This is a genomic window from Trichocoleus desertorum AS-A10 (assembly GCF_039962155.1).
In the GTDB taxonomy this organism is placed as follows: domain Bacteria; phylum Cyanobacteriota; class Cyanobacteriia; order FACHB-46; family FACHB-46; genus Trichocoleus.
Window position 1 is genome coordinate 57672 of the sequence record NZ_JAMPKN010000015.1, and the last position, 57671, is coordinate 115342.

At 48.1% G+C, this 57671-nt stretch carries 39 protein-coding genes (2 of these 39 cut by a window edge); 28 read left to right on the forward strand and 11 right to left on the reverse strand.

From position 1 onward, the window contains the following. The 7 genes from NDA01_RS18905 to NDA01_RS18935 form a co-directional block, all read left to right on the forward strand. A protein-coding gene (locus NDA01_RS18905; protein ID WP_348229159.1) for a helix-turn-helix domain-containing protein crosses the window boundary here: on the forward strand, nt 1–634 show its 3' portion. 596 nt of this gene lie to the left of the window's left edge; 634 of the gene's 1230 nt are visible here — the last part of the coding sequence; its start codon lies off the left edge, out of view; it ends in the stop codon at nt 632–634. A 288-nt stretch (nt 635–922) separates the two neighbouring features. Next, a complete protein-coding gene (locus tag NDA01_RS18910) occupies nt 923–1162 on the forward strand; it encodes a hypothetical protein (RefSeq protein WP_190553953.1) in 240 nt (79 codons plus the stop codon). 185 nt (nt 1163–1347) lie between these two features. After that, entirely contained in the window at nt 1348–1749 is a 402-nt protein-coding gene (locus NDA01_RS18915; protein WP_348229160.1) for a hypothetical protein, read from the forward strand. A 104-nt stretch (nt 1750–1853) separates the two neighbouring features. Next, nucleotides 1854–2591 (forward strand): LmeA family phospholipid-binding protein, encoded by a 738-nt coding sequence (locus tag NDA01_RS18920; protein ID WP_190441809.1) that lies wholly within the window; start codon nt 1854–1856, stop codon nt 2589–2591. A gap of 142 nt (nt 2592–2733) precedes the next feature. After that, nucleotides 2734–3258 (forward strand): DUF2231 domain-containing protein, encoded by a 525-nt coding sequence (locus NDA01_RS18925; RefSeq protein ID WP_348229161.1) that lies wholly within the window; start codon nt 2734–2736, stop codon nt 3256–3258. A 394-nt stretch (nt 3259–3652) separates the two neighbouring features. After that, nucleotides 3653–4993, forward strand: coding sequence for a PAS domain-containing sensor histidine kinase (locus NDA01_RS18930; RefSeq protein WP_348229162.1), 1341 nt, complete (start codon nt 3653–3655; stop codon nt 4991–4993). 72 nt (nt 4994–5065) lie between these two features. Then, nucleotides 5066–6121, forward strand: coding sequence for a chemotaxis protein CheB (locus NDA01_RS18935; RefSeq protein WP_348229163.1), 1056 nt, complete (start codon nt 5066–5068; stop codon nt 6119–6121). Between the two features lie 34 nt (nt 6122–6155). Here NDA01_RS18935 and NDA01_RS18940 read toward each other — a convergent pair whose 3' ends face one another. Next, nucleotides 6156–6737, reverse strand: coding sequence for a hypothetical protein (locus NDA01_RS18940; RefSeq protein ID WP_348229164.1), 582 nt, complete (start codon nt 6735–6737; stop codon nt 6156–6158). 175 nt (nt 6738–6912) lie between these two features. On the opposite strand from NDA01_RS18940, the gene NDA01_RS18945 reads away from it, so the two are divergent. Next, the gene (locus NDA01_RS18945; protein WP_348229165.1) at nt 6913–8772 is read left to right on the forward strand and encodes a CheR family methyltransferase; all 1860 of its coding nucleotides are present in this window, start codon (nt 6913–6915) and stop codon (nt 8770–8772) included. On the opposite strand, the gene NDA01_RS18950 is transcribed toward NDA01_RS18945, so the two are convergent. Beyond that, nucleotides 8724–11366, reverse strand: coding sequence for a sensor histidine kinase (locus NDA01_RS18950; RefSeq protein ID WP_348229166.1), 2643 nt, complete (start codon nt 11364–11366; stop codon nt 8724–8726). The genes NDA01_RS18945 and NDA01_RS18950 overlap by 49 nt on opposite strands. A 392-nt stretch (nt 11367–11758) precedes the next feature. Between NDA01_RS18950 and NDA01_RS18955 the strand changes: the two genes are divergently transcribed. The 3 genes from NDA01_RS18955 to NDA01_RS18965 all read left to right on the forward strand — a co-directional run bounded on the left by NDA01_RS18955 (nt 11759) and on the right by NDA01_RS18965 (nt 17588). Next, entirely contained in the window at nt 11759–12412 is a 654-nt protein-coding gene (locus tag NDA01_RS18955; protein ID WP_190553947.1) for a response regulator, read from the forward strand. 155 nt (nt 12413–12567) lie between these two features. Continuing rightward, nucleotides 12568–15273: a response regulator gene (locus NDA01_RS18960; RefSeq protein WP_348229167.1), complete on the forward strand. Its 2706-nt coding sequence runs from the start codon at nt 12568–12570 to the stop codon at nt 15271–15273. 437 nt (nt 15274–15710) lie between these two features. Continuing rightward, a complete protein-coding gene (locus NDA01_RS18965; protein ID WP_348229168.1) occupies nt 15711–17588 on the forward strand; it encodes a two-component system response regulator in 1878 nt (625 codons plus the stop codon). Nucleotides 17589–17661: 73 nt separating this feature from the next. Here the strand turns inward: NDA01_RS18965 and NDA01_RS18970 are convergent, their stop codons facing one another. Then, nucleotides 17662–20148, reverse strand: coding sequence for an ATP-dependent Clp protease ATP-binding subunit (locus NDA01_RS18970; RefSeq protein WP_348229169.1), 2487 nt, complete (start codon nt 20146–20148; stop codon nt 17662–17664). A gap of 383 nt (nt 20149–20531) precedes the next feature. On the opposite strand from NDA01_RS18970, the gene NDA01_RS18975 reads away from it, so the two are divergent. Further along, nucleotides 20532–21371: a PHP domain-containing protein gene (locus tag NDA01_RS18975; protein ID WP_348229170.1), complete on the forward strand. Its 840-nt coding sequence runs from the start codon at nt 20532–20534 to the stop codon at nt 21369–21371. A gap of 34 nt (nt 21372–21405) precedes the next feature. On the opposite strand, the gene NDA01_RS18980 is transcribed toward NDA01_RS18975, so the two are convergent. Beyond that, nucleotides 21406–22206: an SDR family oxidoreductase gene (locus NDA01_RS18980; RefSeq protein WP_348229171.1), complete on the reverse strand. Its 801-nt coding sequence runs from the start codon at nt 22204–22206 to the stop codon at nt 21406–21408. Between the two features lie 671 nt (nt 22207–22877). Here NDA01_RS18980 and NDA01_RS18985 point away from each other — a divergent pair. The 5 genes from NDA01_RS18985 (at nt 22878) to NDA01_RS19005 (ending at nt 33808) form a co-directional block, all read left to right on the forward strand. Further along, nucleotides 22878–24572: a hypothetical protein gene (locus NDA01_RS18985; RefSeq protein WP_348229172.1), complete on the forward strand. Its 1695-nt coding sequence runs from the start codon at nt 22878–22880 to the stop codon at nt 24570–24572. A 102-nt stretch (nt 24573–24674) separates the two neighbouring features. Further along, the gene (locus NDA01_RS18990) at nt 24675–25247 is read left to right on the forward strand and encodes a DUF11 domain-containing protein (RefSeq protein ID WP_190441831.1); all 573 of its coding nucleotides are present in this window, start codon (nt 24675–24677) and stop codon (nt 25245–25247) included. A gap of 192 nt (nt 25248–25439) precedes the next feature. Then, entirely contained in the window at nt 25440–26957 is a 1518-nt protein-coding gene (locus NDA01_RS18995) for a hypothetical protein (protein WP_348229173.1), read from the forward strand. A 211-nt stretch (nt 26958–27168) separates the two neighbouring features. Continuing rightward, entirely contained in the window at nt 27169–31044 is a 3876-nt protein-coding gene (locus NDA01_RS19000; protein WP_348229174.1) for a TonB-dependent receptor, read from the forward strand. Between the two features lie 7 nt (nt 31045–31051). Continuing rightward, the gene (locus NDA01_RS19005) at nt 31052–33808 is read left to right on the forward strand and encodes a hypothetical protein (protein WP_348229175.1); all 2757 of its coding nucleotides are present in this window, start codon (nt 31052–31054) and stop codon (nt 33806–33808) included. Nucleotides 33809–33864: 56 nt separating this feature from the next. On the opposite strand, the gene NDA01_RS19010 is transcribed toward NDA01_RS19005, so the two are convergent. Beyond that, on the reverse strand, nt 33865–35538 hold the full coding sequence (locus NDA01_RS19010) for an adenylate/guanylate cyclase domain-containing protein (RefSeq protein ID WP_348229176.1): 1674 nt from the start codon (nt 35536–35538) through the stop codon (nt 33865–33867). A gap of 263 nt (nt 35539–35801) precedes the next feature. On the opposite strand from NDA01_RS19010, the gene NDA01_RS19015 reads away from it, so the two are divergent. Then, nucleotides 35802–36620 (forward strand): SDR family NAD(P)-dependent oxidoreductase, encoded by an 819-nt coding sequence (locus tag NDA01_RS19015; protein ID WP_190553938.1) that lies wholly within the window; start codon nt 35802–35804, stop codon nt 36618–36620. 179 nt (nt 36621–36799) lie between these two features. Here NDA01_RS19015 and NDA01_RS19020 read toward each other — a convergent pair whose 3' ends face one another. Then, nucleotides 36800–37030 (reverse strand): Nif11-like leader peptide family natural product precursor, encoded by a 231-nt coding sequence (locus NDA01_RS19020; RefSeq protein WP_190441838.1) that lies wholly within the window; start codon nt 37028–37030, stop codon nt 36800–36802. Nucleotides 37031–37502: 472 nt separating this feature from the next. Here NDA01_RS19020 and NDA01_RS19025 point away from each other — a divergent pair, with 472 nt between their 5' ends. Continuing rightward, nucleotides 37503–38453 (forward strand): LysR substrate-binding domain-containing protein, encoded by a 951-nt coding sequence (locus NDA01_RS19025; RefSeq protein ID WP_190441840.1) that lies wholly within the window; start codon nt 37503–37505, stop codon nt 38451–38453. Nucleotides 38454–38513: 60 nt separating this feature from the next. Here NDA01_RS19025 and NDA01_RS19030 read toward each other — a convergent pair whose 3' ends face one another. Together NDA01_RS19030 and NDA01_RS19035 are read right to left on the reverse strand one after the other, a co-directional pair. Continuing rightward, nucleotides 38514–39149, reverse strand: a complete 636-nt coding sequence (locus NDA01_RS19030; RefSeq protein WP_348229177.1) for a TraX family protein — start codon at nt 39147–39149, stop codon at nt 38514–38516. A 43-nt stretch (nt 39150–39192) separates the two neighbouring features. Further along, nucleotides 39193–40578: a hypothetical protein gene (locus NDA01_RS19035; protein WP_348229178.1), complete on the reverse strand. Its 1386-nt coding sequence runs from the start codon at nt 40576–40578 to the stop codon at nt 39193–39195. 176 nt (nt 40579–40754) lie between these two features. Here NDA01_RS19035 and NDA01_RS19040 point away from each other — a divergent pair, with 176 nt between their 5' ends. The 6 genes from NDA01_RS19040 (at nt 40755) to NDA01_RS19065 (ending at nt 47600) form a co-directional block, all read left to right on the forward strand. Beyond that, complete coding sequence (locus tag NDA01_RS19040; RefSeq protein WP_348229179.1) at nt 40755–41906, forward strand: alanine--glyoxylate aminotransferase family protein; 1152 nt, start codon at nt 40755–40757, stop codon at nt 41904–41906. A gap of 242 nt (nt 41907–42148) precedes the next feature. Further along, entirely contained in the window at nt 42149–42862 is a 714-nt protein-coding gene (locus NDA01_RS19045; protein WP_348229180.1) for a hypothetical protein, read from the forward strand. Between the two features lie 55 nt (nt 42863–42917). Continuing rightward, nucleotides 42918–43757 (forward strand): uroporphyrinogen-III synthase, encoded by an 840-nt coding sequence (locus tag NDA01_RS19050; RefSeq protein ID WP_348229181.1) that lies wholly within the window; start codon nt 42918–42920, stop codon nt 43755–43757. A 61-nt stretch (nt 43758–43818) separates the two neighbouring features. Beyond that, nucleotides 43819–45747, forward strand: a complete 1929-nt coding sequence (locus NDA01_RS19055; RefSeq protein ID WP_190553934.1) for an APC family permease — start codon at nt 43819–43821, stop codon at nt 45745–45747. A 19-nt stretch (nt 45748–45766) separates the two neighbouring features. After that, nucleotides 45767–46513, forward strand: coding sequence for a bifunctional 2-polyprenyl-6-hydroxyphenol methylase/3-demethylubiquinol 3-O-methyltransferase UbiG (gene ubiG / locus NDA01_RS19060; RefSeq protein WP_348229182.1), 747 nt, complete (start codon nt 45767–45769; stop codon nt 46511–46513). A gap of 109 nt (nt 46514–46622) precedes the next feature. Continuing rightward, entirely contained in the window at nt 46623–47600 is a 978-nt protein-coding gene (locus NDA01_RS19065) for a 2-hydroxyacid dehydrogenase (protein ID WP_348229183.1), read from the forward strand. Nucleotides 47601–47607: 7 nt separating this feature from the next. Here NDA01_RS19065 and NDA01_RS19070 read toward each other — a convergent pair whose 3' ends face one another. Next, nucleotides 47608–48105 (reverse strand): pentapeptide repeat-containing protein, encoded by a 498-nt coding sequence (locus NDA01_RS19070; protein WP_190441852.1) that lies wholly within the window; start codon nt 48103–48105, stop codon nt 47608–47610. A 105-nt stretch (nt 48106–48210) separates the two neighbouring features. Between NDA01_RS19070 and NDA01_RS19075 the strand changes: the two genes are divergently transcribed. Continuing rightward, nucleotides 48211–48564: a Spx/MgsR family RNA polymerase-binding regulatory protein gene (locus tag NDA01_RS19075; RefSeq protein WP_348229184.1), complete on the forward strand. Its 354-nt coding sequence runs from the start codon at nt 48211–48213 to the stop codon at nt 48562–48564. A 130-nt stretch (nt 48565–48694) separates the two neighbouring features. Here NDA01_RS19075 and NDA01_RS19080 read toward each other — a convergent pair whose 3' ends face one another. Continuing rightward, complete coding sequence (locus NDA01_RS19080; protein WP_348229185.1) at nt 48695–49261, reverse strand: HdeD family acid-resistance protein; 567 nt, start codon at nt 49259–49261, stop codon at nt 48695–48697. 131 nt (nt 49262–49392) lie between these two features. Further along, a complete protein-coding gene (locus NDA01_RS19085; protein ID WP_348229186.1) occupies nt 49393–50916 on the reverse strand; it encodes an ATP-binding protein in 1524 nt (507 codons plus the stop codon). Between the two features lie 230 nt (nt 50917–51146). Here NDA01_RS19085 and NDA01_RS19090 point away from each other — a divergent pair, with 230 nt between their 5' ends. Both NDA01_RS19090 and NDA01_RS19095 read left to right on the forward strand, forming a co-directional pair. Next, nucleotides 51147–57413, forward strand: a complete 6267-nt coding sequence (locus NDA01_RS19090) for a hybrid sensor histidine kinase/response regulator (protein WP_348229187.1) — start codon at nt 51147–51149, stop codon at nt 57411–57413. Nucleotides 57414–57480: 67 nt separating this feature from the next. Then, a protein-coding gene (locus NDA01_RS19095) for a DUF2237 family protein (protein ID WP_190557073.1) crosses the window boundary here: on the forward strand, nt 57481–57671 show its 5' portion. Its footprint extends 178 nt past the window's final position; only the first 191 of its 369 coding nucleotides appear in the window; the start codon lies at nt 57481–57483; the stop codon falls past the right edge of the window.

The window sequence follows — 57671 nt, forward strand, 5'->3', positions numbered from 1 at the left end:
GCAATGGCTGATTCGTAGCCTACCGGCAGAACGCAATCCCGTTAAATCTCTTATAGCAGGGCAAAGCCGTAGCTCCGTCGGAGATGCCTCCGTGCATAAGTACGTCAAGGGGGAACTTATTCCTTGTAAGGCAGATGCCATTTGGCAAGTTCAAGAAGGACTAGTGAAGTTAAGCACCTTCTCAGAAAATGGTGAAGAAGTGCTAGTTGGTATAGCAGGCCCTGCTATGGCTTTTGGATCTGGCTTGACCTCGCTCCATGTCTACCAAGTAACAGCGCTTACAGATGAAGTGCAGTTAGGAGCGATTACTTGGCAGGAGATTGCTACCAAACCAGAACTCGCCCAATCTTTGCTCTCTGACATCAGCCAACGCCTACAACAAAGCGAAGCATTTTTAGCCGTAGCAGGACGGCGACGGGTGCAAGACCGCTTGCGTAGTTTTCTGCTTTTGTTGAAACAAGAAATAGGCCAGCCTGTGTCTAATGGGGTGCGGATTCCAGTTCGGTTAACCCATGAAGACTTAGCCAATGCTTGCTGCACCACCCGAGTTACGGTAACGCGATTGCTAGGAAAACTGCAACAACAAGGCAAAGTCACTCTAGATCCAAAGCACTACATTATTTTGCACGACTAAAACTTCTAAGCTTCATTAGCTGACTTGATATACAGCTCATGTTTGGTGGCTGTTTCAGGCGGTTTTGAGGTAAGTTGCCTAGCGATGTAAATTTCGTCACCCTAGTAAATTATCTCTGTAGATATAAACCCCCAAGGGTCTAATCAGACCTCTTGGAGGAACACACCGAGTATCAGTTGCGGCTACAAACAAAGTATGCTCCTTTTCGTTACAGGATGTCAGGAGCAAATTGCCCAGGTTGGCGCTCAGTAGTTCTCTTCTACATAGCTAATTTGCAAGGAGAAGTTTATGCCAGGTCAAATATGTTGGTTATCCCTCACAGGTGGAGATGGGGAAAAAGTACTGCATTTACGCACCCATCCTAGCCAACCTTGGAAGCCTTATACTGCTTGTCCAGGTCTTGCAGTTAGTGACTACAACATTCCTGGTGGCTCTAAGGGTTGGGCGACTTACCAAAAACTGTTACGGGCAGGCTGGACTTTAGTCCCAACGGCACAAGCAACGCAACAACTAGTACCAGCTCAGTAAGATTTCAGCTTAAGACTAAGTTTTAGCTCATGCCTGATGTGCTGAAGATAACTTAGACAAACTGATCGAGCTATATACGATCGCCTTATATTCACCCTATCACTCACACTCCTATCATCCACACTCAATAGTGATTGTGGCTGCTGAATAATACCAACCTCAACCATAAAAAAACGGAGATGTTTATGACTGGCCGTCACTCCTCAATTTCGGGACGAGCGGAAGAGTCCGCAGGGGATTCTAGCCAAAAGCCAGTAGGGGCTTATACGAAGGAGCAGTACCTACGGAATTGCTCAGTGTTTGATCGCACTTGGGAGCAGGCGATCGCTAATTCGGTTGGTTTGCCTGATGCAGGAGTTGGCTCAGCAGTCACGCAACCTCGATTTCACCTTAGTCAGCAAGTCTACTTTGTGGGTGGGCAAGGAACGGTGAAATATTGCCAACCTTATGCCCAGACTTGGGCCTACTTAGTAGAAATGGAACTTGGCCCCGTACCAGAGATGGGTCGGATTGGCAGCGAAGCGACGATTTTGCTGAATGAGGCGGAAATTTATGCTTCGGTGGATCTGTGTCTGGTCGTAAGTTAGATTATGCCTCCTTTCGTCTCTCTGTCGTGGTGTAGATACATGCACCGGAGACAATGGCCTAGAGTGAGGGCGAACAGTTGGAATTTTTTAAAGCAGCACTTAATATGCCAGATCTCGGAGAACAAGCCATCAGCAAGGTGGCAGAAGTAGGAATTTCTAGCCAGCTTGATGAAGTAGAAGAGATTAATGTTGATATCCGCACTGACCCCCTTAAGATGATGCAGGGGCAGGTGGATTCAGTGGCGATCGACGGCAAAGGGATGGTAATGCAGGAAGATCTGCGCATGGAAGAAATGCAGATCACCACTGGTAGCATTTCTATCAATCCTTTGAGTGCTGCTTTTGGCAAAATTGAATTACAGCGACCGACGGAAGCAGATGTTCATGTCGTTCTCACCGCAGAAGACATGAACCGCGCTTTTAACTCAGACTTTATTCGAGAGAAGCTGCAAAACTTGCCCGTGACCATTGATGGTCAGCAAACGACCGTAAATGCTGAGCAAGTAGGATTTTGCATGCCGAGTGCTGGTAAATTTGCCATCAGTGCCAACGTGAAAGTAGCAAGCTCTGGTGAGAGCAAGCAAGTTGCTTTTACGGCCACTCCTAAGGTTGCGGATGGAGGCCAACGAATTGCTCTAGAAGATGTGGAGTACTCGGAAGGGGAAGGTTTATCCCCAGAACTCACCACTGCCTTGTTAGAGCAAGCAACCTCTTTATTAGATTTACGCAATTTTGCGTTAGAAGGCATGTCCCTGCGGTTAAAGCAGCTGAATGTGCAAGAGGGCCGCTTAACGCTAGAAGCCAATGCTCTTGTAGAGCAGTTTCCCTCCGGAGAGAGTTAAATAACTGAACTTGGCTAAACATCACATCGTCTTCACTTTGGAGTCATGGGATGTTTAGCTGTTTTTACTAGTTGGATTATGTCTAAATTGTAAAAACAGTGAGATTTGAGTTATTAGTAGTTGAAACCTAAGGAGACCAATTATGGTACAGACCCCCAATATTCCACCTATTATTGAAAGCGAAGAAAGCGACTATCGTGATAATGGCATCGTCAGTACTGTGGCGATCGCGGGCCATCCTTTGCATCCATTAATCGTAACTTTTCCGATCGCAGTTTTGGTTTTAGCCGCAGGTACAGATTTCGCCTACTGGCTGACCCAGGATGCTTTTTGGGCTAGAGCTTCTTTTTGGTTATTAGCCGTTGGGTTAATCTCAGGTGTGGTAGCTGCAATCACCGGGATGATGGACTTCCTGAAGATCGAGCGCGTTCGCAAGCGTACAGCAGGTTGGGCGCATATGTCTTTGAATGTGGCAGTGCTGTTGCTCTCGATCGCTAACTTTGCATTGCGCTGGGGCAATACCACAGGTGCAGTTTTACCAACAGGGATCATTATTTCAACAATTGTTGCAGCGCTGTTAGGTCTTTCTGGTTGGTATGGAGCTGAACTCGTTTACCGCCACAAAATTGCTGTCATTGGTTATACTGATAGACAAAGCAGCACATAGGATTGATTGGAGCTTTTTAAGAATCTTAAAGTTTTCGTGGTAGGTAATATCGTAAGGTGAGGGATAGGTTTTTACCTGTCCCTTTTTTGTGTTTTCTGATCATGTTTTACGTGGCTTTTCAGGTTATCTTTAAATGTTTTGCAAAGGAAATTTGAGATAAGCCTTCTATTTCCAATGATTTGAAAGTCTCTGCTTTAAGACTGAAAATCAAATTTCGGGATCTTATTATGATTGGGTGTATTAAATAATTTAGAAGCTAGTTGGCGTTTTGCTTGATTAATCCTTGTGGCTTCAGTAAACTACATGGCACTTGGATTAAGTATTTTTCTCTACTGGCCACTAGTTTTTTAAGCTCAACTCTCTTTAAACAAACCCATTTTTTACCAAGAATCACATGAATGCCAAGTGCAACGAGAGCATGTTGGCTCAGCGACTTGAAGTAGTAACCCAACACGCTGAGAAACTAGTTGATAAGGCTCAGAACCTATTCGAGCAGCATCCAGAGATCCTGATCGAGTGTTTAACAGAGCTCCAACTGGCTCTAGAAGAACTGCGCGTGGCCGAGGAGGAGTTGTGCCAGCAAAATGAAGAACTTCAGATAGCTCGGGCAGTCATAGAAATTGAGCGACAACGCTATCTAGACCTGTTTGAGTCTGCGCCCGATGGCTACTTGGTGACTGATCTCTATGGAGTTGTGCAAGAAGCCAATCAGGCCGCAGCTCGTCTACTCAATATTGACCCGATGTATCTGGTTGGTAAGCCGATTGCAAGTTTTGTTCCAGAAGAGGCTCGGCGTGGGTTTCGCTCTGTGGTTAATCAGCTACCCCAAATTAGCCGGGTGCAGGAGTGGGAAGTACAGTTGCAGGGCTGGAGGAGCGATCGCTTTGATGCAGCCTTGACCGTGGAAGCAGCTCGTTGCCCCTCTGATGGCAAAGCGATCGCCCTACGCTGGCTGGTGCGGGACATTACCAGCCGCAAGCAAGCTGAAGCAAAAATTCAGCAGTTACAAATGCAAAATCTCCACCTCGTCGAGGCCGATCGCCTAAAATCGCAGTTTATGGCGACGATGTCTCACGAACTCCGCACTCCGATGAATGCGATTCTGGGGTTTTCCGATTTGCTCTTGCGTCAGTTTGACCCAGGGCAACAGCGACAGCAACGAGCCATGCTGGAATGCATTTTTAGAAATGGCAAACATCTGTTGGACATGATTGAGGAAATCTTGGACTTCTCCAAGCTCGAAGAAAACCATTTAACACTCAAGCTAGAAGTCCTGGATTTAGCTCAACTTGTACAGGCTATCGCAGCAGAAATGTCTGCCCTGGCGGAGGAAAAGCATCTGAAGTTCAAAGTGCATGTGGCCCAACCCAATATTGCGATCGTCAACGACTCAGGCCGACTGCGGCAGATTTTGATCAATTTGGTTTCCAACGCAATTAAGTTTACTGACAGCGGCAGCGTCTATTTAGAAGTGCACGAGTTGTCGAGAGAGCAAATCGTGATTACCGTCAGTGATACGGGCATGGGTATTGATCCCGTCAACCAGGCGCATATTTTTGAAGCTTTTCGCCAACTAGATCAGTCGATCGCTCGACGACATAACGGCACAGGTTTGGGCCTCTCGATTACCAATGCTCTAGTGCAACTAATGCAAGGCCAAATTACAGTCGAGAGTCAGATCGGGCGAGGCTCAACCTTTCGTGTAGAACTGCCGCGCCGCCTCAGCCTAGGCTAAAGCTGCCTGTAGGGGGACGAGCTTCTAGATATATTTTGATACTTTCGAAGTACCCCCTCATTTCAACTTACTTTGACTCAGGCTGCTAACCACAATGCTGATAGTAGTAAAGATCTAGATGTACCGTTTGCGATTGTGATCGGTGCCTCGGCAGGCGGGGTGGAAGCGCTTGTGCGACTGGTCAAAAAACTACCTGCAAATCTCTCAGCGGCAGTTTTTATAGTAGTGCACTTCCCGCCTTACGGTAAGAGCGTCTTACCCCAAATTCTCAACCGTTCTGGATCTTTGCTGGCTAAACATGCCGAAGATGGAGATGGCATTTTGCCAGGGCACATTTACATTGCGCCCCCAGGCTACCATTTGCTACTCAGGCAAAATTCTATGTTTCTGAGTCATGGCCCCCGTGAGAACGGCCACCGACCTGCCATTGATCTGTTATTTCGTTCAGCCGCTAGAGCTTACCAATCGCGTGCCATTGGCGTAGTGCTATCTGGAGCTTTGGACGATGGCACCGTAGGTTTGGAGCTGATTAAATCCAAAGGTGGCATTGCGATCGCTCAAGACCCAAATGAAGCAGTATTCGACAGCATGCCTCGTAGTGCGATCGCGAATGTAGAGATAGATTATGTGTTGCCTGCTACCGACATCGCCTCCATTTTAACTAAGTTAGTGTCTAGCCCTCTGACGGAGAAACCTATGCCCCCCGATGAAACTCAGATCGAACAAGAAGCGGAGGTGGTTGCGGCAGATAAAGCTGCTTCAGAGCAGGGGGAGAATTCTAACAGAGCTTCGGCTGTCACTTGCCCGGAGTGTGGAGGGGTGCTTTGGGAAATCCGCAACGATAATTTGGTGCGCTTCCGCTGCCACGTGGGGCATGCTTACTCCCTGGATAGCTTAATCTCAGAGCAAGCCGATATGGTAGAGCAAGCTCTCTGGGCCGCAGTTCGAGCCTTAGAAGAAAAAGCAGCCTTGGCGCGGCGGATGTCCTCTCATGCTCGCCAACAAAATTATGCTCACACCGAAAATCAGTTTCAGGAGCGGGCCCATGAGGCTGAGAAAAGCGCTAATTTATTGCGTCAAATTTTATTTCAAAGCTCCAGAAATTCAGAAGCCAACCAAGCCAGCTAAACGATAACCCGCTAGCTCGGCCCTCTTTCCTGCTTCATCCCTCCTGCTTTATCCTGCCTCTTTCCCTGATTCCCCCTCCTGCTTCCTGGCCATACAAACTCAGCGTCTGCTGCATCTCTCCCCAGATCTGCTCTTGCTCTTGCATGGCTTGTCGCACCTTTTCTTCTGCTTGGTAGGCTGTTTCCGCAGCTTGTCTCGCTGCTTCTGCTGCTTCGCGTGCAACTTCGGCAGCTTGCCTCGCCTGTTCAGATGTTTTTCGTAAAGCTTCGGTCATTTGCCTTAGCTCTTCAGCCGTCTGCCGCAGTTCTTCATTAGTTTTTCGAGCCAGTTCCGCCTCTTGGCGTAAGGCTTCTCGGGCTTGCCTAACTACCTCTGCTTGATTGCGCCACTCTTCTACAGTTAATCGGTTGGTCTCATTCGCTTCGCGCTGTTGTTCTTGAGACTGCCGCAGTTCTTCATTAATCTGTCGCTGGTCTTCGGCAGTGTCTTGCGGGCCAGTTTGGGCTCGCCATCCCTGCTCTGTGCCAGCGGGCCATCCTGCTGCCAAGGAGTCTGCGCTGGTTGGCTCTTGTTGCATTGCGATCGCTGCTCCTCGCTGGGTGAGATCTCGCTCCACTGCTTGAGTTGCTTAGCAGGACTTCGGCACTATCTGTCAAAATTAGAAGCAGTAGGCTAAGCACTAACGGTTAACTTGCAGACTTCGGTCTTACTTCCTTTATGATGCTGTGAGCCATGCCAACTCAAAAAATTTGCCCTCAACAGCATCTTTCTTCGTGCTTCCATCTTAAGCCATGAACTATTCCAGCGAAAACTCAGAGTTTGAAGCGTTACTACAGTACATAAAGCAGAGCCGAGGCTTCGACTTTACAGGCTATAAACGCTCCAGCTTAATGCGCCGAGTAAGTAAGCGGATGCAAACGGTGGGCATTGAGAAGTACGACGATTATCTGGATTATTTAGAAGTCCATCCAGATGAATTTAATTCGCTTTTTAATACGCTGTTGATCAATGTCACCTCGTTCTTTCGCGATCGCCCGACTTGGGACTATATCAGCAGCACCATTATCCCTCGCATCCTGGCTGACAAAAAATCTGGCGACCCGATTCGGATTTGGAGTGCCGCTTGTGCTTCAGGTCAAGAAGCTTATACGATCGCGATCGTCATTGCCCAACTGATTGGGATGGAGCAATTTCGGGAGCGGGTAAAGATTTACGCCACCGATGTCGATGAGGAAGCGCTGAGCCAAGCTCGCCAAGCGATTTATCCAAAACGAGATTTGGAGGGCTTATCTCCAGAAGAGATCGAGCTGTTTTTTGAGCCCGTGGGCAACTTTTACGGTTTTCGGAAAGAATTACGGCGATCGGTCATTTTTGGCCGCCACGATTTAACCCAGGACGCTCCCATTTCTCGAGTTGATTTACTCATCTGCCGCAACGCCTTGATGTATTTCAATGCCGACACGCAGGCTAAAATTATTACTCGCTTTCACTTCGCCCTCCGAGATCACGCATTTTTGTGTTTGGGCAAAGCAGAAATGCTCCTTACCTATGCCAATACCTTCGCCCCAGTCGAACTGAAACGCCGGATCTTTACAAAAGTACCCAGATTAAATTCACGCGATCAGCTCCTGCCCATGAAAACAGGAAATAGTAGTACGAGTAGTGAGCCTGACAATAGCTATCACATTCAAAACGTCGCTTTCGATCGCGGTCCCCTAGCTTCTTTAGTCGTGAATGCTGAAGGTTTATTAACCTTGGTGAATGAACAAGCGCGGGTGCTATTTAACCTCACAACTCGTGATATTGGTCGGCCTTTACAAGACCTAGAAGTCTCTTACCGTCCCCTTGAGTTACGCTCTTGTATCAACCAAGTTTATAGTGAGCGCCGCCCCTTCAGCTTCAGAGACGTAGAATGGTTGGCTGCTCAAGGAGAAAAGGTATTTCTAGATGTCCGAATAGAACCCCTGCTAGATCAAGAAACCTACATCTTGGGCGTTAGCATTACCTTCACAGATGTCTCCCGCTACAAACGACTGCAAGGGGAGCTAGAGCATTCCAACCAAGAGTTAGAGACGGCCTATGAAGAGCTGCAATGTGCTAATGAAGAGCTAGAAACGACCAACGAGGAATTGCAATCCAGCAACGAAGAGTTGGAAACGACCAACGAGGAACTGCAAGCCACCAACGAAGAGTTGGAGACCATGAATGAAGAGTTGCAAGCCACCAACGAAGAACTCTATACCGTCAATGACGAACTGCACCGCCGCGGCGATGAGCTGAATCAGGCAAATGCTTTTTTAGAATCTATTTTGAGCAGCTTGAAGGGCGGTGTGGTGGTGGTAGACCGAGACTTACATATTCAAATTTGGAACTATAGATCTGAGGACTTGTGGGGGTTACGCACTGGAGAAGCCTTGGGCCAAAACTTTTTGAATCTAGATATTGGTCTGCCTGTGGAGCAATTGAGACAATCAATGCGGGCTTGTCTCACAGCTGACACGACTAGCGCTACTGAAATCACGCTGGATGCCATCAATCGTCGTGGCAGACAGATTAAATGTCACGTGAGCTGCGCCCCTTTATTGGGTATCACGAGCCAAGTTCAAGGCGTGATTTTGCTAATGGAAGACCGCAGCGAAGGAGAGTTGTAAACGGTTTCAGCCGTCAAACCTGCTAAGGCTGGCTTCGTCAGCGGTAAGACAAACCAGAACTTAGCACCTGTGCCAGGCACACTCTCCACTCCAACTCGGCCCCCATGAGCCGTAATAATTTGCCGACAGAGATAAAGTCCCAAACCGATTCCGGTCAAATGAGGATTGTCTAACCCCCGGACATAGAGCTTAAAGAGGCGATCGCAAACCTCTGGTCCCATGCCTACGCCGTTGTCCTCAACACTACAACGAATTTGTTGGTCTTCTACCGTCGCCTTCAAGGTCAACTGCAAGCCAGGAGCATTGTGCTTTAGGGCATTAGTAATCAGGTTTTTGAAGACTTGCTCCAATTGTTGCGGGTCAGCAATCAGTGGCGGCAAATTGGCTGGCAAGAGATTGCAAACGGTTGCTTGGTTTCGCACCAACAACGGCTCCAAGTCTTCTAAAATGTCTTGCACCAAACCATCTAAGCGCACCGCCTCATAGGATAAAGCCATTGGTTGACTTTCACTCGTTTGGTCTTCCAGCAAGGAGTTGATCAAATTCAATTGACGTTCGTTGCTTTGCACCATGCGATCCACCATCGATCGCATCACTGGTACTGAGTCGCCTGGCTTGTTCTGCAAATTCTTCAAAATCAACGACATGCCCATAATCGAAGTGCGGACATCGTGAGAGAAGGCATGCAAGAAAATATCCTTGAAGTGATTTAAGTCTTGCAGTTCCTGCATTTTTTGTTGCAGTTGGGCGGTGCGTTCTTCGACTTGAGACTCTAAGTTGGTGTTGAGCGCTTGTACTTGTTGGTAAAGCTGACCTTGCTGGATGGCGATCGCCACCTGAATCGCCAGTTGTTCTAACAAGTTGACTTCAAAGGGTTGCCACTGGCGAGGATGCTCGCACTGATTCGCCACCAACACCCACACTTCATCACCCAAAATAATCGGCACACCCAAGCTCGCCTTGACTTGATATTGCTGGTAAAAGGCAGCAATTTTTGGCGTTGACTGGCTCAGAGCTACATCGTTGACCACACGGCTACAGCCTGAGGCAAACAAAGCCCGAAATTCTTGCACGCCTTCCTCGTCATATTCCAAACACATCACTGAAGGCCAAGCGCCGGACACCGATTCTGCCAAAACATAGCCCTGCGCCTGATTGTTGAGATGACCAATATAAACGCGGTCTGCCTGAAGAAACTGCCGTACCTCTGTAACGGTGGTGTTGAGCACCTGATCTAGCTCGAGCGATCGCCTAATTTTGAGGGCAATTTCCGTTAGCAACTGAGTACTGCGGAGGGCTTCATGGACTTGCTCCGAAGCCGCTTGCAGTTGAATTTCTGTTTGTTTGCGCTCCGTAATGTCTTGAACCGTTCCCGTGACACTGTGGTCCGAAAAGGCGAGTTTCTCACACACCAGGCGCTCTGTGCCATCGGGGTACAAAATTCGATAATCAATTCGGCAGGGTTGGCGCTCCACCATTGCTTGTGCCAACGCTTGCTCAACGCGATCGCGATCGTCAGGATGGATGGCTTGTAGCGCCTGCTCCGGATCGGGAGGAAAGGTTTTGGGCACAAACCCCAGAATGCGATATAGCTCGTCGGACCACCGTAGTTGCTGCTGGCCCCAATCTAAGTCCCAGTTACCAAGTTGAGCAATCCGTTGGGCATTGGCTAAGCTGGCTTCACTTTTCTGCAACAGCTCAGCGGTGGTTTGGCGCTCGCCCACAGCCCCAGCCAAAACCAAAGCGGTAGTCGTCACCACTCCCATAAAAGCTTGCAAAAACAGCACGGCTTGAGTCAGGTGCTCGGCCTTAGCGAAGAAAGGCCCATGCCCGTGAAACGCCTCAAAAATTGCAATGCCAGAGACCACCAAGCTAGCTAATACTGCCCCCGGCGGCCCAAAGCGCAGCGCCCCCCATACCACTAGAGGAAACGGTAAATATTCCAGTGGATAATGGGCGATCGCTGCTTGGGGCTCGGAGCCAAAAACAACCCAACTCACGACACACAAGAGACTTAACCAGACTGCTCCCTCAACCCGCTGCCCAGGCTTCTGAAACAAAGCTGGCCACTGGCGACAAATCAGCAATGCGGGTGTAGCGACCAAAATGCCCATGCAGTCGCCTAACCAGAGCGTCCACCCGTTTTCCCAGGCTTGACTCCACTGCATCCAGCCCAGTGAACCCTCAATCAGGGTACTCCAAGTCGCATTAATCAGTGGGGCACACAGCGCAGCAACAATTAAGCCCCAGACATCTTGCAAACGGTCTAAGCTAGGCCGAAATCCTAAACGCCGCAATGCGATCGCCGCTACCACTGCTTCTGCCACACTGCCCCAAGACGAAACAAAAGAATGACCCGCAGAGCCGCCCAAGGACTGCACCAGCAAGAAATCCCCTAGAATCACGCCTGGCCATAGCCATGATCCCCGTAATAAAAATGCAGCTAAGGCAATGCCTGCGGGAGGCCAGAGCGGTGTTGCATTGGCATTCAGCCCGATCATAGAAATCGAGATTTTAGCCGTGGCAAAGTATGCGATCGCCAATAGAGCGACCGAACACAAATATTGCAGAACTTGAGGACGCTTTAAGCGCATAGGTGCCAGCCGAAAAGCAAAGATAACGGGCAGGAGGTTTGTATCGTCTAACTACGCTCTAAGCCAGGAACTCAGGGCCACACCAAGTGAAAGGCGGATAGAAGCAAATGCAGTGCTATCCCACCTCTGGCCGAGTAGCCAGTCACTTCCTCTCTAGATTGACCCACTTACGAGCAATTTCACTTCCTCCAGTAGGATGAGCCAACCCGAATCACCAAAACGGGTGTTGTACGTCCGGCGATCGCCCTCCATTGTTTGTAAAGATTATGCTATGGGTCGCATGCTTTTATGGATGAGTCAGCTTGAAGCTGATTTAATCGATTTATTCAACCACATCACCCTGTCAGCCACACTACCCGACACTGTGATTTTTTGTTTGTCCTTAAACCTTTATGAATGTGTCCTCCAATTCTGCTCCCTTACGAATCCTGCTTGTCGAAGACGATCCCATGATGCAGTTGGGGTTGGAGCAAGCCTTGGCTGACTACCCCGAATTTGCAGTCGTGGGTCAAGCGGATGACGGTTACCTGGGCGTGGAAGCGGCAATCCGACTCAAGCCAGACTTAGTGGTCATGGATATTGGATTGCCTCGATTAGATGGCATTGCCGCAACTCAACAAATTAAAGCAGCCTTACCAGAAGTCCGGGTGGTGGTGCTGACCTCCCACACCACTGAAACTGAAATTGTGGCAGCCCTCTCTAGTGGAGCCGATGCCTACTGTATTAAAGGCTCTAGCGTCGATCGCCTGCTGACCGCGATTAAAGCCGCCCAAGAAGGAGCGACTTACCTCGACCCGCAAATTGCCCGTCGAGTCATTGAGCATCTCAAGCCTCCTGTCTCATCGAGCCACTTGGGGCAATTGTCGCAACGAGAACTAGACGTCCTGCGGCTGATGGTAGACGGTAAAACGAATCCTGAAATTGCTGAAGCTCTGTACCTCAGTCCTAACACGATCAAGACTCACATTCGCGGCATCATGAATAAGCTGGCAGTAGACGATCGCGTGCAAGCTGCGGTAGTTGCCCTGCGCTCTGGCTTGGTCTAGCCCCTTTATCATCTTTTTAAGCTTCAAACGCCTGCTACAAGCAAACAACATGTTCCGGAATGGGAACTTTGAGAAAAAGCGCACAGAATAGTTATAGATGGCTGTTCTCACACAATTAATGCGCGGCTCAGTGGCAGGAGATTAGAAGCAATCGCATGGCTGGCACTCATAACTTTGGCTTAGTGGCACTTTCAGTCGCGATCGCTGCCGTGTCGGCCACCCTATGGCTGACAGTACAGGCAAAAAAGCCATTCTCATCTCTAAGACAAAAGCTAACTATAGCTTTACTCAACTGGCTTGCTGACTCGTCTTCTAGCCATCTAGGGATACAGCAGCAAGCCCTACCAGCAATTGAACTACAGCCAGCGGCAACAGCCCTCAAGATCAACCAAGGCTTTCTAGACCAAATCTTTCACCGAGCTGCTGATCCGATTTTTGTCAAAGATCAACAGCATCGTTGGATCCTCGTCAACGACGCCTTTTGCCAAATCATGGGCTATCCCCGTGAGGGCTTGCTTGGCAAATCCGACTATGACTTCTTGGCTCAAGCAGAAGCAGGGCGGATTTGGGATGATGACAACTTAGTCTTGACCACAGGGCTAGAACACGAAACCGAAGAAACCTTAACCGACCGCGCTGGAATCGTCCGAACTCTGTTAACGAAAAAGATTTCCTTTACCGATGCTGCGGGCAATCCAGCCTTGCTCGGCATCATGCGAGATATCACTGAGCGCAAACAGATGGAGTTAGCGCTGCAACAAACCGTCGAGCGGGAGCAGGCTGGTGCTAGAGTGATTCAGCGCATGCGCCAAACGTTGGATCTGGCTAACATCTTCAATGCCACGACCCAAGAGCTACGACAGGTAGTCAACTGCGATCGCACCCTTGTCTACCGCTTTAAACCGGACTGGAGCGGAGAACTTGTTTCTGAATCGGTTGCTGCGGGATGGCGGACTCTATTACTGGCTCAAACCTTCGAGCCCGAACTCACGAAGGCCGCAGTGATCAACCCTAACTGCCATGCCAGAGATCTCGGCAACGACACTAGCCTCATTCAGGACAGCTACTTACAGTCCAGTCAAGGCGGCGTTTATCGCCGGGGTACTAGTCATCTTGCGGTTTCAGATGTTTACACAGCTGGGTTTGACACCTGCTATCTCGACCTACTGGAGAGCTTTCAAGCTCGCGCCTACGTGATTGTGCCAATTTTTTGCCATAGCCAGCTCTGGGGTTTACTCGCAGCCTATCAAAACTCAGGCCCAAGGCATTGGGAAACCGCTGAAATCCAAATGGTAGTTCAGATTGGGATTCAACTAGGAGTGGCAATTCAGCAAGCCGAACTCCTAGCCCAAACTCAGCAACAGTCAAAAGAATTGCAGGCGGCGAAAGAAGCAGCAGATAAAGCGAACCAGGCTAAAAGTGACTTTCTCGCCAACATGAGCCATGAGCTACGCACTCCTCTCAATGCCATTCTCGGTTTCGCGCAATTGATGCATCATGCCAAGGGGATCACTTCCGAGTATCAACAATACTTAGACATCATTAGTCGGAGTGGCGAACATCTCCTGGAATTGATCAATGACATCTTAGAGATGGCAAAAATTGAAGCGGGTCGGAGTACGCTTCACGAAACTAGCTTCGATCTACACCGCTTGCTTGACAACTTGACGGAAATGCTCCAGTTGAAGGCGCGATCCAAAGGATTGCAGCTTACTTGTATCCGTACCACGGATGTCCCCCAACTGGTTAAAACTGATGCTAGTAAATTACGTCAAGTCCTGATCAACTTGCTGGGGAATGCGATCAAGTTTACCGATCGCGGCCAAGTTACCCTCCGAGTCAGTCTGGATCAGAGCCAGTCCATCCCAGATTGCACTTCTCAATTGACCGACTCCAAATCGTCCAGTAAGACTCGCCTCATTTTTGAGGTACAAGATACAGGGCCTGGGATCGCCCCCGATGAGCTTAATCAACTGTTTGAAGCATTTTGCCAAACAGCAGCAGGCTTAAAAATTGCTGGTGGTACTGGTTTGGGTTTGCCGATCAGTCAAAAGTTTGTGCAGCTCATGGGAGGTGAGATCACGGTCGAAAGTCAGCTAAGCCGTGGCAGTCTCTTCCACTTTGATATTCAAGTAGAAGCAGAGAATAGCCCTCCGCTGGAAACAGAATCCTCGGCTAGGCAGCAAATCAGTGGCTTAGCTCTGGGGCAACCCCTCTATCGGATTTTGGTTGTGGAAGATAGCTCCACCAATCGATTTTTGCTTGTGCGGCTCCTCAGCCAAGTGGGATTTGCGGTTGAAGCGGTAGAAAATGGTCAGGAGGCGCTAGCAGTCTGGCAACATTGGCAGCCCCATCTCATTTTTATGGATATGCAAATGCCAGTGATGGATGGTTATGAGGCGACCAAACGAATTAAACAGTCGCTGTCGGGACCCAAAACCGTTGTGGTGGCTCTGACTGCCAGTGCTTTTGAAGAGCAACGCCAAGATGTTTTCTTAGCAGGCTGTGATGATTTCGTTCGCAAACCTTTCCGCAAAGAGGCCCTCCTCGCAACCATTAGCCAGCATTTAGGCGTGCAGTATCTCTACGAAGAACTACCAGCGCTGGTAAACAATAGTGCTGCCAAAGCGGCGCAAATTGCTACACAGAAGGTTGATGTTAGCCAACAACTTGCCGCCATGCCGACAAATTGGGTGGCTCAATTGCATTACGCTGCTTCTCAATGCAGCGATCGCTTGATTACTGAACTCCTACAAGAAATTCCGACTGAATTTACCGCCCTAGCGCTGACCCTGACTGAATTATCTGAAAATTTTCGATTTGACCAAATTACCACCCTAACTCAGTCACAGGAGCAGTAGTACTTCATCAAATCAGGTTTGTGGGATTGGGTTGCACAATTCGCCCAACCCACACAAATTTCACGTTGGAATACTACTATAGGAGGAATGGAATATCCGCAACAAGACTGTCTAGAAAAAGGCTGCGAGTCAATCTGAGCCTAGCGATCGCCCAATTTCTACCCTTGGCTCAGTTCTGAATTAGATTAACTTTGGGCATACTAAAAAATAATTCAATTTTTTTTGAACTTAATTGTATTAATCGAAAAATCAAAAAGTAATCGCAAGTTAATGAACTTAGTATGATCACAACCTTTAAATTTGCTTGAATCTAGATTAAACGTTTCTAGAATTTATGAATGAAATTACGAAGAAGCACTGTGATGATTGCTAATCACGGCACCGCTTATAGCAGCTAATCAAGCTAATCAAAGGGAAGTGAGAAGGCAAAAATCGTAATGAATGCTACCCAGACTGAGCCTATTCCAGCAGACATTCTTGTTGTAGACGATACCCCAGAGAATCTACGCCTTCTTGCCACTATTTTAGCTAAGGAAGGATATAACGTTCGCAAGGCCCTTAACGGTTCAATGGCGCTCACGGCTGTACAAACTGTGCAGCCAGACTTAATTTTGCTGGACATCATGATGCCCGGAATAGATGGGTATGAAGTCTGTTATCGCTTGAAAAGCAATCCACAGACAGCCAGAATTCCCATTATTTTCTTAAGTGCTTTGAGTGACGGTCTTGACAAGGCTAAAGCGTTTGATGGTGGTGGTGCAGACTACATTACTAAACCCTTTCAAGTCCAAGAAGTTTTGGCAAGGGTGCAGAATCAACTGACCTTAAAAGCTGTTGAACGCAAGAATGAGGAACTACAGGCTCAATTGGAAGCTAGGGTCAGAGAGCGTACCCATCAACTAGAAACGGCGAATCAAGAACTACAGCGAGAGGTCCAAGAGCGGCAACAGCTCCAAGCAGAACTGCTAAAAATGGCCCTCAATGATGTGCTGACAGGTTTACCTAACCGAGCTTTGTTTATGAAGAGGCTGGAGAAAGCCCTGCATCAAGCCCAGAGAGATGTAGCGTATCAATTTGCGGTTTTGTTTCTTGACTGCGATCGCTTCAAAGTAGTCAATGATTCTCTTGGGCATTTCGTGGGGGATGAGTTGCTAGTCGCGATCGCCCGTCGCTTAGAGCAATCCCTGAGTTCCCAGCACACGCTGGCTCGCTTAGGGGGAGACGAGTTTGCTGTGCTGCTGACAGAGGTAGACGACCTCAATAGTGCAACTCAAGTAGCCGATCAGATCTTGGCTGCTTTAGCTCAACCGTTCCAACTGGCTCGGCATGAGGTATTTATCAATGCCAGTATTGGCATTACCCTTCACCAACCCGGATACGAAAAGCCTGAGCACTTACTGCGTGACGCAGACACGGCTATGTATCGAGCCAAAGCGCTAGGCAGAGGACAATATCAAGTTTTTGATCCGGTCATGCATACGAGGGCGCTCCAGCTTTTGCAGCTAGAAACAGACTTGCGCCGCGCCATCCAACAGCAAGAGTTTGTGGTCCACTATCAACCCATTGTTGAACTTAACCATAACCAATTGGTAGGGTTTGAGGCGTTAGTTCGTTGGCATCATCCTCAGCATGGCTTACTGTCGCCAGCAATCTTTATTCCAGTCGCAGAAGAAACAGGCTTGATTACTCAGATTGGTCATTGGGTCTTGGGAGAAGCTTGCCAACAACTCTGCAAATGGCAACAAGGTAATCTAGATGGTCCTAATCTCTCGATCAGCGTTAATTTATCGGCACGGCAAGTCGCTCAACTCGACTTAGTCAAGCAAATAGATCAAGTCTTGGCCGACACTCAAGTCAATCCTCAGGCGTTGAAACTGGAGATTACTGAAAGTGTGATTATGGAAAACCCTCAATCTGCCAGTGTGATGTTTCAAGAACTGCGAGAACGACAGATTCAACTCAGCATTGATGACTTTGGCACTGGGTATTCTTCTCTGAGTTACCTACACTCTTTTCCTCTGAATATTCTTAAGGTCGATCGCTCGTTTGTGCAGCGGATGACAGATAGCTCTGAAGGCTCGGGGTTGGTGCCTCTGATCATCAACATTGCCCATTCTCTAGGACTCACTGTAGTCGCTGAAGGCATTGAGACGGCTCAACAACTGGCTCAGCTTAAAGCGCTCAATTGTGATTGCGGTCAGGGTTATCTGTTCTCTAAGCCTTTGACGGTGGAACAAGCAACTGAGCTAATTGTTAAAACGCCTCCCTGGTTAGACTCGGACGTCAATTCAGTGCCTTTAGCTGAAATTATTTAGTCAGTTGAGCAGCATAAAAAAGTCCCTGATTCTAGAACCAGGGACTGAGTGTAAAACTGAGCCTAAAGAGGTTTTATGCGATCGCTTCAGCTAAAGCGGGTGCTTCTGTCTGACTGACTTGGACTTGGCCGTCTTCGTCAACATCGACTAAGGCGATCGCGCCACTATGGATACGGCCTGAGAGAATCGCTTCGGCCAAGGCATCTTCTAGTAGACGAGTGATGGTTCGACGTAGCGATCGCGCTCCATAGCTAGGGTTGTAGCCTTCTGCCACTAAGCGATCTTTCATCCGCTCAGTGATTTGCAGGGTAATCCCCTGTTCCTCAGTGAGGCGAGTGGAGAGTTCGCGCACCATCAGATCCGAAATTTGCTTCACTTCCTCACGAATGAGTTGACGGAAGACAATGATCTCATCCAGACGGTTGAGCAGTTCCGGACGGAAGTACTGCTTCAGTTCCTCGTTGAGAAGCGATTTCACGCGGTTGTACTGCGCTTCGACTTGAGTCTCGGTGGCGAGGTCGAAGCCAAGACCACCGCCACCTTTCTCAATCACACGAGAACCGATATTCGAGGTCAAGATCAGCAGGGTGTTCTTGAAGTCTACGGTGCGGCCTTGAGAATCAGTCAGGCGACCATCTTCGAGGATTTGCAACAGTAAGTTGAAGACATCGGGATGGGCTTTCTCGATTTCATCAAACAGCACAACGGTGTAAGGCCGACGGCGTACTGCTTCGGTGAGCTGACCACCTTCGTCATAACCGACGTAGCCCGGAGGCGAGCCAACCAGCTTGGAGACGGTATGGCGCTCCATGTACTCAGACATATCGAGGCGAATCATCGCGTCTTCGGAGCCGAAGAAGTAGGCAGCTAGAGCCTTGGTCAGTTCTGTCTTACCGACTCCGGTAGGGCCAGAGAAGATAAAGCTCGCGATCGGACGATTGGGATCTTTCAATCCCACTCGTGCCCGACGGATGGCGCGAGAAACCGCAGTCACCGCTTCTTCTTGACCAATTAGGCGTTGATGCAGCGTATCTTCTAAGTGCAGCAACAACTCGGATTCTGACTCAGTCAGCTTGTTAACGGGGACTCCTGTCCAAGAAGCCACAATCTGAGCAATGTCTTCCTCATCGACCACAGGACGGCTAGAGAGCGCATTATTGACTTGCTTCTCAGCTTCCGTGACTGATTGAATCTCAGCTTCCAGAGCGAGTTCGCGATCGCGCAGTTGACCCGCTTGGTCAAAGTCCTGAGCCGCAACCGCCGCATTCTTGTCTTGCGTGACTTGCCGCAACTCTTGCTTCAAGGCTTTGGTGGCTGAAGTCTTGGAGTGGCTCAAGCGCACTCGTGAACCTGCCTCGTCAATCAGGTCAATGGCTTTGTCGGGTAAGAAGCGATCGGAGATGTAGCGATCGGCAAGCTTAGCGGCTGCTTCTAGCGCCAAATCGGCAATGGCGACTTTGTGGTGTTGCTCATAGCGATCGCGCAGTCCGTGCAGAATCTCGATAGTTTCGTCAACAGACGGCTCACCGACCATAATCGGCTGGAAACGACGCTCTAACGCAGCATCTTTCTCAATGTGCTTGCGATACTCATCTAGGGTGGTGGCACCAATGCACTGGAACTCACCACGGGCTAGGGCAGGCTTGAGCAAGTTGGCCGCATCCATGCCGCCTTCCACGCTACCCGCACCCACCAAGGTATGAATTTCGTCAATCACGAGAATGATGTTACCCGCTTGCCGCACTTCCTCGACAATGTTCTTGAGGCGTTCTTCAAAATCTCCGCGATAACGAGTGCCAGAGACTAAAGAACCCATACTCAAGCTGATCACCTGCTTACCAAACAGATTATCAGGCACAGCATGATCAGAAATCCGTTGAGCTAGACCTTCGGCGATCGCGGTTTTACCGACACCGGGTTCCCCGATTAGAACGGGGTTGTTCTTGGTGCGACGACCCAAAATTTGCACTGCCCGCTCAAGTTCTTTCTGGCGGCCAACCATCGGGTCAAGCTTGCCATCAATCGCCATTTGAGTCAGGTTAGTACCAAACTCCTCCAAAGTGCGGAGCTTGCTAGGACGCTTGTCAAAGCCGTTTTCTTGAGGACGAGCTGACGCTACTGCAGGAGTATTGCCAATCGCTTCTAGAACCCGCGATCGCACTTCATCTTTGTCAATGCTCAACCGCTCCAGAACCTTAACCGCAACTCCTTCGCCATCACGGATTAAGCCCAGTAATAAGTGTTCCGGGCCGATGTAGTTGTGCCCTAACTGTCGAGCTTCTGCCAGAGCTGCTTCAAAAACTCGCTTGACTTTGGGGGTAAAGGGCAGTTCAGCAGGTACAAAGCCAGACCCCCGACCAATAATCTTTTCAACTTCAGCCCGAGCGTCTTTGAGGCTAACACCCAGGTGTAGCAGGACTTTAGCGGCAATTCCCGTTTTTTCGCCAATCAGTCCTAGGAGAATTTGCTCGGTTCCCACGAGGTTGTGTCCCAGGCGACGTGCTTCTTCCTGGGATAACATGACTGCCTTAATGGCCTTTTCTGTAAAAAGTTCGAACATGGTGAGTTTCCCTTACCGAGCGATTTCGGCTGCAAATAAAACGGCTGCACCGAGCAGTCCAGTAGATGGTTTAGCAGGGCTAGAAATGGTCAACATCAAAATCCGCATCTACTAACGCTCCAGTCACTCAGCCAGTAATCCAACAGGCAATCACCTCCAAGGAAAAGTAGCCTGTATGAAGTTTTGTTGATTTCCTTAGACTTACTGTAACGCTCCCTTACCCCTTTCGTGGTGAGGAGAACCGAAGGTGTAACCGGGTAGTTGCCGCCTATGGTCACTACTCCAACCCGACCCAGAGGACGTTATACTCAGCGATCGCGCCTCATCATCTCTAAAGAACCTTGGAAGCGACGATCGCTGTTGATTTAGCCGACAATAGAAAGATGCTCGAATTACATTGTCATACCACTTTCTCCGACGGTACGCTTACTCCCACAGAGCTAGTGGAGCTAGCCGCCAAAACGGGAGTCCAAGCGTTAGCCATCACTGACCACGATACTTTAGGCGGTTGGGACGAAGCCTTGGCTGCTGCCCCCATCCATGACTTAGAAATTGTGCCTGGGCTAGAACTCAGTACTGTGCATTGCGATCGCTCTCTACACATCTTAGGCTTCTACCCAGACCGCGACAAATTAGCAGCACCTTTAGCAGAGCGCTTAGCAGGTCGCAAGCGGCGGGCCGAGAAAATGGTAGCTAAGCTCGCCGAACTAGGCTACCCGATTCAGCTACCCCACCTCGGAGAAGGCATGGCTCCGGGCCGACCGCATATTGCTGCGGCCTTAGTACAAGCTGGGCATGCTCCCTCTGTGCGGGAAGCGTTCGATCGCTGGTTAGGAGATGACAAGCCCGCCTATGAACATTACGAGAAATTCTCCGCGATCGATGGCATTCAGTTATTACGCATGTGTGATGCCGTTCCGGTGTGGGCACATCCTTATCTATTCCGAGGCGGAGAGGTAGAGGAAACACTTCCAGGATTAGTCGCAGCGGGTCTGATGGGCATAGAAGTCTATCATCCGAACCACAGCCTGAAGCAATCGCGGAAGCTAGAGAAGCTATGTATTCAGTATGGGTTACTCATGAGCGGTGGCAGTGACTTTCATGGCCCCCACCCCGACAGCAAGAATTCAAACAATACATCCTTGAATAGTTTGCGGATCTCCCTCTCTCTACTTCAACCCATCAAGCAAGCTGCATCAAACCTCCGTCAGCAAAAGAGCTGAAACGGGGTGGAGCGATCGCCCTCATCTAATCTCTTTATTGGGTTCGAGCTGCATTAGCGGCTAGGCGATCGACTAAGTTGGGTGCGACTAACTTCAGCCACTGCCCCACTTTGCCTTTCAGCGTCATCACCTCTTCTCGTTGTCGTCGCTCCATCGCGCGGATAATCTGCTGCACGCATTCCTCTACAGGCATCGTATCTTTCCCCTCGTCCCTGGGACTATGTCCTAAAGGTTTACCATCTGCCCCTAAAGCCCGTTCGCGGATATCCGTAGCAACAAATCCTGGAGAAACCACCAAGACATCTACGCTTGTTCCTTGCAGTTCAATGCGGAGCGTGTCAAAGAATCCTTGCATGGCATGTTTACTCGCCACATATCCCGATCGCGTGGGTACTCCCTGCTTGCCACAGAGAGAAGAGATCGCCACTAATAATCCTTTGCTGGTCTTTAGGTAAGGGAGAGCATGGTAAGTACAGTAGACTGCACCTAAATAATTAACTCGCATTACTTGCTCAAAAATAGAGAGGTCTGTAACCTCCTCGAACCGAGCGATCGCGCCGATACCAGCATTATTTACAAGGATGTCAATTCCGCCAAACTGCTGAACGGATTCATCAATTAAACGTTTGCAAGCATCCGGGTCAGTTACGTCTGCTAGAACTGCGATCGCGCGTGCTCCTTGTTGTTTGCAGGCTTCTACAGTTTCTGTCAGAGCTACCTCATTCCGAGCAGCTAAGACTAAGTTGGCTTGCTGTTGGGCCAGCGTAATTGCGAGTGCTCGGCCAATTCCATCTGAAGCACCTGTAAGGATAACTGTTTTGTGATTAAAGCGCATAAGAAGGGTACATTTCAAAAAGATCTAAAGGCATCCTATCGCGCAAAAATCAACTCAGTTAAGTTTTGTATCCAGAGATAGTGACTCGAAACAGTTTTATTGAAATCAAAACAGTAGAATTACTGGCTTTGGATTCTGAGAATAGGGTCAGAAGTTTTCAGAGAGATGAAAACACTTAAAGCCGATTGTTTGTATAGCCTACAAGTTAATAACAAATTAACAGTCATAGTAGCTTTACTATCTTTACTATTTATTTCTTAAGCTGTTGTATCTCGATTAAAAAATCCTTGTTTACACTGATTTTGATTCATAAAGCCTATGCACTGAGGGAGTCTCAACTACTTTAAGAGCTTTGCATATTGTGCTGAGAAGACATACGCTATTCTGCTGAATCGTTTTTTTGATTTACAGCGAATACTAGTTTTTAAGGTTCCTAGAGCAGAAAGCTTTAAGTTGGTGATTGTACTTAACAGTTCAAGTTGTCTCTTTGAAGTTGGTGTGAATTACTGATACTTAAAGCCTAGTATTTTGGCTAACTGTTAATAACATCTCTGCTCAAGCTTGTAATTAAGAGAATAAGAATTCTAGCTTTCAAAGCTTCCCGCAGTCTTCCACATCCTGGTCAAAAGGATTAGTCAAAGTAATACAAGAGGCATTATCCAGTGAAAAGAGTGAAGTCGAACAATAGAACTAGCGTCAAGCTTAAATTTAATTACCGCTCCCTAGTTGCAGGATTGTTCATTGCAGGTGGTGTGTTTCAACTGGTTACTCCGGTTCTAGCAGCTCCCGCAGCAAACACAACGATCAGCAACACAGCAACTGCGAGCTATACAGATCCAAGCACTGGCACGACTCTCAGCGCTACCTCCAACACCGTTACCGTGACAGTAGCCGAGGTTGCAGGTATTGATGTCAGCGCTTTAAATACTCCTGGTTCTGCTCAACCTGGTGGCACGCTTAACTACGACTTCAAAATCACCAACACTGGTAATGACCCCACTCGGCTCGTATTACCTAGTACTGCAAGCATCACTGGTACAGGTGCAGCAGGCGCATCTATCAGCCAGATCATCACCGCTGGCGCTGACGGCGTATTGGGCAACGCAGATGACCAAACTATCGCAGTTGGTGGTGCTCCATTACTGACTGGTTCAATCGCGGCTAACGGGATTATTAATGTCCGAGTTGTCCTTGCGATCGCCGCTAACGCTGCTCCTGGAACGGTTACGGTGGAATACGGCAAATCTGTCGATCCTGCCAGTACCAACCAAGTGTATGCAGCTAATGGAGCTTTAGACATCTACACCAATGACAACACTGATCCGAGCACTGTGCCTGGTGAAGTAGCAGGTGCTCCTGTCAATGGCACTCGCGAAGATAGCGCCACTCTAGATGGTGTGATCGGTAACGTCGCTGGTGTCCTGAATGGAACTAATGGCAATGCGGCTGCTACAGGTGATGGCACTAATAACAACACTGACTTCACCAACAAAGCTGTGGCACCGACCGATAGCAAACCTGGTAGCACTGCTAACGATCCAGGTGTAGTCACCTTCACCAATACGCTCAGCAACACTGGTAATGCTCCTGCCACCTTCCTGTTACGCCCTGACGCACCAGGTAGCACTGTACCTGCTGGAACCACGGCAACTATTACTGCGGGAGGTACAACTGGAACCTTCACTTGGAATGGTACTGCTTGGACTGGTACACCAGTTACTGTAAGCGTCGCTCCTGGAACGCCTGTCAACTATACAGTTACTGTAGATTTACCTGCTGGCACGAAGCTCTCTACTGATCTCACAACTCCAGGTGATCTCACAAGCCCGACTGCTGCTGTGGTTGGTGGCTATGCAATGCCTATCCTCGCCTTTGTAGATAGCAACAATGATGGAATTGCTCAGGTAACAGAGCCTCAAAACCTCACGATTGAGCGCACTTATCTAGGTTATGTAGCAATGTACAAAGAAGCTCAAATCCTAGAGACTGATGGCACCACCGTTGTTCAAGCTTTCACCACAGATGCTACTGCTTTAACAGGCAAACTCACGCCAGGACGTATTGTCGAGTATCGGATTTCCTACAAGAACATTTCCGAGACTGCTGCGGCCACCACGGGTAGTTCCATTCTCAATGCCACCAATCTCCAAATCGTAGAGGATGGCACTACAGGTGGTAACAACTGGGCGCTCGACCAAGATGGAAATACCATCATGGATACAGTTCACGTTTCTGGTATTGATGCTGGTGGAACAATTGTTACGACTGGTACTGATCCCAACATCACCAAGTATGTAGACACTATTTCTTCCCTAGCACCTGGTGCATCTGGCAAACTCGACATTCGTCGCAAGATGGGCAACTAAGCTCTGTTAGTCAAGATTGGGGCACTTTAAGTGGAGTGTCCCAATCACCTCTCCCTTCCCCCATCTCTCAACAAGTCCCTCACACTACTGCGAGAATTAATTATGAAACGCTCTTCTCTCATCGGTTTAAGTGCGATCGCCCTCGTTGCTTCCATTCCCTTCGTTAACGAACTACCTGTATCCGCTAGTTGGCTAAATCCTGGTACTAAGATTGCTCAAAACAATCAACGTCAAGCTCAGATGCAATTAGTTCTGAGCGCTGACAAAAAAATTGTGCAAAAAGATCAGCAAGGCAAAGAGAAAGTTACCTGGGAAGCGCTGAAAGGCAATGTAACCGTGCAGCCAGGAGACGTGCTTCGTTACACCTTGACTGGCGAAAACAAGAGCGATCGCCCTATCAAGGATCTCAAGCTAAATCAGCCTGTACCTCAAGGCATGGCTTATGTCATGAGTTCAGCAGCAATCAGCCCTAACGCTGGAACTCAAATCACCTATAGCATCGACCAAGGCAAGAGCTTTGTGGCTCAACCCAAAGTGTCGGTCAAGCAAGCTGATGGCAAAGTCGTCATGAAGCCCGCTCCCGCTGAAGCTTACACCAACATCCGTTGGACAATTGGCTCAGCAGTAGGTGCCAAGAGCACTCTGAAAGCAACTTACCAAGTCAAAGTTCGCTAAGCAAGCTTGAGGGCGATCGCTCTACACTTTCAGATTCGCCCTCCAATTTCTCTTATCTTGCTTATTTACAGCTTTTAAGTTATCTCATATCTCCAACAAGCAGTCAGAGAAGTTTACAACTGACTGCATAGGAATACTTATGCCTTTGCGATCGCTACCCCTTCTGGGCTGACAAGGAGATCCGTTACTGTGATGCCACTTTCCAAAAAACATATATTTTCACTTAAAAACTGGAGCCAGTGGGCAGTTGCAATCGCGGTGGCAAGCAGCTTACAACATTCACTTCCTGTTCTGGCTAAAGGCATTACAACGACTCAACTCTCTAACCAAGCCAGCTACACCTATAGCGATTCTGTTACCCAAGAAACCTTTCAAGGAAGTTCTGCCCCAGTTAGTACCAGCGTTGATCGCTTAGTTGATCCCTTTGGGCGTATCCGTGGCTGTGCTGGAGAGACGCTGAGCAGCTACGACGGTTTCAGCCTGGGAATTTATGAAACGAATCCTGGCGATCCCACAGGTGCAAGCTTAAACGGTTTGGTATCGCTAACCAAAACTGAGCTGCCTGATATTGCCAACAACGGTATTCCTGCTGGTATTGCACCCAATAGCGAAAATAATAATCCTTTCTTTTTTACCGATAGTGATGAAGGAACCTACAATTTCCTTCTTGATCCCAAGCGTGGGCAGATAGATGTAGGTAAAGCTTACATTCTCGTCATTAGTCCGCCAGAGAATACAGGTTATAGCCAGCGTCGTATCCGCATCATCATTACTGCCCGCACCAACGATACTGTCTCTTATACTGCTACATCATTAGATGGTAAACCCATCAGTAGCACTGATAATCGCTCCTCTGTGAGTGAGACTATTAATATTCAAAATGCAGAAGGTGCAGGCTTAGTCTTAGCGCTGCTCGATGTTGATGTTGACATATGTCAGTCTCAAGGCGTTCAAATTATTAAAACAGGCGATCGCGCGGCAGCAGAGCCAGGAGACACCGTTATCTATCGGCTCTCGGTCAAGAATTTGGCGACTGCGGCGATCGACAATGTCGTGATTACAGATACTCTCCCCGCTGGGTTCAACTTCCGACCTGACTCAGTCCGCGCTGAAATTGCCAATCAACCAGTTGCAGTCCCAACGAAACAGAATGGCTCAACTGTTACCTTTCAGCCCAATGTTTCCTTACTGCCTCAAGCTGACAATCAAAGTGCGGTTCTCAACATTGCCTACGCCGCTGTTCTCACGCCTGATGCAGTCCGTGGTACGGGTCTCAACTCTGCCATTGTTAGTGGCGATCGCGTTGATAACCGCCAAGGTGTGAAAGATGGACCTGCCACTCATCGCCTCCGCATTCGTTCTGGTATTTTGTCCGATTGCGGTACCATCATTGGTCGTGTCTTTGTAGACAAAAACTTTGATGGCGAACAACAACGAGGTGAACCCGGTGTCCCTAACGCTGTCGTGTTTATGGATGATGGCAACCGCATCACCACCGACCCCAATGGCTTGTTCTCCGTATCTAATGTGATTTCTGGTTATCGTACTGGGGTACTAGACCTCACGAGCGTCTCCGGTTACACCTTTGCCTCCAATCTCTATGTCAAAGAACGCAATAGCCAATCTCGCCTAGTGCATCTACAACCAGGTGGCTTGGTCCGAATGAACTTCGCAGTGACCCCAGCTTCCAGCGAAACCAAAAACCAGTGAATATACTACTGCTCTCACAGGGATAAGTTAAAAGGCTGACAACAGTCCAGTAAAACAGCGCAAGTGTTTAGAAGGCTTAAATTTTATCTTAGGGATATCCAGTTTTTCCTACCGCACATAGCCGAGTTTCCTAGCCTGAAACACTCCTAGTTATCTGCCAGCTCTGTAGGAAATCTTTATTTCACAAACCTCTATCCGCTGTGAGCAAGAGATGACTACGAAGCCTACAGGTTCTAAAATTAACGCCCTAAAGCTTGGTTTGCTCGGAGCTATCACCGGAACTGTAGGTCTAAGTGGGTTTCCCTTAGCTGCCCAGGCAAGCACAGAATTTGAGGTCTCCTTTCCAGAGACATCTATACAGCCAGGTACTATTTCTTCAGGCAATGAAGCACTTCACCCTCTAATCTTCTCACCTCAATTATCAGACAACTTAATTACGGCTCAAGCGATCGCTCCTGTTACAACGACTCCTGATGCCAAGTTAGAGGCTACGGCTACTGAGACTGCTCCACCTTTGCCAGCGACCACGACTCCCAGCGCCGAAGCATCACCAGTTCCAGAAAATACTACCGCTTCTACAGAGAGCAACAACCAAACTCAGCCAGCTATTAAAACTACTCCTGGAAGCATTCCGGCTGATGTCGCCCCTGCGGTTACACCTACCCCTGCTGCAACGCCTGAGAATACCAGCCCTGTTGCTCCTACAGAAGTCAAGATTCTCACGCCTACTACCAACACAGTTCTAGATATCCCTGCGACGACAGTAATTCTACAATTTGTGGAAGGCACACAGGTACAACTACAAACAAATGGAGCTACTGTTAGCACCACCTCAATTGGTCGTACAGAAACAGATACCAAAACTCGTATCATCACCCAAATTTGGTATGGTGTGCCCTTGAAAGAGGGAGACAATACCATCACTGCTCAGCCTACCACCAATGGAGTTGCTGGCACTCCCGTAGCGATTCAGGTACAAGTTCGGGGTAGCGCCACCCAACTGAGTATACAAACGGTTGAAACTCGTATTCCTGCGGATAGCCGTTCTACCGCTACAGTGCAAGGACAATTACTGGATGGCAAAGGCAACCGTTCCAATCGAGATGCGATCGTTACCTTAAGTACAAGCGCCGGAGAATTCGTTGGTGCCGATGCTAAAACCGATGAACCTGGGTTTCAAGTACAAGCTCGCCAGGGCCAGTTTACAGCCAACTTACGCTCTAGCTTGCAAGCTCAAACAGTAACAGTCCGCGCCAATATTGGTGAGTTAGAAGCTTTCACTCAACTTCAATTTGAAACTAACCTCCGCCCCTCTATCGCAACTGGCGTAATTGATGTGCGGTTGGGCAGACGAGGCAGCGACTACTACGGCAGCTTCCGCGATTATCTTCCTCTAGATGGCGACAACTCTACAGAGCTAGATGTGCGTGGGTCTGTCTTCGCCACTGGCAAAGTAGGCGATTGGCTCTTTACGGGAGCCTACAACAGCGATCGCAACCTCAACCAAACCTGCGATGCTAACAGCCGCCTATACCGAGATACACAGTTTTGTGAGCAGAACTATCCTGTATATGGTGATAGCTCTCGTGTTGATAACCTCACGCCTTCTAAAGATAGCCTGTACTTGCGGGTTGAGCGCTCCGCTAAAATTGCGGGTGCCGCTCCCGACTATGCCATGTGGGGTGACTATAACACCAACGAGTTTTCTACCAAATCTCAACAATTTACTGCGTTCACTCGCCAACTGCATGGCTTCAAAGCCAACTACAACATCGGTGATCTGCAAGTAACTGGCTTCTACGGCAACAACGTCGAAGGCTTCCAAAGAGATACGATCGCACCCGATGGCACCAGTGGCTACTACTTCCTCTCTCGTCGCTTGTTGGTCCCAGGTAGTGAAAATGTCTTTATTGAGCTAGAAGAACTGAATCGTCCTGGCACAGTGCTCGATCGCCAGTCTCTCAACCGAGGCCCTGACTACGACATCGACTACGATCGCGGTTCTGTCATTTTCCGCAAACCCATCCTCCGGACTGATATTAGTGACGAAGGTGAGGTATTGGTTCGTCGGATTGTCGTTACTTACCAGTATGAAGGTCAAGGTACCAGTAACATCTACGGTGGCCGAGTTCAATATCATCTAGACCGTACCCTCAATCATGAAAGCTGGCTCGGTGCAACTTATCTCAAAGAGAACCAAGGAATCAGGGATTTTGAACTCTACGGAGCAGATGCCCTCATCAATCTAGGTTCTAAGGGACAACTAATTGCAGAATACGCTCATTCTAAACACGACTCTGAAGTGATGGGCAAGGTGAGCGGTTCAGCTTACCGTTTAGAAGCTCAGGGAGAAATCGCTAAAGGCATTCAAGGCCGAGCTTATTACCGAGCAGCTGACCCAGGATTCGCTAATGATGCCACGATTAGCTTTGTCCCTGGTCAAACTCGCTACGGCGCTCAGGTTACAGGCAAGCTCTCCGATACCACCAACCTCCGGGCACAGTACGACCATGAAGATAACTATGGCGTTGCGCCCCGTTCCCTCGATACCTTAGAAGATTTGTTTGCGCCTCGTTCTACCGCCATTCCTGGTAGCCAGGTGGATAATTCTCTCACCACAATCTCAGCTGGCATTCAACAGAAAATTGGCAAATCTGATCTCACAGTAGATTGGATTCACCGCGATCGCGAAGATCGTCTCTATCCTGATCTCAGCGGCACTTCTGATCAGTTGCGTTCTCGCGTGACGGTTCCTATCGCCAGTAACCTCACTTTCCTAGCCCAAAACGAGATGACTCTTTCAGGCAAGGTAGATAGCGTCTACAACGATCGCACCCTTGTCGGTCTGGATTGGAAGCCGATGCCTGGAGTCGATGTGCGTCTGGCTCAGCAATTCTTTACTCGGGGTCAATATGCTGGAAATTCCATTACCAGCTTGGATGTCAACAGTTCTTACAAGCTCGGTTCTGACACCACCTTGACCGGACGTTATTCTTTGCTAGGTGGCGCTGACGGCATGAAGATGCAGGGCGCAGTGGGCCTCAACCAGCGCTGGAACATTGCTCCAGGTCTCCGCATGGATCTAGCTTATGAGCATGTGTTTGGTAACTACTCGCGTCGCACGGCTGCGGGCTCTCAGTTCCTTCAGCCCTTTGCATCAGGCCAGAGTGCTTCTTCTCTAGCATTGGCTTCTGGAGATAGCTACAGTGTTGGTTTAGAATACACTGACAATCCTAAGTTCCAAGCGAGTGCTCGTTACGAACACCGCTCCTCCTCTGAAGGCAGCAATACTGTAATTTCTGCGGCTGCCACAGGCAAGATCACTCCTTCTCTCACCGCTTTAGTTCGCTACCACCAAGCGAGTGCTGCTAACCAAAAGTTATCTGATTTGGGAGATACCAAAGATCTAAAAATCGGTTTGGCTTACCGTGATATTCATAGCGATAAATTCAATGCGCTGTTGCGCTATGAGTATCGCCAGAATCCTTCCATAATTCCAGATTCTCTCTTGCTAGGCAATGGCACTGGTTCTGAGGAGCATCTCCTCGCAGCAGAAGCGATCTACGCACCGAACTGGCGCTGGGAGTTCTATGGAAAATATGCGTTTCGTCATAGCTCCACCTATTTGGCTAAAGATTTAGTGGGTACTAGCAGTGTCTCCCTCGCCCAGCTCCGAGCCACCTACCGTTTAGGCTACAGCTGGGATGTGGTTGGAGAAGCTCGCTGGATCAATCAACCCAACACAGGCTATAGCGAAACTGGATTCAACATTGAGGCAGGCTACTATATGACTCCCAACTTGCGCCTAGCAGCAGGATATGGATTTGGCCGTGCTAGCGATCGCGATTTCAGTGGTTCTCGCTCAGTGGATGGTCCTTACCTCGGCCTCACAGTGAAACTGAATGAATTGTTTGATGGTTTTGGTTTACAGAAAGCACCTCAGCCTCAGCAACAGCCCCAAACTAAGCCAGTTGCCTCACATTCTTCTAGTCATTTAGCGCATACAACTGCAACCTCGGAAACAACATCTACAACATCCGAATTAGTTCCGGCTGCATCTGCAACTGTTAGCGGTAGTGGGGAATGATAAAGCTATGAAACTTCAACGCTTTCCTAATCTCAAGCTCCTGGCTTCTGCTGCGCTGGCCCTAGCGGGTGCCACTTTAGGGATTGCTAATCCAGCGATCGCCGCTCCTCAACTCACTATCACTCCAATTACCTGGAACGTAATTGGGCTAGATAGCGTTGCCTCTCAAATGCTCGGCGGAGCAGGCCCTGATCAGTTTCTAGAAGGAGCGCGCGTTTGTAATGTCGGTGATGCTACTGCAACCAATGTCACAGCTTCCTTTGTAAAAACTGGAGGCAGTAGCTATATCAGCTTAGTAGGAGCTAGTACACTCTCTATCCCTTCGCTACCCGCAGGCCCTACGTCCCATCCTCCAGGGAATACAGGCCCCACGCCCAGTAACTGCTCTGACTTCTATTTCAACGTAAAAATTGCTCGTGATAGAGCATCCTATTCTACCCTTGCTAACGCTAGCACCAGGCAGCAGTTTTATATTTCGGCCACTGGCACGGGGTTAGGAACTATCACGACACCTCAAAACCGAGAATTGTATGTTGAGAAGCTCGTTTCTCAATCACGAAACGCAGTTGATAGCATTTCTGGCCCCAGCACCGTCTTTGTAGGAGACATTGTTCAATATACAGTCAAGGGACACACAGCTCCTGGTGGTTACGAACAGCTGTCATTCCTACCTGTTTTACCTGGCTTTTTTCAGCTACTTTCTGTTTCTACAACCTACTCATCTCCGTCTGGCTCAACCAATAACGTTGTCTATGCCGATGCTTGCGGTTGGGAAAACAATCCCAGTAGTACTTATTATCACAACAACCTAACCTGTAATAACCCAGCCATTCCCAGTGGATATGTGGGTGAGAAAGTAGGTGATAACGTCACAACCGTTTATACAATTAAAATTTTATCAGCGGGTAGCGGCGCATTAACTAACATTATTTATGACTTCTCTGGAAGTAGTTACCACTACAATGCTGACGTTGGTACAGGCGCAAACTTATTTGCTGTGACTGCCTTTGCACCTTCGACTGGCATTGACTTGATGGTTCAGAAGACCCGTGTTGGCACTTTTGCCAATGGTATTAACGGGCAATACACACTGAACGTCTCAAACGCAGGGACACTCTCTACTACTGGAACCATCACCGTTACAGATGTACTGCCTGCATCTCTAGACTATGTTTCTGCGACTGGCAATGGTTGGACTTGTAACTATGTCTTAGCCAGTCGAACATTAACTTGTAGCAGTTCTGGTCCTTTAGCTCCTAAAACAAATAGCAACATTACGTTAACCGTTAAGCCGAATACAACAGGCACAATTTCTAACACTGCTACAGTGGCCACAGCCAATGATACGGTTGCTAGTAACAACACATCTAATGACACAACAACCGTTAATGCGCCTGTTAACTTGGCTGTTACTAAAACGGTTGGGCTAGCGAGTAGCCCTGGCACCCCGATTACCAGTGCTAGCCCTAATAGCAATATCACCTACACAGTCAAAGTTACCAATAATAGTGGTTTTGATATTACAGGAGCAAAACTCAGCGACATTGTTGACCCAGCCGTTACTGTTTCGACTACTTCGGCACCTGTTTGTAACCCCAGTGGAGGTAGTACTTGTACCTTAACTACAACAGGTAATGACGTTAGCGCGCTTCTCAACTTAAAAAGCGGTGGTAATGCCACTATTACTATTACTGGAACTGTGGCATCCTCAGCAACTGGCACTATTCCTAATACAGCTCAGGTTGCTCCACCTGCTGGATACGTGGATCAAAATCTTACAGATAACGCAGCATCCGCAGATGTGAACGTCAACGCTTCGGATTTAACGATCACCAAAACTCACACTGACAAATTTCTGTTAAACCAAAACAGCAGCTTTCTACTCACTGTTAAAAACATTGGCTTTGCAGCTACATCGGGCACCATCACGGTCACCGATCAGTTACCTACAGGTTTAACTTATCAATCAGCGGCAGGGGCAGGTTGGACTTGTTCTTTTAATGCCACGAACACTACAGTGACTTGTACCACTAGCAACGTTATTGCTGCTAGCAGCTCTGCTAACCCCATTACCATTACAGTTCGGCGAGATTCATCCGCAGCTACTACCAACACAGCTACTGTTTCCGGAGGTGGAGATAAAAATAACACCAATGATTTTGGTAGTGATGCGATCGCTGGTGTTTCTCAACTACGCTTAGTCAAGCGAATTACCGCAATCAATACTACGAATAGAACAGGTTTCGTAGACGGCATGGGTACAACCGATGACAACGCTACGAACTGGCCTTCCCCAACCAGTACCTCTTTGGCTGGGGTGATTAATGGAGGTGCTGTACGGTCTGGAGATGTAGTAGAGTACACCATTTACTTCCTCTCTGATGGTGGAGCGGATGCCCAAAACGTAGTGTTATGTGATCTTGTGCCTCTGAATCAAACTTTGGTGGCAAATGCCTATAGCACTGTAGCGGCAGCCCCAGGCGGAACAGCGGGCGCAACTCGTAGTATTGCGACTTCTGTTAATGGTGCTCAAGTTTCTTACACCGATTTGGTTGATGGAGATGCAGGTGGTTTCTATGTAGTTGGTGCATCAGTCCCCGTTCCAATAGGTGGGACTAGCCCTCAACCCTGTCCTGCTGCAAATACTAGTGCTAATGGTAATGGGGCAGTTGTGGTTAACCTTGGCACCCTCTTAAGAGCAACCGCTTCAGGCACACCTGCAAGCTCTTATGGCTTTGTGCGCTTTAAAGCGAAGGTGAACTAAGCTTAGTTTGAGCGGCTTGAACAGTCACTGGCTGAAGAAAGTGACTAAATCTCGGTTTAAGTTTTTTTACCAGTTATTAGATAAGTCTGCATGGACCCTTTGCCTTTAACCTCAATGATGTCCCGCTTCTCAAAAGTATAGTGAGTTTTTAAGTGATGGTATGCGGCTTCAGTCACTTGCACTCTACCAGGTAGGCCGTGAGACTCCATGCGGCTCGCTATGTTGACGGTATCTCCCCACAGATCATAGGAGAACTTTTTGGTGCCGATCACACCTGCTATCACAGGGCCAGTATTGATGCCAACACATAGGTTGAGATTCGTTCCATGCTTAGCATTGAATTGTGCGATCGCACTCAACATATCCAGTCCCATCTCTGCGATCGCCTCTACATGATGATCAGAAGGGATAGGTAATCCTCCAGCCACCATGTAGGCATCGCCAATCGTTTTAATTTTTTCTAACCCATGTTTTTCGGTGAGTTGGTCAAAAGCAGAAAAAATTTCATTTAGGTAACTAACCAATGCTGTCGGGGTGATTTCGCTAGCCCATTGGGTAAAGTTGACTAGATCGGCAAAGAGGATCGTGACTTCCTCGAAACTATCGGCGATTGTATCTTCTTGGAGTTTGAGGCGTTTGGCAATCGGGCCAGGTAGCGTGTTAGAGAGGAGACGGTCTGCTTGCTCTTGCTGATAGCGCAAAGCTTCTTCCATCACTCGCCGTATTGTGATGTCATGGATAAAAGCAGATAAACCTTCATAGGATGGAAACGCCCGAACTTCAATCCAACGACCTAGGGGAGCATAAAACTCTTCGAAATTAACGCTAACCTGCTGAGTTACCGCGTTGTGAAACTCCTCATCGAACTTCGAACCTGCTAAGTCACTTAAAACGTCCCAAATGACTTTTCCTAGCAACTCTTCGGGTGATTTCTGGAGGATTTGACCCGCTTTTTGGTTGACAAAGGTGAAACGCCACTGACGGTCTAAGGCCCAAAAACCATCCGTCATGCCTTCTAGAAGGTCTACGACTTGCTGATCTGAGGCTCTCAATTGGGCTTCAGCTTGCTGATACCGATTAATTTGGCGCTCTAGCTTTTCAATCTGTAACCGCAGTTCCATTTGGGCAATCACCTGCCGACCTAGCACCTGCAACGCCTTTCGTTGCTCTGGGGTGAGATTGCGGGGAATGCGATCGAGCACACAAAGAGTCCCTAATGGAAAACCATCTGGCGTAACGAGAGCCGTTCCTGCGTAAAAGCGAATACTGGGGTCGTTGGTGACGAGTGGGTTCTCGGCAAAGCGCTCGTCTTCTAGCATGTTGGGGATCACAAACAAGTCATCGGGTTTAGCGATCGCATGGGCGCAAAAGGCTTGCTCTCTCGGAACTTCTACAGCATCTATGCCTACTTTGGACTTAAACCACTGCCGATGCGAGTCTGTTAAGCTAACCAACGAAATTGGGCTACCACAGATTTGGGCCGCCAACTCTGTTAGCTCATCGAATGCCTCCTCTGGCATGCTATCCAAGATGTTGTATTGCTTTAGAGCTTCTAGACGCTCGGCTTCATTGCTAGGGATGGGAGGAGCAGGCACAGCAGGCTTTGGGGAGATAGGTTGAGGCGATCGCTGTGGTTTTTTGTGTTTGCTCACGCTGAAGCGATGGATTATGCGTACCACCCATTTCACTAGCGCAGTGCCCCATTGATTCATGCGACTTAATCGAGCCATCTCAACTGAGGTTATCTCCTAGCCTAGTTTAAAGGTGAAATGAGAGCTGACTCTGACTGTAACGTGAAAGCCGTAATCCTACCATGACTCATTAATTCCCAAAATCTGCCATCTCAGAGTCACATCAAGGCTAAATTGTTAGATTAAGCTTAAATAATTTGCGTTTACACCGAGTCCAACCAAAATCCGGCGAAAGTGAGAGGGTTTTTAACGTACTGTTACACAAGCTAGTAAGAGTAAAACGATGTTCATGTGCAAACGTTATGGCTCCTACAGCATTAGTTACAGGTAGCTCTGAAGGAATTGGTAAAGCGACAGCCCTGCTTTTAGCCCGCCAAGGTTATGACTTAGTCCTAGCAGCACGTCATAGCGACCGACTCGAAGCGGCGGCCAGTGAGGTGCGATCGCTGGGGCGAGATGTATTACCTGTAGTAACGGATATGAGAGACCCAGTTCAGGTAAACACACTAGTTGAAAAGACTCTGGAGCACTATGGGCATCTCGATGTCCTCGTTAATAATGCTGGAATATATCTCTCTGGCCCGATCGAAGCCTTCTCTTTAGAGGACTGGCACCAAGCGATCGACCTCAACTTGTGGGGCTATATCTATACTATTCAGGCTCTACTCCCACACTTCCTTCAGCGCGGCACTGGCACCATCGTCAATGTTAGTTCCATTGGCGGTAAAGTATCAGTTCCTTATTTAACTCCTTATTGCACGACCAAATTTGCTGTAACTGGTTTGACGGAGTCTTTGCATTCGGAGCTATCTCCTAAAGGCATCCATGTTGCGGGTATTTATCCTAACGTGATCAACAGTGACTTTATGCAGCGGGCTATCTTCCGGGGGAAAGATGAGCAAGATCGGCAGGCTCGTCAAGAACAGCTCGAACAAGTCCTTAAGGTGCCTGTTGTCGAGAAGCCAGAAGATGTAGCTCAGGCAATTTGGGACGCGATCGCCCATAAAAAAGCTGAGGTAATTGTCGGTTCTGCAAATATGTCAATTGCAGCGAGCCGCCTCTTCCCCAGCTTAATGCAGTGGATTTTTAGAAAAACATTTCAGTTAAAAGACCAAACCTAAGCGATCGCTAGGGAGACCAAAAGTGAGATCCAAAGTATAGGGCGATCGTTTGGCCTGATTGCCCACATATTACTCAGGCTAGTTTCTGAGACTAGCTCTGTGTAGCTAATGCGAACGATTAAACATCTCACTTCTCTACGGTGGGGTGTTTAATCAAACCCAAGTAAATTACCTGTAATTTACCTAGGCAATATATGTTGGCGTGGACCAATCCCAGGGTTAATCATAGCTGCGAGTTCTGCCTCTGAAAGTTGCTCAATTGCCGTATTGAGATCCTCTAGAGTAAATTGATAACCACTTTGGGCCGCAATCTCAATGAAGGTTTGCGGATTAGAAGTTGCTTTCAGCTTGTTCTGTAGGGCTTGGTCTTGTGTAGCCGCTTTAAAGAATTGGGCAGCACCTTGTGTCATGATGTCAGATCCTCTTATAACAGAGTCGAGCGCTGTAGCTAAACGAACTAGCGCTGGGAAACAGCATCACGGTCAGCAGTTAGAAGGTATTTTGGCAATACTCTGCAAAAACAGTCTAAAGCAGTAAGAATCTACATTTGGGACTGGAGGAGCGCAGAGTATTGGGGCGTGAATAACAGAATAGAAACTGCTCACTCTGACACTGTCTGAGAAACTTCGACGTGGGAGTTTCTTATCTCTCAGCTTAGAAGAAGAAACAAAAACCGGATCAATTCGACAGCAAAGTTTACTTCATTGCAAACTGAAAACCACAACTTGCTCTTCTTCAGGAGGTTGCAGTGTTTTAGCAGGAATTTAGCTTCACTTGACTAAGATGATATGCTGATAATGTATAAACAATATTCGAGCTTGTAAATGCTTTTCATAGATTTTTCTCTATAAGAGCAACACCACCCGTCTAGGAGTAGTACCTGTGAGACAAATTACGCTGCACCAACTCCAAGTTTTTGAAGCGGCGGCTCGCCATTGTAGTTTCACTCGTGCTGCTGAGGAACTTTTTCTGACTCAGCCTACGATCTCCATGCAGGTCAAGCAGCTTTCTCAAGCGATCGGATTGCCGTTATTTGAGCAGGTTGGCAAGCGGCTTTTCTTGACGGATGCTGGGCAAACCCTCCTCGTCACCTGCCGAGAAATTTTTGAACGTCTGTCTATGTTAGAAATGACTGTAGCAGACATGAAAGGGCTAAAGCAGGGCCAACTGCGGCTCGCAGTTATTACAACTGCTAAGTACGTTGTACCGCGATTGTTAGGCCCATTTTGCCAACGATATCCCGGCATTGATGTTTCATTGAAGGTGACCAATCACGAACGGGTAATGGAGCGGATGGCAGCCAACTTGGATGATCTCTATATTGTGAGTCAGCCGCCAGAGCATCTTGACATTCAATCTCATGCCTTTGTAGAAAATCCTTTAGTGGTTTTGGCTCCTCCTAATCATCCCTTAGCTGACGCTAAACATATCTCCCTAGAACAGCTAGCCGGAGAACCGTTTATTATGCGGGAACCTGGGTCCGGAACTAGGAAAGTGGTGCAGGAACTATTCGATCGCTATGAAATCCCTATTAAAGTTAAGCTCGAAATTGGTAGTAATGAAGCCATTAAGCAGGCGATCGCAGGAGGTCTAGGCATCTCTGTGCTTTCACTTCATAGCTTAAATTTAGAAGGAAATAACGGTCAATTCAGTATTTTAAACGTTGAGCATTTCCCGATCTTGCGACACTGGTATGTGGTTCATCCCAGCGGCAAGCAACTCTCTGTGGTAGCTCGAACTTTCTTTGACTATTTACAAGCGGAAGGTAGGCAAATTGCTGACCTCAAGAATGCTTTAGAATGGTCGGCTGAGCTGGCTCATTTCGCTCAGTAGATTATGGCAGTAGGCTATCTACTGTCTCACTATTACTGACTGAAATATGCGATCGCTCCGTCATTGGCTACGAGCTATAGCCCAGATCAGCAGTAAGTGAGCTGGGTAGAAAGTATAAAACCAACGCACTGTCGGTCCTTTTTGTTGGTTTGTAATCAGCAGCAACAACGGAGTCACAACAGCAGGCAGTTGAAACAAGCCGAAGTTGCTCGATGCGATCGCCAAAAAGAGATGTAATCCCAGCCAAATCCCCCACCAGTAATAACTAGAGCGAAACTGGGATAACAGCCCAATGATCGCAAGCCCGTAAGCACCATATTCAAACTTCAGCAATTCTGCCGCCACCATGCTCGCCGCCCAAATCCAATAACGTTGCTCTGGATAGCGACGACCCAACCGCAACATAGCTACCCCCAACATCAACGTAAATAGAATATTGAGGAATTCACCCTGCAAAGCCACCACATACAATGGCTGACTAACAATGCCTAACAAAAGCAGCCTGATAAGATAGCGCTCAATGTTACGGGTATGCTGTTCTCCCTGGGTCAACAGCCACGCAAATAAAGGAAAACTGAGACGACCCACCACCCGGAATGCTAGGACATTGGGAAAGAAAACTACTCCTACATGATCGATCACCATGAAGATTGCAGCCAAAAGCTTGATATGGAAGTTATTGAGCTGCAATTGCATAGGTAGAGTTTTTTGTGAACACTATTTGCAGTCTAGCTGTTAGTTATCTGAGCGAGCGAGGTTGCCAACCGTACCAGTGGCGGAGGGTGAGCCAAACGACCGACAGTAGTCCTGCCAAACTTAGCGTCAGACCTGTAAAAGGAACCAGTAAGCCAAACACAGGGAGAATGGCTCCGCTAATGGTGGCGATCGCGGCAGCAATAGCAGCACGCTGGTTTCTGCCCAAGCCCCAAGCCAAAATCAGCATTACGGGGGCTAGGATTGCCCAAGCAAAAGGAGCAGGGATGATGCGGCTGAGGTAGGTTAAGGTCAAGAGACTGGCAAAGAAAATTCCAGAGGCGATCGCCACATCTCGCAATCTCAATGGCACCGAGAGATAGAGCACCAAGAGCCACCAGAGGAGTAAAGCAGGAGCCAGGAGCAGCAGGCGAGGCAACACACCTGTATTGCGGACTGGAGCGGTGGCGGTAAAGACACCAAAGGGATTCAACACCGAAACATTATCGGCAAACTCCCAGGTGAAGCGAGTCCCACGCCCTTCCGGTTGCATTTTGGTAGGCACAATACCACTGGCAAACTGTGCACCGGGGAAATTGGCTAGCGCCGTTAACCGGAAATTGGAGAGCAACTGCGAGCCTGCGTTGTAGACCCAGCGTGGACCACCTGATGCTTGGTAAGTAATACGAAACTGAGCCGTCTCACCCGCACCCAAGCGTAAGGGGAAGCTATAGTTACTTTGCTGAGAAGACTGTAAACGCTGACCATTTCGCTCTACCCGGTAGTCTTGCAGGAGGGTGTAGCCCGCAGGTGGTTGAGTCTCAAAGAAAAACTCATCAGCAGTTTCTAAAGTATTGACCACTTCATAGTTGCCATCAAAGCCAACCTGATAAAGGAGACGGTTGTTGGCGGGGTCAGTAGTTTGCTGTAGCGTGACATCTACCTGAGTGCGCTTGGGCGTGAGAAAGCGGCTGACTTCTTGAGTGCGTTTCTCCTCCACCACTTGCCCGTTGATCACCGTGGTGGTTGTATAAGGTTCCGCCATGGTATATCGCAATTGCGGAGCGGTATGTTCCAGGCGTTCTCCCGCGACATTGCTGGCGATCGCAGCAATCCGAGCTTGCTCCCAGTGGTGATAACGATTAGCTAGGGTAGAACAGAGAAAAAAGCCACTCACCGTGATTAACAAGATTAAGGTGGCATGTTGTACGGTTCGCAGTAGGAGGCCGTACTGAGTCACCCAAGTTTCTGTCCAGAGAATTTTGGTGCGGCGACCCAAGGAGAAATTGAGCAGCGCGATCGCCACTCCCAAAAGACCTGTGAGGACAACAAATAGCAGAAACAACTTCATTCCCTGCTCCCCGAACTGGATCAACTCCTGGGGATGGGTGAGGTCAGGGAGAGAGGGGATTCCCTGAGGGGTTGGATTCATAGTGGTTAAAGCTGAAGAGAGAGATGGCTCCCTAGACTACAGATTGCTACATTTAGATTCCGCGATCAGCAAACTCTTCAAATAATGAAACCTAACGCGGTTTGGTTCGAGTCCAACCAGACCTTAGACTTGAGAATATGCCTTGCTTGATGCGCTGAATAACTTTAGAACCGACAATGACATTAACACTTTCCATCAACGACGCTCAGCGGTTGCCACTCGCTCCCCTAGCCGCTCCTACCCGCTTGCTGTTGGGTCCTGGTCCCTCCAATGCTCACCCGGATGTGCTGGCCGCCATGAGCCAAACGCCAGTGGGCCACCTCGATCCAGCTTTTCTGCAATTGATGGACGAGATTCAAGCGCAGTTGCGCTACGTCTGGCAAACGGAAAACCAACTAACGATCGCGGTTAGTGGCACAGGAACAGCGGCAATGGAAGCCACCCTCGCCAATACGGTCGAGCCAGGGGATGTGGTGCTGGTGGGTGTTGCAGGTTACTTTGGCAACCGCTTGGTCGATATGGCTGGACGCTACGGTGCTGATGTTCGCAGCATCACCAAGCCTTGGGGCCAAGTGTTCTCCTTGGAAGAACTCCGTACTGCTCTAGAAACTCACCGTCCTGCAATTCTGGCTTTGGTGCATGCCGAAACTTCTACCGGAGCACGACAACCGCTAGAAGGAGTGGGTGATTTGTGCCGCGAGTTCGACTGTCTATTGCTGCTCGACACCGTCACCAGTCTGGGTGGTGTGCCCATCTTCCTAGATGAGTGGAAAGTGGACTTGGCGTATAGTTGCAGCCAAAAAGGTTTGGGTTGCTCTCCTGGGGCTTCTCCTTTCACGATGGGACCACGGGCGATCGCGAAGATGCAGCAGCGTAAAACCAAGGTGGCGAACTGGTATCTGGATATGAACCTGCTGGGCAAATATTGGGGTAGCGATCGCGTGTATCACCACACCGCACCGATCAACCTCTACTATGGCCTGCGGGAAGCACTGCGCCTAATTGGTGAGGAAGGATTGGCAAACTGCTGGCAGCGCCACCAAAAGAACGTGGAATACCTCTGGCAAAGCTTAGAAGAGATCGGCCTGACTCCCCACGTCGAGCGCGAGTTCCGCCTCCCCACCCTAACTACGGTGCGGATTCCAGAAGGCGTAGACGGCAGAGCGATCGCTCGTCAACTCCTGAATGAGCACAATATCGAAGTTGGTGGTGGTTTAGGTGAACTGGCAGGCAAGGTGTGGCGCGTGGGTCTGATGGGCTACAACAGCCGTCCTGAAAGCGTCGATCGCCTCGTCGCAGCGCTGAAGCAGGTGCTACCTAAACAGTAAACTCCTGTCGGCTATAACTTCTCAATAAGTAGCTGTAGGGCATCTCTTATGGGTGCCCTAATTCTTAGGGAGCGTATATCCGTCATTTCCAGGAAATAAGTTGGATCTAGTGGACCTCCCTAAATCTCATTTCTATCTCAGACAAGAATCTGTAATGAATGCAACTTCAGTAGGAATCAGGTTTAGTCATCACTGTCACCTGCCCTAAGCTAGGACAAACTCTACGAGCAGGAGTTACAGCCATGACTGAACCAATTGTCCCCTCCAGAATCAGCAAAAAATCTTTAAGCTTTGCAGACTATTGTTCCTTAACTTTTTCAGGAATCATCTGTTTAATCAACATATTTTTTGTATATAAGGTTTTTCCTTTTTGGGGAATCTATGAACCCGTTGTTGGTGTCAGTTTTGCATTTACGCTTCTTTTTCTACTGGCACCCCTAATCCTGATCGATATTCTGACAATAGCAAGACTACGTTGGAGGGTTAGAGCCAGAAAAACTCCAGAGAGCAAAAAGCCTTATAGAATTATGATCCTTATGATATCGGCTTGCACAGCCTTTGTGTTTGTAGGAAATTTTCATAATATGAGTATGTCTTCCCCTAAAAATAATTTTAATCAGTTTATTAGGCAAAGGGAATATATTGTTAAATCAGTAAAATCCGGAGAACTAAAAGGCAATAGAAATTGTTTCCAATTTGAATCCCAATTTCCTAGAGAGCCAATTAATTGCATGGAAATAATTGAGCTACCCGATGCTTATGCAGGATTGTCCAGAAGTGGCAAGATTGAGCTTTTGAAGGAAGCAAACTCAATAAAGATTGTTTTTACCCATAGTACCTACGGTTTTGGGGACGGAAGAGCGACTTTTGTTTATTTTGAATCCGAAAAGGGTCAATCAAGTCTTCCTAATTCACGGGCTACACAACTGCGATCCAACTGGTTTTTGGCATCTTGAAACTTCAGTTAATAGGGCTGCTCAAGCAAGTGATAAACGAGAGCTACAATCGCTGATGTTACATCCCTCGGTTCAACTTCCTCTTCAAGGCAAACGCATTTTGCTCACGGCTCCGCGTGGTTATGCGGCTCGGTTATCGCAAGCTTTGATTGCTGAAGGGGCATTGCCGATTTTGATGCCTGCGATCGAAACTTGCCATCTCTCGAACTTCACAGAGCTGTATGTAGCCTTTGAGTACATAGAACAGTATGACTGGATCGCCTTCACTAGCAGAAATGGCATTGAAGCATTTTTTGAGCAGATGCGATCGCTAGAGCTATCCTTTTCCCTGATCAAACATTGCAAAATCTGTGCGATTGGCAAAGATGCCGAGAAATTAAGCGAATTCGGCCTCAAAGCTGATCTGATACCTAAAGAACCGAGTCCCCAAGGCATCATTGCCGAACTAGCCAAGATACCTGATATTGCAGACCAAGTTGTTTTAGTGCCAGTGCCAGAAGTTGTGGGTGTGCCAGAACCTGATGTCGTCCCCAACTTTGTCGCCAACTTGCAACAGCTAGGGATGATTGTGCATCGCGTCCCCACCTACCAGACTCGCAACGTTGATAAAGCCCTGTATACAGTCGAGTTAGCGCTACTCAAACAAGGCCAGATCGACGCGATCGCCTTTAGCAGCACCGCTGAAGTTAGCAGTTTTTTACAAATGGTGGAGTCCGAGGCAGATTGCCAAAATTGTGCGATTGCTTGCTTTGGGCCTTACACCGCCGCTAATGCCGAGAAGCTGGGACTGTCGGTACAGATTGTGGCGGCAGACTTCAGCTCCTTTGCTGGGTTTGCTGAAGCGATCGCTAGATTTTTTGTTGATCAAGCCCCAGAAAAGTTCAGTAAGAGCTAGGTTAAGCCAGCACTACTGCTTGCCATAAGCTAATAAAAGCTATGTAGCAGGAGTCGCGTTGATGGCTGGACCCATTATTCCACCCAGGCAGTACCACAAAAACCTCGGTCGCTGGTTACTGAACGACAATCGATCGGGGAAGGAAGGCCGACATTCTAGACACCCTTGGTGGCAAGTCATGTGCCTGACTGGGGTTGATTACTTCTCCACCTTGGGGTACCAGCCCGGTATTGCTGCCCTAGCAGCAGGGTCGCTCTCTCCGTTAGCCACCTTAATTTTGGTGTTGCTAACTCTATTTGGCGCACTGCCCATTTATCGTCGGGTCGCAGCCACGAGTCCTCACGGAGAGGGGTCGATTGCCATGCTAGAGCATTTGCTTTCTTGGTGGCAGGGCAAGCTGTTTGTGCTTTGCCTTCTGGGGTTTGTGGCCACTGATTTCATTATTACGATGACGCTTTCGGCAGCGGATGCCACGGCTCATATTGTCGAAAATCCTCTGGTCCCACACTTTTTGCATGGGCAAGCAGTTGGGATTACTCTAGTCTTGATCGCTTTGTTAGGCGCTGTATTCCTCAAAGGATTTCAAGAAGCGATCGGACTGGCTGTTTTTTTAGTCGCTACCTATCTACTGCTGAATTTAGTCACCATTGGCGTTGGGGCATACCAAATTCTGCAAAACCCAGTGGTCATTACCAACTGGCAAACAGGTTTACTCGCCAACCACGGCAACCCTCTCGCCATGCTGGCAATCTCTGCACTACTGTTTCCCAAGTTAGCTTTAGGATTATCAGGGTTTGAGACGGGTGTAGCCGTTATGCCCCTAGTAAAAGGTAGCGGCAGTGACGCTGAGAATCATCCTAGAGGGCGGATTCGTAACACCCATAAACTGCTGACGACTGCTGCAGTGATTATGAGCTTCTTTTTGATTACGAGTAGCTTAGTGACTACGCTCTTAATCCCTGCGGCAGAATTTCAAGCGGGGGGCAAAGCGAATGGCCGAGCCCTAGCTTATCTCGCCCACTTCTACCTCGGCGACATCTTTGGTACTGTTTACGACCTCAGCACGATCGCGATTCTTTGGTTCGCTGGGTCATCGGCAATGGCAGGACTGCTCAATATTGTGCCGCGCTACTTGCCGCGCTATGGCATGGCTCCCGACTGGGCTAGGGCATCTCGACCCTTGGTACTGGTTTACACAGCGATCGCCTTTGTCGTCACCATTTTGTTTAAGGCAAACGTGGAGGCTCAGGGAGGCGCTTATGCGACGGGTGTATTGGTGTTGATGAGTTCGGCGGCTTTTGCCGTGACTTTGGCGGCTCATCGGCGGCGATCGCAACGAGGCAGAATCATCTTTGGTACTATCACATTTGTCTTCCTCTATACGACAATCGTTAACATCATTGAGCGCCCTGAAGGGATTCGGATTGCTGGCTTCTTTATTGGCACCATCATTGCCACTTCTTTGATCTCACGAGTTTGGCGCTCTACCGAGTTACGGGTCGAGAAGATTGTCATGGATGACGTCGCTCAGAGCTTTATTGCTCAGGAGAGCCAAGGAACGGTGAGGTTAATTGCCAATCGCCCGAATGAGAGCGATGTGCGTGAGTACTGCTTAAAAGAGCAGGAAGTGAGGGATGACAACCATATTCCGCCCACTGACTCAATTCTGTTTCTCGAAATTCAAGTCTCAGATGCCTCGGAATTTACAGAAACTATTTGGGTACGAGGTGTGCAAGTAGGCGACTACCGCATTCTGCAAGCGAAGGGAGCAGCAGTACCAAATACTATTGCCGCTATCCTTTTATATATCCGTGACCAAACTGGCAAGCTACCTCATGCCTACTTTGGCTGGGCGGAGGGCAATCCGATTCAATACTTGCTACGCTTCATTTTGTTTGGCGAAGGAGATATTGCTGTCGTGACTCGTGAAGTGCTGCGTAAGGCCGAAAAAGATCCAGAGCAGCGTCCTGGAATTCACGTGGGTGGTTAAGGATTAGTTGGGAGGTTCTATGCGACAACCCAATGATTTAGCATTTTATGACCTGAGCGCAGACCAGTGGTGGAGCGAAACAGCTAAGATTTATGCGCTCCACCATCTGAATGCCCCTCGCTTTGAATATTTCGATCGCCATGTGGTCAATTGGCAAGGGCTAACTGTTTTAGATGTAGGTTGTGGGGGTGGATTTTCTTCTGAGTTCTTAGCTAAACGAGGCGCGATCGTGTCAGGGATTGACCAGTCTCACAACTGTATTGCCAAAGCTCAGGAACATGCAGCTAAAAGCCAACTGGCGATCGCCTACCAACACGGCTATGCCGAAGCGCTCCCCTATGCTGATCATGCTTTTGATGTGGTCGTCTGTGTGGATGTGTTGGAACATGTGGCTGATCTCAACCAGACGAGCGCAGAAATTCATCGCGTGCTGAAACCCGGAGGTACCTTCTGTTTCGACACCATCAATCGCACTTTTAAGTCAAAGCTGATCATGATTTGGCTGCTAGAAAATATCTTGCGAGAGATTCCAGCAGGCATTCATGATTGGCGGAAATTTATCCCACCTCAAGAACTCACAACTTTGCTGCGATCGCACAGTTTTGAGGAGATCGAGATTAAGGGATTCAATATCTTTGGCGAAACAATGCTGGATAATCTAGCTGCCTATTGGCAATATCGCAAAACCCAGGGTTTCCAGATCAGCATCAATGAAGATACGTCGGTTATGTATATTGGCAAAGCGAAAAAGGCGATCGCTACTTAATTCAATCCTCAGTTGCGATCGTCTTTCAGCGCAAATATCTATATTTATTTGTCAATTCCAGACGAGCTTGGGCTAAGGCGCGAAGATGGACTGTATGTGGAGTTGAATGATGTCCCAGTTTAAAGTCCTGATTACGCGCCGCTTACCTACCACTTTAGAGAAGCTGGAAGCAATTGCGGAGATTGAAGTTTGGCCAGAGCGGCAACCACCCGCTTATGACGTGTTGCGAGAGAAGGTACAGGCGATTGACGGGTTGCTTTGTCTCCTGACCGATCAAATTGATCAAGCTTTGATCGCAGCCAATCCCGCTTTAAAAGTAATTAGCCAAATGGCGGTAGGTTTCGACAACATTGATATTGCTGCCGCCACCGCTCACAAAGTTCCCGTAGGCCATACCCCAGGAGTGCTAACCGATGCTACGGCAGATCTCACTTGGGCCTTGTTGATGGCAGCGGCGCGACGAGTGGTAGAGGGCGATCGCTTTACCCGCCAAGGGAAGTGGCAAACTTGGGAACCGGATTTGCTATTAGGGCCAAATGTTTCTGGTGCAACCTTAGGAATTGTGGGGTTTGGCCGGATTGGTCAAGCAATGGCCCGCCGAGCCAAAGGTTTCGAGATGCGGATTCTTTACACAGATCCTCATCGAGCTGCGCCTGAGCTAGAGCAAGATTTGGGAGCAGAATTCGTCTCCTTTGATCAACTTCTACAGGAAGCAGACTTTGTCACGATTCATACGGTGCTCTCGGCAGAGACGCATCATTTGTTTAGCGATCGCCAATTTGAGCAAATGCAGCGATCGGCAATTCTAATTAATACTGCCCGTGGGCCAATTGTCGATCCAGCAGCATTGTACCAAGCGCTGAGTGCAGAGCAGATTGCTGGGGCTGCCCTAGATGTCACCGACCCGGAGCCGATTCCTACCGATAGTCCTTTGTTGACGTTGGAGAACCTGATTATCACGCCGCATATTGGCAGCGCCAGTCGGCAAACTCGCAAACAAATGGCAGATATGGCGATCGCCAACCTGATAGCGGGTCTCAAGGGCGATCGCTTACCTCATTGTGTTAATCCTGAAGTGTATGGATAGCAGTTGCTTAGGAGCACTCCAAGGAATCGCGGGTATCTATTCCAGTGACAGGGTTGGTGCCACTAGCAGATTTGCACATTTCTAGCAGTTGATTGCGATCGAGCACCGCGAAGCTAAAATCAGCGCCTGTGATTTTGGCCCCCCGGAAATTGGTCTTTAGCAGCATGGCTGAAGTGAGCACTGCATCACTTAGGTCAACGCCCGAAAAGTCGCTGAGATAAGCAATCCCATTGCTAAAATCCGCCCCGTGAAAGTTAGCTTTCTTAGCGATAGAACCGTTAAAAACGGCTCCTTGCAAGTTAGCGTTGCTAAAATTGGCTTCTACCAGCTTGGCATTACTAAATTCTGCCTTTGCTAAATCTTGGCCAGAAAAGTCTTTAACGACAGATTTCACATCATCGTAAGCTCGAATGGCTGCTGAGCTAGCGGCTTGAGTCGGTAGCGGCACCGTTACCAGAGCCAGCAGACATATCAAAATTCCTAAAAGAGGCCGAAGTACACGCATGAGGAATCAAAGAATTTAGTTGCTTACCGTCACTAAACTTAACATTTGATATACTACGCGCGATCGCTTTGATCAGTTTTTCGGGCAGAAACAGAGCTAACTGGCATGATTAAGGTTTACGGGATTCCTAACTGCACCACTTGCAAAAAAGCTTTCAAGTGGTTGGATGAGCACAGCATCGACTACGAGTTCATCAATACAAAAGAGCATCCGCCAGATCAGGCTAGCATTCAGGTGTGGGTGAACCAGCTAGGCGCGAAGCCAATGCGTAACACCTCCGGTCAGTCCTACCGAGCCTTGGGTGAGGAGAAAAGCACTTGGACCGAGGAGCAATGGATTGAGGCTTTTAGCCAAGATGCCATGCTGCTAAAGCGACCTTTGTTTGTCAAAGATGAGGCAGCCGTATTAGTCGGTTTCAAAGATAAGGAGGAGGTGATTCGGGAAAAATTAGGGGTATAAAGCGATTGAAGAGAACCAGCGATCGCTACCAAAAACGACAGGGGCAAACATTCAAGCTATAGTTCAGGATCTTGTTTTAGACCCCACGGCTGAATGCTTACCCCTGTGCTAGCTGGGGTTGATTGACGGTTTACGCAGAAGCAGTTTGATCAGAATGCCCAGCAGCACCAGAATTTATGGAGAGCATGATGCGGGAAATACCAGTGAAGAGCACGCTAACTCCCACTAAGGTACCGATCAGCCAAGGTGCATTGAAGGGCCACTGGAACCAAATCATGACGCCGAGCAGTAGAGTCACGACGCCGTTGGTCAATACCCAAGTCCAGTTTTCTTGAGGGCGGAGGCGGAACGCCAAAATTAGCTCAAATGTACCTTCAGTCAACAAGAAGCCACCTAACAACAGAGTTAGAGTCAAAACACCTGTCAGAGGGTTAGAGAACAGCATGACCCCTGTAGCAACATAGAGCGCACTCAACAGCAGTTTCCAAATAAAACCACCTTGGTTGCGGGTTTGAAAGGCGTAAGCCAATTTAGTTGCGCCAGCAGAAACCAGGATGAGCGAAACCCAACTCTCAGTCACAATGGTAGAGATTTGAGGCAAGGCGATCGCGGCAATGCCTAAAACAACGAGTAAGATACCAATCCAGAGCGATCGATTCGTTTCTTTTTTAATTTCAGGAGAAACATTGGTGGTCATATAGGTTTTTTCCTTAAGCTTCAGCGGGATCTATGCTTAGGCTAAGGAATTTATGCAGAACTTTACACAGCCTTAGGATAGACCCTGCTGTAGAAAAGATCAGGCAAGCGGAAAGCTACCGGCTAAGCAAGTTAAGCGATTGAAGCACTCCTCAGGCTCACTTCCTCTCCAGCTAATACTTTAGGCTGTAGCGAATCTACGCTCAGAGCCTGAGGAATTTCAATCCAGAATTCCGTACCTTTCCCAGGCTCTGAGGAACACTTCAGCTGACCACCATGTTTGTCGACCACAACGTGGTAGCTAATAGACAAACCCAATCCGACTCCTCGGCCTGTGGGTTTGGTCGTAAAAAACGGATCGAAGATTTGGTGAATTACATCTTGAGGGATACCCATGCCATTATCAGCAATGCGGATCAGAAGTGTACTTTCTCCCTTTGTGGTCGCGGCTTTAAGTGCGGTGCGGATAGTAATGGTAGGAGGTTGCTTGGCTAACTCGGCGGCTGAGCGGTCTTGACTTGCCTGCTCTAAGGCATGAATGGCATTAGTTAACACATTCATAAAAACTTGGTTCAAGGGGCCGCTGTAGCATTCTGCGATCGGCAAATCGCCGTATTCTTTCACAACTCTAATCGGGGCCGAAGGAGCCTGGAGACGATGTTGCAAAATCAACAGGGTATCGTCTAGCCCGCGATGAATGTTGGTGAGTTCCTTTTGACTTCGATCCTTACCCGAAAAGTTTTGCAGCGATCGCACAATCTGATGAATCCGCCCCGTACCCACTTCGATTGAGGCCAGAACTTTCTTCAAGTCTTTCACGATAAAGTCAGCATCTAGCGCTTCGGCCCGACTTTGGGCTTCGGGGTCGAGTTGAGGGCAATGCTCTTGATAAATAGAGAGCAGCTCTAGCAAATCTTCCGCGTAGCGACGGATATGCGGCAAATTGCAGTGAATGAAAGTAACCGGATTATTAATTTCGTGGGCCACTCCCGCCACAAGTTGCCCTAACCCGGACATTTTTTCTGCCTGAACGAGTTGAGTTTGGGCTTGGCGCAACTCACGTAGGGTTTGGTTCAAGTGCCGATTGCTATGATGCAAAGCTTCGACAGTGCTCTCTAGCTTCGTAGAAGTCTGCTGTACTTTAGCTAAATTAATTCGTAGCTCTAGTTGAGTAATGACTTGCCGCCCCAGAGCTTGTAAGGCCTTGGCTTGCTCCTCGGTAAGTTGACGAGGTTCGCGATCGATTACACATAAAGTGCCTAGTGCATGGCCATCGGGCGTGACTAGGGGGGCTCCAGCGTAAAACCGAATTTGCGGATCGGAGGTGACGAGCGGATTACTGGCAAAGCGATCGTCTTCTAGAGCGTTAGGCACTACAAACAACTCGTCCGGTTGCATAATAGTGTGGCTGCAAAACGCAATTTCCCTGGGAGTCTCGGTAGCAGTTACGCCCACTTTAGACTTAAACCACTGTCGATGCGCGTCTACCAAGCTCACTAGAGCCATAGGAGTGCCACAAATATGAGCAGCTAGAGCTGTCAAATCGTCAAACGCTTCTTCTGGAGCGGTATCAAGAATTTGGTAGCGGTGAAGCGCGTCCAGCCGATCGTTTTCGTTAATCGGTAAGGGGAAGGACTCCGAGTTCAGCTCTGACATGCGTCATATCACGTAATTATTCAGTGGTCAATGTATCTTAAAGAACATGCCAATGTCATCTGTCTTTAGATAGGCCACTAGTACAAGTTCAAGCCCCTGAAGAGCGATCGCTGTACAAATTTAGCCTGCTGAGAGCGAATAACCCTTAAGAAGTTTTGCAAGCAGCTCATGCCTTTCCCCCTGAGCTTAGGTCATCATGGATGCTAGAACGGCTGCGGGTACGACCAACCATGACTATTGCTGGCTACAAAATCCTAGAAGTGATTTATGAGGGCACTAATACTGTCATCTATCGGGCTTCTAAGCAGCCGAAGCATCGCTCTGTCATCATCAAAACCCTGAAAGCTGAGCACCCTTCAGTCGAGGAGCTGGCGACGCTGAGACATGAGTTCAAAATTTTACAGTCCTTAGAGGTCGATGGCGTTCTGAAACCCATCGATCTGGAGAATTATCACAACGGGCTAGCCTTGATCCTGCCGGATTTTTCTGGGCAATCCCTGAGTGAATATTTCAATGAATATTGCGATCGCCAAGCATTGGACTTGACCCAGTTTTTGCAGATTGCGGTGCAACTGGCAGAAATTTTGGCTCAACTACATCAACAACACATTCTGCACAAAGATATTAAACCCCAAAATATCCTGATCCATCCTGAGACTAAGCAAGTCAAAATCATTGACTTCAGTATTGCTTCTCGTCTATCTAGAGAAAACCAAGTTGCAAACCAACTCAATTTGCTCGAAGGCAGTCTCGCCTATATGTCTCCAGAGCAAACGGGAAGGATGAATCGCGCCATCGACTACCGAGCCGATTTTTACTCTCTAGGTGTCACCTTCTACGAACTACTCACAGGTCAGCTACCCTACCAAGGTACCGATCCTCTAGAGCTAATTCATTGCCACATTGCTAAAGCTCCTATCTCTCCAAGGGAGATCAATCCAGCAATTCCTCCAGCGATCGCTGACATTGTGATGAAGTTGCTCGCCAAGACGGCTGAGGAGCGTTATCAAAGTGGCTTGGGGCTGAAGGCAGATCTAGAAACTTGCCTCCAACAGTTACAAACCTCTGGTGAGATTGCCCCCTTTAAAGTTGGAGAATTGGATTCATTTAGTCAATTTTCGATTCCCCAGAAGCTATATGGGCGCGATCGAGAAGTTGGTTTACTAATGGATGCTTTCGCTCGCATCGCTTGCCCGAAAGATAACCAGCCTAGAGCCGAAATGATGTTGGTCAGCGGTTATTCCGGGATTGGCAAATCTTCTTTGGTCAACGAAGTCCATAAACCGATCGCGGAACAGCGAGGATACTTTATCTCCGGGAAGTTTGATCAATTCAAGCGCAATATCCCCTACGCTTCTCTAATTCGAGCTTTTCAAGAGTTGGTCCAGCAAATTCTCACGGAGAGTGATAAGAAGATCCGAGTGTGGCAGACCAAGTTATCTGAAGCTTTGGGAGGCAATGCTCAAGTCATTATTGATGTAATTCCAGAAGTAGTCCGTATTATGGGGCCACAACCTCCTGTTTCTGAACTAGGTCCGGCGGAATTACAGAATCGCTTCCACCGAGTATTCAAGCAGTTTATCCGGGTATTCAGTCAAGTCGAGCATCCTCTAGTTGTGTTTCTCGATGATCTGCAATGGGCGGATCTACCTTCCTTAAACCTACTGGAGTCCATTATCAGCGACCCCAGCACTCAGTATTTGTTGCTAATTGGAGCCTATCGCGACAATGAGGTTAGCGCCACTCATCCCTTGATGCATACCCTTAAGCAAATTCAACAGGCTGGAGCCAGCATCAATCAAATCATTCTCCAACCTTTGACTGCGAGCCATGTGAATCGATTGGTGGCGGATACTTTACGCACTACCCCGGATGAGATTGCAGCTTTAGCCGCATTGATTTTTGAAAAAACCCAAGGCAATCCCTTCTTTTCGACTCAGCTCTTAAAATCGCTTTATCAAGAAAACTTAGTCTGCTTTAACTTCGAGCAAAACTGTTGGAAATGGGATATCGCTGCTCTGCAAAACATTGAGATTACTGAAAATGTTGTAGAGCTGATGATTAGTCAAATTCAAAGACTGGCGGAGCCGACCCAAGATGCTTTAAAGCTAGCTGCTTGTATTGGCAATGAATTTACCCTAGATGTTTTAGCGATCGCTCATCAAAAATCCGAGATAGAAACAGCGGCAGATTTGTGGCCAGCTCTAGAAGCAAGCTTAGTTTCTCCACTCAATAGCTTCTACAAAATCCCTCTGGCTTACAGCTCGGATGCAATAGATGGGGTGTTAGAGGAAACTAATAGCTCCAATCCTGCAACTGCTTTAACTACTTCAGATTCAACTGTTTATAAGTTTCTGCATGACCGAGTGCAGCAAGCGGCTTATTCTCTCATTCCAGAGTCTCAAAAACAGAGAACTCACTTAAAGATTGGTCAGTTACTACTGCAAAATTCAACCCCTGAGGAGCAAAAAGAAAATATTTTTGCTTTGGTTAATCAACTCAACTATGGCATCAATTTGCTTAGTGCAGAGACAGAAAAATATGAGTTGGCTGCCCTTAATTTAATTGCCGGACAGAAGGCAAAAGCATCGGCTGCCTATGAATCTGCCATTCGTTATTTAAATACGGGTTTGGGATTGTTGGCAACAAATAGCTGGCAAAATCAGTATGAATTATCTTTAGCTCTTTATGAAGCAGCTACAGAAACTGCTTACCTCAACGGCAACTTTGCACAGATGCAGGAATGGGCCACTACTGTCCTGCAAAAAGCTAAAGTTCCCACTGACAAAATGAAGGTTTATGAAGTTAGAATTCAAGCTTGCATGGCCCAAGTTCAACCGCTTGAAGCCGTCAAAATAGGATTGCAAGCCTTGGAACTATTAGGGGTAAAGTTACCTGAATCACCTACCCCCTCTAACATTGAGCAGATGCTGGCTAAAACTACTACTAGTTTGACTGGTAGAAATATTGAAGACTTGATCAATCTGCCTTTAATGACAGAAGTAGATAAGCTAGCTGCTATACGCATGCTTACAAGTATGGGTTCTCCTACTTATCAAGCAGCACCCGCCCTCTTTCCATTAGTTACCTGCGAACAGGTTATTCTATCAATTCAATATGGTAATGCACCTTTTTCCAGTTATGGATATGTTTGTTATAGCGTCCTCCTCAATGGAGTATTTTCAGATATTGAATCGGCTTATAAATTCGGTAGATTAGCTTTAAGCTTGGTAGAACGTTTCAACACTTTAGAACTAAAAACAAGCATATTTTTTATTGCGGGAGCTTGCACAATGCATGGCAAGGTTCATGTTAAAGAAACCCTACAGCTGCTCCAAGATGCTTACTTGCACGGGTTAGAGAATGGACAGTTTGAGTATGGTTGCTATGCTGCCATGCAGAGATGCCAACATTTATACTTCGTTGGTCAAGAACTGCCGAAGTTAGAACAGGAAATGGCAACTCTTAGTGCTGCTTTTGCCCAGCTCAATCAGGAAAATACCCTCGCCTGGAATCAAATATTTCAACAGTCAGTTTGTAACTTACTGCAACCTGCGACAAATTCCTATCGTTTAGTTGGTGAAGTGTATGACGAAGATTACTCCTTGCCCCTGCTTCAGAAGGCCAATTCTAGGACTACTCTCCACTACTTTTATCTCAATAAGCTGATTCTTTGTTATTTATTTGGAGAATACCAAAAAGCTCTAGAGAATGCCGCTTTAGCCGAACAGTATTTAGATGGAGTACGAGCATTCCTAGTGGTGCCAGTCTGTCATTTCTATGATTCTTTGGCACAACTCAGCATTTATCCATCAGCATCACAGGCTCAACAATCTCACCTTTTGAGCAAAGTAGATAGTAATCAGGAGAAGATGCGTAACTGGGCCGCTCATGCCCCAATGAACTTTCAGCATAAATATGAGCTAGTAGAAGCAGAAAAAGCGCGAGTTTTAGGACGAATTGCTGAAGCTAGAGAGTTATATGATCAGGCGATCGCTGGAGCTAAAGAACATGGATATCTCCAAGAAGAAGCTCTCGCCAATGAACGAGCCGCAGAGTTCTACTTTTCACTGGGTCGGAATAAGTTTGCTCAGGAATACTTAAGCGAAGCCTACTATGGCTATGTACGCTGGGGGGCGATCGCTAAAGTTAAACACCTAGAAGCAAAATATATAGATGTTTTTGCTCGTACCCAGCAGCGAGGTAGCTCCCAACTTACTAAACAGCAAACTCATCGCTCTACCAGTGGTGATCATACTCAAACACTGGATTTAGCCACTATCCTCAAGGCATCTCAAGTACTTTCCAGTGAGATTGTTTTGACGAGGCTGCTAGAGAAACTCATGCAGATTGTGATGGAAAATGCAGGTGCAGAACTAGGATTATTACTGCTAGAGCAAGCAGGAGAGCTAGAGGTTGCAGCCTTTGGCAGCACTAGCAGAGATGTTTTGGCATGGCAATCTCAGATCACAACCGCCATTGAAGATCCAGTTGCCCAGTATCCCTATCCCACGTCAATCATCAACTATGTTGCTAGAACCCATGAACCTGTTGTGCTCAATGATGCGGGCTGCGAAGGAGCTTTCACGTCGGATGCATATATTATAAAATATCAACCTAAGTCAGTTTTATGTGCACCGATTCTGCATCAAGGCAAGCTAACTGGGACTCTTTATTTAGAAAACAATCTAACAACTGGAGCTTTTACTTCAGAACGCTTAGAAATTTTACAGTTACTTGCTTCTCAAGCCGCAATTTCGATCGAGAATGCTCGTCTTTACACTGACTTCGAAGAAGCGAATCGGACTTTAGAAGCTAAAGTTGAGGAACGAACTTTAGACTTGCAGCAGGAAATTCGCGATCGCCAACGGGCAGAAGAAGTAGCTGAGGCTGCTAGTCGGGCCAAAAGCGAGTTTCTCGCAAACATGAGCCATGAACTGAGAACTCCGCTCAATGGCATTTTAGGATATGCTCAGATTCTCAAGAAGAATAAAGCTTTAACAGAGCCGCAAAAGAATGGTTTGAGCGTGATTCATCAATGTGGAGAGCATCTACTGATGTTGATCAACGACGTCTTAGACCTTTCCAAAATAGAAGCTCGCAAGATGGAACTCTACTTCAGTGATGTCTTGTTCTCAGAGTTTTTGGCAGGAGTTGTAGAGATTTGCCGCATTCGAGCTGAACAAAAGGGAATACTATTCACCTACAAACCGCTTCCTCCCCTCCCCCGCTTGGTGCGAATGGATGAGAAGCGTTTGCGGCAAGTTCTAATTAACTTACTAGGGAATGCAATTAAATTTACGGAAAACGGTGGCGTAACCTTTAAAGTTGGCTATGTCAGCAGTTTTTCATCTTTAGGCAACGAATTACTCACTCCAACCCCAAATACTTCATCCAACACTCCACTGGCTGCGGCTAAGTTGGACAGTTTCCAGGTGCCAAATGCCACCACACTCCGCTTTCTGATCGAAGACACGGGCATTGGGATTACTCCCGCCCACCTCCAGGAGATTTTTCTGCCATTTCGCCAAGTCAGCGAACACTATCGCCAAACCGAGGGAACGGGTTTGGGCCTCTCAATTAGTCGTCAACTGGTACAACTCATGGGGAGTGACGTTCAAGTACAAAGTGCGCCTGGGCAGGGAAGTAGTTTTTGGATTGATTTGGATCTCACTGAAGCTTCTCAATTATCTGATGCTACTCGCTGCGATCGCAGTATTTGTGGATATAAAGGCGAGCGGCGAAAAATTATGGTGATAGATGATAAGGAGGACAATCGTTTAGTGCTAATCAACCTGCTACGGCCATTAGGATTTCAAGTATTGGAAGAGACCAATGGCCGGGAGGGATTGCGTAAAGCGTATGAGTTTGAGCCAGATGTCATTTTGATGGATTTGGTCATGCCTGGCATGGATGGGTTTGAAGCGACTCGCCAAATTCGTCTGTCTCCAGTTCTCCAGCACATTGTGGTCATTGCCACTTCAGCCAGCATCTTTGCGATGGATCGACAGCAGAGCCAGGAAGTAGGTTGCAATGATTTTCTGCCCAAGCCGATTCGTGAAGCAGAGCTACTGGAGCGTCTAAGCCATCACATAAAACTAGAATGGATTTACGAGGAAGCTGAAGGCGAGAGCTTAGCATCGGGTCTTGAAACTAGAGATATTCTTCAAGAAACAGAACAGAACCCATCGACAAATATTTCTGATATTGCTGATCCTAGTCGGCAGGCGATCGCAGCAGGATCTCTTTCTCACTCTTCCGTAGAAGCAAGCGACAGCCCTTCTGCATCTCTAGTAGCTCCCTCTGCTGAAGAAATTTCAGCTTTATTGCACTTAGCGATGATGGGCGACCTTAAAGCCCTAACGGAGAGAGCAGCTAGATTGGAACTGCTTGATCCGCAATTTTTACCTTTTGCAACCCATCTCCGCCAGTTGGCTAAAGGTTTCAAAATGCGACAAATCATAGAATTTATTAAGCAATTTCAACAACCTCAATAGCACTCCACCTCAAATCCACCTAAACTGGTAACCTAAGCAATCAGAGATTTTAGAGAGCAGAAGTAGCATGACAGAAGCACGCAACGTACTAGGTGGAACCCTCGAAACTTGCTGCACCTCACCCATGACCGGATACTACCGAGATGGCAAGTGCAATACAGGTGGCGGTGACTTTGGAGCCCATGTAGTTTGTGCCCAAATGACTGAAGAGTTTTTGGCCTTTACCAAGGAGCAAGGTAACGATCTGAGCACGCCAGT

Bases quoted from the DNA above. Each gene is read 5' to 3' on its own strand.
- NDA01_RS18910 (WP_190553953.1), top strand. From the start codon at position 923: ATGCCAGGTCAAATATGTTGGTTATCCCTCACAGGTGGAGATGGGGAA.
- NDA01_RS18915 (WP_348229160.1), top strand. From the start codon at position 1,348: ATGACTGGCCGTCACTCCTCAATTTCGGGACGAGCGGAAGAGTCCGCA.
- NDA01_RS18920 (WP_190441809.1), top strand. From the start codon at position 1,854: ATGCCAGATCTCGGAGAACAAGCCATCAGCAAGGTGGCAGAAGTAGGA.
- NDA01_RS18925 (WP_348229161.1), top strand. From the start codon at position 2,734: ATGGTACAGACCCCCAATATTCCACCTATTATTGAAAGCGAAGAAAGC.
- NDA01_RS18930 (WP_348229162.1), top strand. From the start codon at position 3,653: ATGAATGCCAAGTGCAACGAGAGCATGTTGGCTCAGCGACTTGAAGTA.
- NDA01_RS18945 (WP_348229165.1), top strand. From the start codon at position 6,913: ATGAACTATTCCAGCGAAAACTCAGAGTTTGAAGCGTTACTACAGTAC.
- NDA01_RS18950 (WP_348229166.1), bottom strand. From the start codon at position 11,366: ATGCGCTTAAAGCGTCCTCAAGTTCTGCAATATTTGTGTTCGGTCGCT.
- NDA01_RS18955 (WP_190553947.1), top strand. From the start codon at position 11,759: ATGAATGTGTCCTCCAATTCTGCTCCCTTACGAATCCTGCTTGTCGAA.
- NDA01_RS18960 (WP_348229167.1), top strand. From the start codon at position 12,568: ATGGCTGGCACTCATAACTTTGGCTTAGTGGCACTTTCAGTCGCGATC.
- NDA01_RS18965 (WP_348229168.1), top strand. From the start codon at position 15,711: ATGAATGCTACCCAGACTGAGCCTATTCCAGCAGACATTCTTGTTGTA.
- NDA01_RS18970 (WP_348229169.1), bottom strand. From the start codon at position 20,148: ATGTTCGAACTTTTTACAGAAAAGGCCATTAAGGCAGTCATGTTATCC.
- NDA01_RS18975 (WP_348229170.1), top strand. From the start codon at position 20,532: ATGCTCGAATTACATTGTCATACCACTTTCTCCGACGGTACGCTTACT.
- NDA01_RS18980 (WP_348229171.1), bottom strand. From the start codon at position 22,206: ATGCGCTTTAATCACAAAACAGTTATCCTTACAGGTGCTTCAGATGGA.
- NDA01_RS18990 (WP_190441831.1), top strand. From the start codon at position 24,675: ATGAAACGCTCTTCTCTCATCGGTTTAAGTGCGATCGCCCTCGTTGCT.
- NDA01_RS18995 (WP_348229173.1), top strand. From the start codon at position 25,440: ATGCCACTTTCCAAAAAACATATATTTTCACTTAAAAACTGGAGCCAG.
- NDA01_RS19000 (WP_348229174.1), top strand. From the start codon at position 27,169: ATGACTACGAAGCCTACAGGTTCTAAAATTAACGCCCTAAAGCTTGGT.
- NDA01_RS19005 (WP_348229175.1), top strand. From the start codon at position 31,052: ATGAAACTTCAACGCTTTCCTAATCTCAAGCTCCTGGCTTCTGCTGCG.
- NDA01_RS19010 (WP_348229176.1), bottom strand. From the start codon at position 35,538: ATGGCTCGATTAAGTCGCATGAATCAATGGGGCACTGCGCTAGTGAAA.
- NDA01_RS19015 (WP_190553938.1), top strand. From the start codon at position 35,802: ATGGCTCCTACAGCATTAGTTACAGGTAGCTCTGAAGGAATTGGTAAA.
- NDA01_RS19020 (WP_190441838.1), bottom strand. From the start codon at position 37,030: ATGACACAAGGTGCTGCCCAATTCTTTAAAGCGGCTACACAAGACCAA.
- NDA01_RS19030 (WP_348229177.1), bottom strand. From the start codon at position 39,149: ATGCAATTGCAGCTCAATAACTTCCATATCAAGCTTTTGGCTGCAATC.
- NDA01_RS19035 (WP_348229178.1), bottom strand. From the start codon at position 40,578: ATGAATCCAACCCCTCAGGGAATCCCCTCTCTCCCTGACCTCACCCAT.
- NDA01_RS19040 (WP_348229179.1), top strand. From the start codon at position 40,755: ATGACATTAACACTTTCCATCAACGACGCTCAGCGGTTGCCACTCGCT.
- NDA01_RS19045 (WP_348229180.1), top strand. From the start codon at position 42,149: ATGACTGAACCAATTGTCCCCTCCAGAATCAGCAAAAAATCTTTAAGC.
- NDA01_RS19050 (WP_348229181.1), top strand. From the start codon at position 42,918: ATGTTACATCCCTCGGTTCAACTTCCTCTTCAAGGCAAACGCATTTTG.
- NDA01_RS19055 (WP_190553934.1), top strand. From the start codon at position 43,819: ATGGCTGGACCCATTATTCCACCCAGGCAGTACCACAAAAACCTCGGT.
- ubiG (WP_348229182.1), top strand. From the start codon at position 45,767: ATGCGACAACCCAATGATTTAGCATTTTATGACCTGAGCGCAGACCAG.
- NDA01_RS19065 (WP_348229183.1), top strand. From the start codon at position 46,623: ATGTCCCAGTTTAAAGTCCTGATTACGCGCCGCTTACCTACCACTTTA.
- NDA01_RS19070 (WP_190441852.1), bottom strand. From the start codon at position 48,105: ATGCGTGTACTTCGGCCTCTTTTAGGAATTTTGATATGTCTGCTGGCT.
- NDA01_RS19075 (WP_348229184.1), top strand. From the start codon at position 48,211: ATGATTAAGGTTTACGGGATTCCTAACTGCACCACTTGCAAAAAAGCT.
- NDA01_RS19080 (WP_348229185.1), bottom strand. From the start codon at position 49,261: ATGACCACCAATGTTTCTCCTGAAATTAAAAAAGAAACGAATCGATCG.
- NDA01_RS19085 (WP_348229186.1), bottom strand. From the start codon at position 50,916: ATGTCAGAGCTGAACTCGGAGTCCTTCCCCTTACCGATTAACGAAAAC.
- NDA01_RS19090 (WP_348229187.1), top strand. From the start codon at position 51,147: ATGACTATTGCTGGCTACAAAATCCTAGAAGTGATTTATGAGGGCACT.